This is a genomic window from Bacteroides propionicigenes (assembly GCF_018390535.1).
Lineage (GTDB): Bacteria > Bacteroidota > Bacteroidia > Bacteroidales > Bacteroidaceae > Bacteroides > Bacteroides propionicigenes.
On record NZ_JAHBBW010000005.1, the window covers coordinates 57,672 to 115,342 of the forward strand.

The following is a 57,671-nucleotide window of genomic DNA, read 5'->3' on the forward strand; positions in this document are numbered from 1 at the left end:
TGATATGTTATGATGTGGAGTTTCCGGAACTTTCACGCATCATGGCGGACCAAGGAATGCAAATATTATTTGTTCCATTCCTTACCGATACGCAGAATGCCTATTCGCGTGTTAAGGTGTGCGCTCATGCCCGTGCCATTGAGAATGAGTGTTTCGTGGTTATAGCGGGTAGTGTGGGTAATCTTCCCCGTGTACACAATATGGATATACAATATGCCCAATCGGGTGTGTTTACTCCTTGCGACTTTGCTTTCCCCACCGACGGAAAGCGTGCCGAAGCCACTCCGAACACGGAGATGATTCTTGTGTCTGATGTGGATTTGGATTTATTGAACGAACTGCATACCTATGGCAGCGTTCGCAACCTGAAAGACCGCAGAAATGATTTGTATGAAGTGAAAATGAAGAAGTAAGAAAAATTGCCACCGGTTATGCGGATTTATACGGTTTCTGTGTTATTATCCTTTTGTGTAAATCCGCATAATCGGTGGCAAACTTTTTCCTATCTGGTACTCGCCAAAGCCTCTTGCAAGTCAATGCCCAAAGCGGATGCTACTCCGGTACCATACGCCGGGTCTGCTTTGTAGCAATTGCGTACGTGGCGTTGCTTGATGAAAAGCTCGGCATCTCCCATGGCACGAGCCGTATTCTCAAACAAAAGCTGTTGTTCGCCTGCAGGCATCAGTCGGAACAAATCACCCGGTTGGCTGTAATAGTCATCATCGTATTCACGTTCGTTATAATTATAAATGTCTCCATGCACTTTCAAAGGCGGTTCTTTCTTCTCCGGTGAATCCTGCCATTCTCCATAGCTGTTAGGCTCATATCCCTTGGCGGAACCATAATTGCCATCTACACGCATAGCGCCGTCGCGGTGAAACGCATGGAACGGACAGCGAGGTTTGTTTACCGGAATTTGTTCCGCATTTACTCCCAGACGATAACGTTGCGCATCTCCATAAGAGAATAATCTTCCCTGCAACATCTTATCAGGTGAAAAACCTATGCCTTCTACAATGTTTTGAGGATTGAATGCAGCCTGTTCCACTTCCGCAAAGTAGTTTTCCGGATTACGGTTCAGTTCCAAGATACCTACATCTTGTAGCGGGAAGTCTTTGTGCGGCCACACTTTCGTCAGGTCAAAAGGATTTATGCGGTAATTATCCGCTTCCTCTTCAGTCATCAGCTGAATCTGAAGTTTCCACTTCGGGAAATCGCCTTTTTCAATGCTCTCATACAAATCTCTTTGATGTGATTCACGATCTTTGGCGATGATTGATTCTGCCTCTTGGTCGGTCAGACATTTAATACCCTGCATGGTTTTGAAGTGGAATTTCACCCAGATACGTTCATTATTTGCATTGATGAAGCTGTATGTATGACTGCCGTATCCGTTCATGTGACGATAAGAGTAGGGGATGCCCCGCGGGCTCATTGTAATAGTTACCTGATGCAAAGCTTCGGGCAATAATGTCCAAAAATCCCAGTTGTTATTGGCGCTGCGCATATTAGTACGCGGGTCACGTTTCACTGCATGATTCAAATCCGGAAATTTCAACGGATCACGTAAAAAGAATACCGGAGTATTGTTTCCTACTAAATCCCAATTACCTTCTTCCGTATAAAACTTCATGGCAAACCCGCGAATATCGCGTTCGGCGTCTGCTGCACCTCTTTCGCCTGCCACTGTTGAGAAACGGACGAAACATTCTGTTTTTTTTCCTACTTCGCTAAAAATTGCCGCACGGGTATACTTTGTGATGTCATGGGTCACAGTAAACGTTCCATAAGCACCGGAACCTTTGGCATGCATACGTCTTTCGGGAATTACCTCGCGGTCAAAGTGAGCTAGTTTTTCCAAAAACCACGGGTCCTGTAATACCATAGGACCTCTCCGGCCTGCTGTCTGACTGTTTTGGTTGTCTGCTATCGGACGACCGTTGGCTGCTGTTAATTTCTTTTTTTCCATAAATACCATTTTAGAGTTAATAATAAGGATTTCCTATGTTGCAAAGATAGTGGCAGCATACAGACACAACAACAGATTTTTTCTATGGATATATTGTTTAAATCTATAATGTATCGCTCTAATTTTCCAAATATAGTCATAATAATGGAATAACCTACGTTTAAAACGGATATTTATAAATAGCACATTTTAAAATTATCTACTCAAAAATCTCTTTTCTCTAACTTTTTTGTAAATTTGCACCCTTAAAACAAAGAGGATAGCTCCAGATGCGCTGAAAAGACTCCTCGGACTATCTCTAAGAGTAGTAAATCGTAAATAGTCAAATCGTAAATATCAAGATGGGTAAGAAGTTTGCCGAATATTCAAAGTTTGACCTTTCGGAAGTAAATAAGGAAGTGTTGAAGAAATGGGACGAAAACCAGGTTTTCGCCAAGAGTATGACAGAACGTGAAGGTTGTCCTTCTTTCGTGTTTTTCGAAGGACCTCCCTCGGCCAACGGTATGCCGGGTATTCACCATGTAATGGCTCGCTCCATTAAGGATATTTTCTGCCGCTACAAAACCATGAAGGGTTTCCTGGTAAAGCGCAAAGCCGGTTGGGACACACACGGGCTTCCGGTGGAGCTGGGTGTGGAAAAAGCGCTCGGCATTACCAAAGAAGATATCGGTAAGACTATCTCCGTTGCCGAATATAACGCCGCCTGCCGCAAGGACGTGATGAAGTTCACCAAAGAGTGGGAAGACCTTACTCACAAAATGGGTTATTGGGTGGATATGCAGAATCCTTATATTACCTATGATAACCGATACATCGAAACCCTGTGGTGGCTGTTGAAGCAACTTCATAAAAAAGGACTTCTTTATAAAGGATATACCATACAGCCATATTCTCCGGCTGCTGGAACCGGTTTGAGTTCTCACGAGTTGAACCAACCCGGTTGTTATCGCGATGTAAAAGATACAACCGTAGTAGGACAGTTCAAGATGAAGAACCCGAAGCCCGAAATGGCAGAGTGGGGTACTCCTTATTTCTTGGCATGGACTACAACTCCTTGGACATTGCCTTCCAATACCGCTCTTTGCGTAGGTCCGAAAATTGACTACGTAGCCGTGCAGACCTATAACGGATATACGGGTGAAAAAATGACTGTGGTACTTGCCAAAGCACTACTCTATACTCACTTCAACAAAAAAGCGGAAGAACTTGCATTAGAGGATTATAAGCCCGGTGACAAATTGATTCCATTCAAGGTTGTAGGCGAATATAAAGGTCCTGATTTGGTAGGGATGGAATATGAGCAACTCATTCCGTGGGTGAAACCGGTAGATGTGGATAATGACGGCAATTGGAGCGTCAGCGACAAAGGTTTTCGCGTAATCCTTGGCGATTATGTAACCACAGAAGACGGTACGGGCATCGTGCACATTGCTCCGACATTTGGTGCGGACGATGCTTTCGTAGCCCGTGCGGCAGGTATCCCTTCCTTGTTCATGATTAACAAGCGCGGTGAAACCCGTCCTATGGTAGACCTTACCGGTAAGTTCTATTTACTGGACGAACTGGATGAAAAGTTCGTAAAAGAATGCGTCAATGTAGATGCTTACAAAGAATATCAGGGTCGCTGGGTGAAGAACGCCTATGACCCTCAGTTTACCGTTGACGGCAAATACGATGAAAAAGCCGCACAAGCTGCCGAGACTCTCGACATTTACATCTGTATGATGATGAAGGCAGCCAATCAGGCATTCAAGATAGAGAAGCACGTGCACAACTATCCGCATTGTTGGCGTACGGACAAGCCGGTATTGTACTATCCGTTGGATAGCTGGTTTATCCGCAGTACCGCTTGCAAGGAGCGTATGATGGAGCTGAACAAGACTATTAACTGGAAACCGGAAAGCACCGGTACGGGACGTTTCGGCAAGTGGCTGGAGAACCTGAACGACTGGAATCTGAGCCGTTCACGTTACTGGGGTACTCCGTTGCCCATCTGGCGTACGGAAGACGGTGATGAGGAGAAGTGCATCGAGTCCGTAGAAGAGCTTTACGACGAGATAGAAAAATCCGTTGCAGCCGGACTGATGGCATCCAATCCTTACAAGGAGAAAGACTTCCGCCCGGGTGTGTACACGCAGGAGAACTATGATAAGATAGACCTTCACCGTCCTTACGTGGATGACATCATCCTCGTTTCCAAAGACGGCAAGCCCATGAAGCGCGAGTCAGACTTGATTGACGTATGGTTCGACTCCGGTTCCATGCCGTATGCACAGATACACTATCCGTTTGAAAATAAGGAATTGCTGGATAACCATCAGGTATATCCCGCCGATTTCATCGCAGAAGGTGTAGACCAGACACGCGGTTGGTTCTTCACCCTGCACGCTATCGCCACAATGGTGTTCGACAGTATCTCTTATAAGGCTGTAATCTCAAACGGTCTGGTACTCGACAAGAACGGCAATAAGATGTCCAAGCGTTTGGGCAATGCCGTAGACCCGTTCTCCACTATCGAGAAATACGGTTCCGACCCCTTGCGCTGGTATATGATTACCAATTCTTCTCCGTGGGACAACCTGAAGTTCGATGTAGACGGAGTGGAAGAAGTACGCCGCAAGTTCTTCGGTACCTTATATAATACATATTCATTCTTCGCCCTCTATGCAAATGTGGACGGATTTGAATACAAGGAAGCCGATGTCCCGATGGCGGAACGTCCTGAAATAGACCGTTGGATTATCTCTGTACTGAACACGCTGGTGAAAGACGTAGACAACTGTTACAACGAATACGAGCCGACCAAAGCCGGACGATTGATTTCGGACTTTGTGAACGACAACCTTTCAAACTGGTATGTCCGCCTGAACCGTAAACGTTTCTGGGGTGGCGGCATGACACAAGATAAGCTGTCCGCTTTCCAAACACTCTATACCTGCCTGGAAACCGTATCCAAATTAATGGCGCCTATCGCCCCGTTCTATGCCGATATGCTCTATTCGGACCTGATAGCGGCAACCGGACGTGACAATGTAGTGTCCGTTCATTTGGCAAAATTCCCCGAATGCAAGGAAGAAGCGATAGACAAGGAACTGGAAGCACGTATGCAAATGGCACAGGACGTTACCTCTATGGTATTGGCTTTGCGCCGCAAGGTGAACATCAAAGTACGCCAGCCGCTACAGTGCATCATGATTCCGGTAGTAGACGAAGAGCAACGTGCCCACATCGAAGCCGTAAAAGCACTTATCATGAACGAGGTGAACGTAAAGGAAATCCGGTTTGTGGACGGTGCGGCAGGGGTACTTGTGAAGAAAGTGAAGTGCGACTTCAAGAAACTGGGCCCGAAATTCGGCAAGCAAATGAAAGCCGTAGCCGCCGCCGTTGCCGAAATGCCGCAGGAAGCCATCGCCGAACTGGAAAAGAGCGGTTCTTATACACTGAACTTGGACGGTGCGGAAGCCGTAATCGAAACATCCGATGTAGAAATCTTCAGTGAAGATATTCCGGGCTGGCTGGTTGCCAATGAAGGTAAGCTGACTGTCGCTCTGGAAGTTACCATAACCGAAGAACTTCGTCGCGAGGGTATCGCCCGCGAATTGGTGAACCGCATCCAGAATATCCGCAAGTCAAGCGGCTTTGAGATAACGGATAAAATAAAGATTACATTATCAAAAAATCCGCAAACAGATGATGCGGTAAATGAATATAATGACTATATTCGCAACCAGGTTTTAGGAACCTCACTGACGCTGGCAGACGATGTAGAAAACAGTACGGAACTTGAGTTCGACGATTTCAAGCTGTATGTAAGCGTTGTAAAAGAATAAATTATTAATACTAACGATTAAACACGTAAAGTTATGGCAGAAAAGACAAGATACTCGGATGCAGAATTGGAAGAATTCCGCGCCATTATTATGGAAAAGTTAGAGTTGGCACAACGCGATTATGAGTTGCTGAAAGCCAGCCTGACGGGTGCAGACGGTAATGATACCGACGATACATCTCCAACATACAAAGTACTGGAAGAAGGAGCAAATACCTTGTCTAAGGAAGAAACGACACGCTTGGCGCAACGCCAGCTGAAGTTCATCCAAGGTTTACAGGCGGCTCTGGTACGTATTGAGAACAAAACGTACGGCATCTGCCGCGAAACAGGCAAACTGATTCCTGCCGAACGTCTGCGTGCGGTGCCTCATGCAACATTGAGCATTGAAGCTAAAAACAACGGCAAGAAATAAGGATGAAGAAATTTTTCACGAAAGGGCGGATAGCCTTACTCGTTATTTTCTCGGTATTGATTATCGACCAGGTAATTAAGGTGATTGTTAAGACCCAAATGTATTGGCATGAGAGTATACGCATCACCGATTGGTTCTATATCTATTTTACCGAAAACAATGGTATGGCTTTCGGTTTGGAGATATTCGGAAAATTGTTCCTTACTTCATTTCGAATCGTTGCGGTAGGGGTTATAGGCTGGTTCCTGTACAAGTTCATAAAGCATGGCATGAAGACGGGATTTATTGTCTGTGTATCACTCATCCTGACAGGAGCATTGGGCAATATCATCGACAGCGTATTCTACGGAGTACTGTTCAATGAAAGCACCTACTCGCAACTGGCAACCTTTATGCCCGAAGGCGGCGGGTATGCTCCGCTGTTCTACGGTAAAGTGGTAGATATGTTCTATTTCCCCATTATCGAAACAAACTGGCCTGAATGGATGCCTTTCATCGGTGGAAATCATTTCATCTTCTTCAGCCCGATTTTCAACTTTGCCGATGCTGCAATCAGTTGCGGTATCATAGCATTGTTGCTGTTCTACAGTAAATATTTGAATGATTCCTATCATGTTATAAAGAAATCATGAAAAGGAAAAAACAGATTCAATGGTATAGCGTAATCCTTTTGGCGTTCAGTCTGACGGCGTGTCAGGTTAAGAGACCTGACACAGTGATACCGGACGCCAAAATGGAAAACGTACTTTACGACTTCCACATTGCCAAGGCGATGGGAGAGGAAATCCCTTATAACGAAAGCTATAAGCGTGTACTCTACATTGAATCTGTTTACAAGAAATACGGCATCACCCAAGCCGATTTCGATACTTCAATGGTGTGGTATGCCCGCCATCCGGATGCCCTCACAAAAGTCTACGAGAAAGTAAACCAACGGTTAAAGGCCGAAAGAGACGGCATTAACCATCTGATTGCTTTACGCGACAACAAGCCCAAAGAATCTCTTCCTGGCGACAGTATCGATGTATGGATAGGGCGGCACATCTATCATCTTACCGGGATGCCGTTGAATAATAAGCTTGCCTTTACACTTCCTTCGGACACCAACTTCAAGGACAGAGATACGTTGCGATGGACAGTTCGCTTCCGCTTCTTGAACGGAACACCCGACAGCCTTCATGCGCCATTAATGGCAATGCAGGTTTTTTATGCCAAAGATACGCTGAACGGTATGCTGAAGATAAAGCAACCGGGCACAGAGACTATTTCCTTGTTTGCCGACACATTGGGAACGATAAAAGAAATACGCGGATTCATCTATTATCCGGCACAACAGTCTGCGCAAAGCATATTGGCAGACCGTATCAGCCTGATGCGCTATCATGCAACGGACACCCTTTTTAATGCTGAAAAAGACAGCATCGGGACTGAGGATAAGGAGATAAAGAAAGATACGCCACCAAGCAAACCCGTAGAATTGAAGCAACAGGATGAAGAGAATGACAATGCTCGCCGTCCTGAAATGCGTCCCCGCCCAAGATTACGCCCAACTACTGAAAAGTAATGAAACGCTTTGCTTCACACTTTTTGTTCTTGCCTGCGTACGGTTACCTGAAACAGTATGTAGTAGAAACGGAAGAGGGGATAGTTGTACGTTTATTTCCACTGACCGAAGAGATAGAAAATGTGGAATGGTTGCCGGGAGCAATCGTTCTGTTGACACAAGAGGAATTGAAAAAAATTGACGCAAATTTCAATTCTGCACACATTTTTCAGGAACTTAGTAAAACCTCTCCGGAGTTTTACTATAATTCCGGGGACGTTTTAGTAAATTTTCCCCGGAGTTTTACTAAAACTCCGCCACCCTCTATTGACGGGAGTTGCAGACTGTTGCCTGTCTATTTCTCCAATTTTGACATTACAACGATGCTGCCTGTCGCCGGAACTCGGCACAAACTACTGCGGTAGCAATAGCAACATTCAAAGATTCGGAAGTTTCACGTTCCGACGGATAATTGGGAATATACAGTTTCCGGTTGATGAGTTGCTCCACTTCTTTTCCTATACCGTTGCCTTCATTCCCCATAACTATCAATCCATAGGCGGAAAGCGGCTGAGTGTACATATTTTCCCCGTCCAGAAAAGTGCCGTATACCGGTATGTCTTTCAATGAGCCAATCAGTTCGGGCAGGGAAGTATAATGCAGTTTTACACGTGCGATGCCCCCCATAGTGGCCTGCACGGTTTTTGGGTTATAAACATCCACCGTATTGGGCGAACAGAAGATATGCTCAATGCCAAACCAGTCGGCAAGGCGAATGATAGTCCCCAAATTGCCGGGGTCTTGCACATCATCCAATGCCAGACAAAGAGAGCGGCCTATGACGGAAGCATCCATTGCTTCGTCCGGCTGTTCAAAAACGGCAAGTACCTGTTGGGGCGTTTTCAGCAGACTGGCGCGTGAGAGTTCCTCTTCGGATACTTCGGCTACATCTTCTACCGGCAGATGCTTGTGCGCGGAAAGCCATTCGGCAGTTGCAATCAGAAGACGGCAACGGAAGTGCCCCAACAAATCGCCGACCAGTTTCGGCCCCTCTGCCAGAAACACTTTATCGGCTTTACGATTCTTCTTCAACTCCAGTGAACGGATATATTTGATACGATTCTTGCTTAGTGCCATAAGTTGTTTGGTTTTATTTGGCAAAAGTACACGATTATTTCTATATTTGCAGTAATTTATGCGCAATTAATAACTTAGTATGAAGAAAGGCTTTCGCTACGCACTACTTGCTACCGCCGTACTTTTATTAGCTTCATGTTCTGCCACGAAATATGTGCCGGAAGGTTCGTATTTGTTGGACGAAGTGCGCATACAAACGGACAACAAGGACATCAAGCCTTCGAGCCTCTCGATGTATGTCCGCCAAAACCCGAATGCCAAATGGTTCAGTTTGATAAAGACACAGTTGTACGTCTATAACTGGTCGGGCAGGGATTCCACACGCTGGATAAACCGCACCCTGCGCCGCATGGGAGACGCCCCGGTGATATATAAGGCGGAAGAAACGGAACGTTCCGGTGAAGAAATGACAAAGGCCATACAGAATATGGGCTATATGAGTGCTACCGTAGAACCGATTACACACATAAAAAAGAAGAAGTTGAAGCTGACATATAAGGTTTCCGGTGGAAAACCCTATAAGATTCGCTCTCTCAAGTATGACATCCAAGACGAGAAAATCAAGGAATATATGCGGCAAGATTCGGCCGACACCTACCTCACCGAGGGAATGTATTTTGATGTGAACCGCCTGAATGCAGAGCGCCAACGCATTACGGACAATCTTCTTCGTAACGGATATTATAAGTTTAATAAGGAATACATCTCTTATACGGCAGATACGGTGAGAAACACCTATCAGGTAGACGTAACCATGCATCTGGCCCCTTATCGGCAGCACAACGATGACGCCCCGCAAAATCACCGGCAGTATTACATCAATAAGGTAAACTTCATTACGGACTATAATGTGCTTGAATCATCCGCTTTGAGCAGCATAGAAATTAACGATTCCATACATTACAAAGGATTTCCCATATATTACAAGGATAGACTCTATTTGCGTCCGAAAGTCCTGACCAATAATCTGCGTATCGTGCCGGGAAGCTTGTATAATGAACCGGATGTTCAGCGCACATACTCCAATTTCGGACGTCTGCAAGCATTGAAATACACCAATATCCGTTTTTTTGAAACACAGGTGGGCGATACCTCCAAACTGAATGCCTATGTGATGCTGACAAAAAGCAAACACCAGTCCGTATCGCTTGAGTTGGAAGGAACCAATTCGGCAGGAGACTTGGGGGCGGCTGCATCCGTATCGTTCCAGAACCGGAATATGTTCAAAGGCTCCGAAACCTTTATGATAAAACTGCGTGGCGCCTACGAAGCCGTATCCGGTCTGCAGGGTGGCTACAACCACGAGGATTACACCGAGTTGGGAGCGGAAGCGACCATTAACTTCCCGCGTTTCCTCTTTCCGTTCCTGTCCGGAGATTTCAGGCGGAAGATACGTGCCACCACAGAGTTTGGCGTACAGTACAATTATCAGATACGTCCGGAATTTTCACGCATCATCGCCTCTGCCGGATGGAGTTATAAATGGGGATTGCAACGTCAGCGGGCGCAACACCGCATTGATTTGCTGGACATCAACTATCTGTATATGCCTTCCATCTCCAAGGAATTCCGTGAAAATTACTTGGAGAAAGATGAAAATTATATTTTAAAGTACAACTATGATGACCGCCTGATTGTCCGCACAGGATACAGCTACACGTACAATAGCGCAGGGCAGGCCTTGATGAACAACACAATCATAGGCAACTCATATTCCATTCGTGTCAATTTTGAGTCGGCAGGCAATTTGCTGTATGCTTTTGCCAAAATGACTAACATGAAGAAGAATGAAGACGGGGAGTATTCATTGCTGAGTATCCCATTCGCACAATATGTCAAGGGAGATTTCGATTTTGCCAAGAACGTTGTTATCGATAATCGCAACTCCATTGCATTTCATGTGGGAGCCGGCATAGCCGTTCCTTACGGCAATGCAACGATTGTGCCTTTTGAAAAGCGTTACTTCTCCGGCGGCGCCAACAGTGTGCGAGGCTGGTCGGTACGTGATTTGGGGCCGGGCGTTTTCCCCGGTGACGGAAACTTCATGAATCAGTCGGGAGATATAAAGCTGGATGCGAACATAGAATACCGCACACGTCTTTTTTGGAAATTCAGGGGGGCTGTCTTTGTGGATGCCGGCAACATCTGGACATTGCGCGATTACAAAGACCAGCCGGGAGGTAAGTTTGAACTCAATAAATTCTATAAACAGATAGCCGTAGCCTACGGTTTGGGATTACGATTGGACTTGGACTTCTTCGTCCTGCGTTTTGACGGTGGTATGAAAGCTGTCAATCCGGTGTACAGCAACAGCAAGGAACATTTTCCTATTCTTCATCCCAAATTCAGCCGCGATTTCGCATTCCATTTTGCAGTGGGATATCCGTTCTAAATAAAAGAAAATACCCGTCTAAAATAAAGACCAAAGAGGTTTTATATTTTGATATAACCTCTTTGGTCTTTTTAATTCTTATTATTTAGCTCTCAACGTGCTGCATAATAGGTATTGACCATAGTTGCCTGACGAGCGGCGGATACACCTTGCGCATCCAGAGTAACAGTCATTTCTTCGCCGTTGGGCAAAGTCATCTGTGCAGTGCCGTCGTTGTTCATCTGCAGAAGTTCAGTGCTTACGCCGTCTGCCACAACATTCCAAGTATTCAAGTCCTTGTCATAGATTAACTCCATAGATGCAGTTTCATCACCTTCTTTTGTGATAGAGTAGCCGTTTTCAAGAGTTTCTACCAAGTAGTTTCCGTTTTCGCCTTTTACTTTCTTGACGTCACCGATACTTGCCAAGGGATTATTTCCGCTCCAGAACTCAATGGAGTTGATAACCAAAGCATCTGCCAAGTAGCATACGCCATACACCGGAATGATATTGAATGCAAGAAAAACAAGTTCATTGACAAACTTATTGCTGACACCCTGGTTCCAGCTTAACAACTTACCGTGCAAGGCAAAAGAACCAATACATGAACTGAAAAGAAAAGCACCGCATACCATTACAGTTGCAGCCAATTTCAAATTTAATTTTTTCATAATCTCTTTCTTTTATTTTACTGTGTTTATTGAGATAAAATCTCATTATTTGTTTATAAGGTTAGTGCAAATATAACCATTTTTATAAAAAAACACAAAAAAGCCGCAAAAAACAGCATTTTGTAAAATAAAAGAATAAACAAATGTTTACTCCCGTTTCAACGGTTTAATGATTATCCGTAATGACGGATCGTAGGTGAAGTAACTCCACATCCAGTCTACAAATATAAATAAACGGTTTTTTACCCCCACGATACTCATTAAATGAATAAACAGCCATACGGCCCATGCCGGGAAACCTCCAAAACGCAGTTTCTTTAATTCAACAACTGCATGATTGCGGCCAATGGTGGCCATAGCCCCTTTGTTGTGGTATATGAAAGGCTGTAAAGGCAAGCCTTGCTCCATACGTTGTAAGTTGATAATTAAATTCCTTGCCTGTTGGATGGCAGGCTGAACCACTTGCGGATGCCCTTTAGGAAAGGCATCGGAAGTCATCAAGGCTGTATCGCCAATGGCGAAGATATTGGGATACTCGTACAGACGGTTATAGTTGTCCACCTTCAGACGGTTTCCCGGTCCGTAGGCTTCGGTCGGCAAACCTTGCAGACTGTTGGCCTGTACACCGGCTACCCAAAACACGTTCTTGGTATCTATTAGAGCCCCTTCACTCAGCACAAGTTTATTTTCTTTGTAGTTGATAACTCGCGCATTCAGCTTAATTTCCACATTCCGGCTTCTCAGATATTCCGCCACTTCTTGGGACGATTTTTCCGAAAAAGCGGATAGGAGACGGGAAGAACCGTCTATCAGAATAATGCGCATCTCATTGATATTCAGATCCGGATAATCTTGCGGAAGGACAAATTTTCGCATTTCCGCCAAAGCGCCTGCCAGTTCTATGCCTGTGGCTCCTCCACCCACAATGGCAAAAGTCATCAGACGTTTGCGCTCCTCCGGATTTCCGGTATTTTGGGCTTGCTCAAAGCTGTCCAAAATTTGATTACGGTTGAACAGGGCTTCCGATGTATTCTTCAAAGCCATAGTCTGTTTGGCCATATCGCTGTTGCCAAAATAATTCGTATCGCATCCGGTGGCAATCACCAGATAATCATAGGCCAATGTACCGATAGACGTTTCCAGTAAGTCGTTCTCCGGAATGACACATTGTGCTTCACAAATACGTATGTGGAAATGGTTTCTTTTCTTAAAGATTTTGCGGTAAGGAAAGGAAATGGCGCTTGGCTCGATACCTGCCGTAGCCACCTGATAGAGTAGCGGCTGAAAAATATGGTGGTTGTTCTTGTCCAGTAAGACGACCTGATACTTGTCACTCTTTAATTTTCTTGCCAGTTTCAGTCCGCCGAAACCTCCGCCTACAATGACCAGTCGCTTGCGTCCCTCTTTATCGGGAATATCCATTGCTGTTTTCATATTTCAAGTTGTTCTTTGTTCATTATAAAGAAACACAGGGGATTAAGGATTGTTCTGTCAGCACTCGGGTAAAAGCATTTATAGGAAATAATAGACATTAAATCGGAGTTAATGGAAACAAAAAGCCTTGTAATATTGTTGTAACATGGAATATTTACAACTACCTTTGCCCTAAGGGTTTCTTAGCAAATAGAAAATGGACACAAAACTAAAAGGATGCCTGTTATCATTAATTTTGTTGGTGACTGTAACTGCTGTTCATGCACAAACACGTCTGGCAGAAGCAAATACTTCGGCTGGTACGGATTCTGTCATCGTCCCAGACTCTGTTCCTGCTAAACGGAGTTTCTTCAAAAAATTTTTAGACTACTTCAACGATGCCAATAAAGAAAAGAAAAATAAGAAATTCGATTTTAGCATTATCGGCGGACCGCACTATTCCAGTGACACCAAGTTGGGACTGGGATTGGTTGCAGCAGGACTTTACCGCTCCGACCGGAACGATACGATCCTTCCGCCTTCCAATGTATCATTGTATGGAGATGTTTCCACAGTAGGCTTCTATCTATTGGGAGTACGCGGAACGCATCTTTTCCCGCATGATAAATACCGGTTGAATTATAACCTTTATTTCTATTCTTTCCCCAGTTTATATTGGGGAACCGGATATGACAACGGAGCCAACAGTGCCAATGAAAGTGATTATGACCGTTTTCAGGCACAAATAAAAGCGGATTTTATGTTCCGGCTTGCACAAAATTTCTATATAGGACCTATGGCTGTATTCGATTATGTGTACGGGCATGATTTTGACAAGCCGGAGTTGTGGGGAGGCATGAGTACACGCACAACAAACCTCAGTTTGGGCCTGTCGCTACTTTATGATTCACGAGACTTCCTGACCAATGCATACAAGGGATACTACCTGAGAATAGACCAACGTTTCAGCCCTGCCTTTTTAGGGAATAAATATGCTTTCAGCAGTACGGAATTGGATACAAGGTATTATCATACCGTATGGAAAGGTGGTGTTTTGGCAGGACAGTTCCATACTCTGCTGAATTATGGGAATCCCCCTTGGGGGCTAATGGCAACTTTGGGCAGTTCGTATTCGATGCGCGGTTATTACGAAGGGCGTTATCGTGACAAATGTGCTATGGATGTTCAAATAGAACTTCGTCAGCATATTTGGAAACGAAATGGAGTAGCTGTGTGGGTGGGAGCGGGTACCATTTTCCCGAAGTTCTCCGAATTCGATGTGAAACATATTCTTCCCAATTATGGCTTCGGCTATCGCTGGGAGTTTAAGAAGAGAGTGAATGTACGTTTGGATTTAGGGTTTGGCAAGCACCAGACCGGATTTATATTTAACATCAATGAAGCTTTTTAGAAAAATCAACAAATGGTTTGAAAACCAAGAGAACTTGTTTTACTTGTTCCTGGCAGTTCTTATAGTACCCAATATTGTACTATGTTTTACAGAACCTATGCCTTTAGTAGCAAAGGTGTGTAATGTAGTATTGCCTTTCTCCATCTATTATATAGTAATGAGTGGGTCGAGGAATTGCGGAAAGACTTTTTGGATATTGTTTCCTTTTCTATTTTTCGGAGCATTCCAGATTGTGTTGTTGTACCTCTTCGGACAGTCCATTATTGCGGTAGATATGTTTCTTAATCTGGTAACGACCAACTCCAGCGAAGCCTTGGAATTACTGGATAATCTGATTCCCGCCATTGTCATTGTAGTGTTGCTGTATATTCCGGCATTATTTTTGGCTGCGGTGTCTGTCGCCAAAAAACGAAAACTGCCGGAAATATTCATTCACAGGGAACGCAGGCGTGCCTGTATTGTAATGATTCTCGGCATCCTGTCATTAGGAACTGCCTATCTGTTCGATTCCCGTTATGAATTGAAATCGGATTTATATCCGGCAAATGTATGCTATAATATTGCACTTGCCTTTCAGCGTACTGCACAGACACAAAACTATGCGAAAACCTCGAAAGACTTTACTTTTCAAGCAAAAGCCACTCATCCGGAAGAGAATAGGGAAGTCTATGTCATGGTAATCGGAGAAACATCCCGTGCCGCGAACTGGTCAATCTATGGCTATAGTCGTGATACGAACCCGAAACTGTCCAAAGTAGAAGGGCTGACTGCATTCTGCCATGCACTGACAGAATCCAATACTACGCACAAGAGCGTGCCGATGCTGATGTCTTCGATTTCGGCACATAATTTCAATTCTATCTACCGGCAAAAAGGAGTTATCACGGCATTCAAGGAGGCGGGGTATAAGACGGCTTTCTTCTCCAATCAACGTTACAATCATTCATTTATCGACTTTTTTGGGAAAGAAGCTGATACATACGACTTTATAAAAGAGAATACAGGAAGAAGCGCCGATTATAACCCTTCTGATGATGAACTTTTAGAACTGGTAGCTGCCGAATTGGCGAAAAATGCTTCCAAGCAATTTATCGTTCTTCACACCTATGGCTCGCATTTCAATTATCGTGAACGCTACCCTTCGGGTAATGCTTTCTTCCTGCCTGATTTTCCGGTGGATGCCGAAGTGAAATATAAGGATAATTTGGTGAATGCCTATGATAACTCCATCCGTTATACAGACGATTTTCTGTCGCGCCTCATTCGGATGCTGCAAGAACAGAACGTGAATGCGGCAATGCTCTACACTTCAGATCATGGAGAAGACATTTTCGATGATAATCGTCATCTTTTTCTGCACGCATCACCGGTTCCGTCGTACTATCAGATACATGTGCCTTTCTTAGTATGGATGTCTGATAGTTACCGGCGGAATTACCCGGCTCTGTTGACAAATGCCGAAGCCAATAAGCAAAAGAATATATCATCCAGCGCTTCGTTCTTTCAGACCATGCTGGAGTTGGGAGGAGTAGAGACACCGTATCGGAACGATTCATTATCCGTTACAAATGCTTTGTATACCGAAAAGCCCGGAGTGTACCTTAACGATCATAATGAAGCCCGTCCTCTGGATGATATAGGAATGAGAGAAGAGGATTTTGATATGCTGCAAAAGAAAGGCATATCATATAAATAAAATGAATATGCCTATTACTTAAAAACAACTAAAATTCGTATTGATACATCACTTTTGTTTGTATGATTACCAATCATTGCCTGCGTGGCTTTTTCCAATTAATGCTTCAATTCTCTGCTTATAGGTATTAGCCCCCTCCGCAATATTTTTTCCTGCATCAGCCGTCCCCATACCATACGCCACTACAGGAGTTTGCCAGACCATTCCGGCATGTATGGCGCTTCCCTGATAAGGTCTTAATAATTCATCTATCGTAAAATTGTTTCTTCCGCCACTGCGATAGGCGCTATATTCAGAGCCGGTAGTGACTGCCACCATAAAAGCCTTGCCGGCCACTGCCGGAGTCTTGGCCAGATAAGTAAATACTTCATCTTGCCACTTCTTCAACAAGGAAGGGGCTGACATCCAATATAATGGAAATTGGAACACCAAAGTAGACGCTTGGGATATAATCTTGCTCCATGAGTCCACATTAAAAGCATCCTCAGAACGCATCTCGTACAGATTGTATATTGCCACTTCTTCCAACTCTTTAATGGCATCCATCAATGCTTTGTTGGCTTGAGAACTCTTAATGTCGGGGTGTGCCAATAAAACCACGACTTGTTTTGCACCTTTATCCATAGTATGTTTTTATAATTTAGAAATATCTGCTGAATAGTTACAAAGATAAAAAAATATGAATATATAACAAAAAAGGAACAACTATTGTTGTTCCTTTTTTAAGTACACCCTCAGGGATTCGAACCCTGGACCCACTGATTAAGAGTCAGTTGCTCTACCAACTGAGCTAAGAGTGCATTACTTATTTCTTGTTTGCGGGTGCAAAGGTAGTCCTTTTATTTTATTCCGCAAACAATTCCCGGACTTTTTTCGATGAAATGGGTATCTTTTTATTCAAACTCATACAGTTCGGAAGGAGTGGTTCTCTTTAAAGCACAGAGCTGCACATCTTTACCTACAATAATACCTTTCTCCCTTAATTTCCATTCAACGGTTTTATAAGCCAGTTCCGGATGATTATTGTCTTTGCTTAAATGGCAGAGCCAGATATATTGCAAATGCTCAGTGATATTCTCGGCAAGAAATTCTGCGGTAGCAATGTTGCTCATATGTCCGGTACGGCTGGTTATGCGCTCCTTTAAATATTGGGGATAAGTACCCATACGCAACATTTCGTCATCGTAATTGGCCTCCAATATCAAATAATTGGCTTTACAGATATATTGCGCCGCAGTAGGAGTTATTTCTCCAAGGTCGGTGAGAAAAGAGAATACCTTGCCGTCTATCTCAATGCAATAACCTACATTGTCTGTACCGTCATGGGGGACTTCAAAAGATTCGATATGGAAATCTTCCAGCTGCATAGGCTGTTGTTTTTCCAAATAACGAACGGATGAATGCAACTTTTCTGTCATGCAGTAGCTCTTGTTTATTCCTTCGTGAATACGTGCGGTTGTATAGATTGGAATATTCAGCTTTTCACCCAGTCCGCCTACCGCTTTGATATGATCGGCATGATCATGGGTAACAAACACTGCACGTATCATTTCCATATTGATGCCAGCCTCTTTCAATCCTTTTTTTATGGTACGGACAGCGATACCGGCATCAATGAGTATTCCGTATTTTTCTGTGCCTATATAGTAACAATTGCCACTGCTACCACTTGCAAGGCTTATAAATCTTACTTTCATTTTAATCTTCTTAATTACAAAAAAGCCGTCACTTTTTGAAAAAGTGACGGCAAATATACGCAAAATATGCAAAATATAAAAGATTATACTTTCTTCTTTTTGTCGATGAATTCGGTGGTTTTTGCAAAAATCAACAGAGCTATGGCAGCCACCAACCCTATTCCCGCAAAATAATACCAGATGTAATGTGCGTTCACACTGGCAGCTTCCCAAGCTTCCCGGCTTGCAAACAAAGCCGGATCGGGACAATATTTAGTCAACAATACACCGGCTATGCCAAACCCGAAAATAGAAGACAGGAAAGAATGGAGATGACTGAATCCAAGATACATACCTTCTTCTCCTTCGGGAGCCTGCAAAGAGAAATATTCCAGATAGCGTGGAGAAATAAAACATTCTGCCAAAGCCTGTACCACAATACCGAGTATCATCATCAATGTGATATTGCTCATTCCCGCAATGACATCATTGCCCAACAGATTTCCGCATGCCATCAGTAATGCGGATACCGGAATCAGAAACATACCGATGTTCATGGATGTAATAGCGGTACGCTTTGCCATCCATCTGGTAATGAAACTTACACAGCAGACCACAACAAATGGATTCACATTGGCTATCCATCCCGGTTTGGCTGTTTCTCCTGCCATACGGATAACGTACTTAGGCATTGTGGCATACAGTTGTTGCTGTACCATCCAGAATCCGGTTACAATAAGAATCAAAATCAACAAGCGCCAGTTTGTAATGATACGCAGGAAACCTTGCCCTATTTCGCGCATACTTTTACCTTCACCTGCCGTATGCGCCGACTTGTATAGAAGAATAACTGACAGCAATGCAAGAATAGTCATTGCTGCGGAGAAGAAATTAATATAGATATAAGCCTGTTCACCGATAGCGTTGCGCAAAGGGTCAATAATGGTCTTTCCGGTAAAAGCACCGAAATTCACCATCATATAAAAGATAGAATAACCGCGGGCACGGGTTGCTTCAGTCGTTTCTTTCGCAACCGATGCAGATATGATAGACTTGATGAATGAACCGCCAAGCATAATGACAAACAATACAGGAACAATCATCCAACGTTCGTTACTGTCGGCCAACCCTGAAAAGCGTGTTACTTCACCGTATTCCACCAATCCGGCAGCCTCCAGCAAGGTAGGCAGCACTCCCAAGCCCAAGTAGCCTGCTGACAACAGAGAGAAGGCGATAATCATTGATTTGCGGAAGCCTATCTTATCGGCATAAGCTCCGGTGAAAATGGGAAGCAGATAAAGACCGCCTGAGAACAGACCGGAAATCATACTCGCTTCAAAGTCGTTGAAACCTAAGATATTGGAAAGATAAATGGTAAGAACTATAAATACGGCATAATATGCCATGCGTTCAAAAAGTTCTACTGTGTTGCTTACCCAAAAGGCTTTACTAAAACCTTTGGCATGAGTTTGGGGTGATTGAGTCATCCTTTACTAATTAATTATTATGTTTTAATTGTTTATATTTGCGGCAAAGATAGGCAATAACAATAAAACAGGCAACGTATGAAAGACAAAATAGAAGTCGTGGCATTCGATGCGGACGATACTCTTTGGGAAAACGAGCTTTATTTTCAAGAGTTTGAGCACAAGTTCTGTAATCTGCTAAAAACATATCAGCCCTCGGAAGCAGTCTCACAAGAACTGTTTGAAACGGAAATGAAAAACCTGCATATGTATGGATACGGCTTGAAAAGTATGATGCTCAGCATGATTGAAACCGTATGCCGAATCACCGATGGACAAGAAAACATACATTGTGTAGAAGAAATCATCAAACAGGGGCAGGAACTTTTGCAAAGACCTGTGACGCTTTTGGATGGAGTGGAAGACGTGTTGCTCCAATTGCAAGGAAGATACAAACTGATATTGGCAACCAAAGGAGATTTGTTCGACCAAAGAAGAAAGGTTATGGGGTCGGGACTGATGAAATATTTCTGCCATGTTGAAATAATGAGCGACAAGAAGAAGTCCGATTACCAAAAACTCCTTGACACGATGAAATGCCGCCCACAGAAATTCTTGATGCTGGGAAATTCCATAAAATCGGATATACTGCCGGTACTGGAGTTGGGAGGGTATGCCGCCCACATACCTCATCATATCACTTGGCAGCATGAGGCCCATGAAGGAGACATTACAAATCCCAACTTTATCCAATTAAAGAACATCAAAGACATAGCAGAATATCTCTTATAAGGTATCTGTCACTCAGAGCGTATAAGCCTGATTTTAGCAGTATGAATGAAAAGCCCTTCCATACTTGATACTTTACTGCAAGCATGGAAGGGCTGATTTAGAATATCTCTTCCTTGTCTTAGAACTGGAAGAACTTCTTAGCGTTGTAATAACTGATATCTTCAATCATCTGATTAACGCGTTCCATTTCAGAAACAGGAATTTCACCGTTTTCTACATCACGACCTACGAGATTACACAACGTACGACGGAAATATTCGTGGCGCGGATAGGACAGGAAGGAACGTGAATCTGTCAGCATACCGACAAAACGGCTCAGCAAACCAAGTACGGAAAGGGCATTCATCTGTTTCTCCATACCGTCTTTCTGGTCGAGGAACCACCAGCCGGAACCGAACTGAATCTTGCCGGCAATCGTACCGTCCTGGAAGTTACCCAGCATAGTAGCGATTACTTCATTGGCGCACGGATTCAGGTTGTACAGAATAGTCTTGGTCAGTTTGCCTTCCGAATTCAGTCGGTCGAGGAATTTAGCCATTGCTTTGGCTGTAGTAAACTCGCCGATAGAATCGAAGCCGGTGTCAGGACCGAGCAACTTGAACATCTTGCTATTATTGTTACGGATAGCTCCATAATGGAATTGCTGTGTCCAACCTTTTTCCCAATCCATTTCACCGAACGCAACCAGCATAGCCGACTTGAACTTCAGGATTTCTTCCTTAGTCAGCTCTGCACCGCCGTACACCTTATTAAAGATTGCTTTGATTTCCGCATCCGTATAGTCTTCCGCATAGAACTCTTCGATACCGTGGTCGGACAGCTTACATCCCTGAGCGGCAAAGAAGTCGTGACGTTTACGCAAAGCTGTAATCATATCATCGAAAGTAGAGATGGTTACACCGCTTACTTCCGCCAACTTCTCTACATATGCGCGAAAATCTGCAGGAACTTCCACCGCCATAGCCTTGTCGGGACGCCAAGTAGGCAACATCTTAACTTCAAAACCGCTTTCACGGGTCTTGATGTGATATTCCAGTGAGTCAACAGGATCGTCCGTAGTGCAGACCGCTTCTACATGATAACGGCGCATCATACCGCGAGCCGAATATTCCGGCTGTTTCAGCTTCTCGTTACATTCGTCGTAGATTTCACGTGCAGTTTTAGGATTCAAAATCTTATCAATACCGAATGCTGTCTTCAACTCCAAATGCGTCCAGTGATACAAAGGATTACGGAAAGTATAGGGTACGGTCTCCGCCCATTTTTCAAACTTTTCCCAATCGGTGGTGTCCTTACCGGTGCAGAAACGCTCGTCCACACCATTGGTACGCATAGCACGCCATTTGTAGTGGTCGCCACCCAACCAGATTTCCGTCAGTGATTTGAACCGGTAATCGTCTGCTACCATTTGTGGAATTAAGTGACAGTGATAATCGATAATCGGCATTTTAGCCGCATGTTCGTGGTACAACTTCTGTGCGGTTTCTGTCTGCAACAGGAAGTTTTCGTCCATAAAGTTTTTCATCTTCTTGTGTTTTAAGTATCTAAAAAAATTACTTTCCTATTATTACACCTATATAGTATTGATTGTAAAGCTAATAGGCTTGATAAGGCTTTTTACTTTTATTAACCGTTATCGAACACAAAAGTAGAAATTTTACTTGGAGAAACAAAATAATTCGTATCTTTGCGGCAAATATTTATAATATTTAAGTTTTGAACGTAGGACCTTTAAACGCCTTAGGGTAGGGAGAATATGGAAAACAAGAATTATACGATAAAAGACATTGCACGCATGGCGGGTGTATCTGCCGGAACTGTAGACCGCGTGCTCCATAACCGGGGCGACGTATCCCGCGCGAGTAGAGAAAAGGTCCAGAAGGTTCTTGATGAAATAGATTATCATCCTAACATGTTTGCCATAGGACTGGCTGCCAAAAAGCGTTATCATATAGTTTGCATTATACCTTATTATATAGAGCATGATTATTGGCACTCCGTAGCGCAAGGCATAGACCGTGCCGCACAGGAATTGCGTCCGTTCAACGTCGGGATAGATTACCTGTATTACAACCATGCGGATAAAACTTCTTATGAAAAAGCATGTGCACAGCTTCAAACCGAGCCTGTTGACGCGGTGTTGATTGCTCCGAACTTTCAGGACGACACTTTGAAACTGACATCCTATCTGGAAAACAAAAAGATTCCTTATGCCTTCATCGACTTCAACATGGAAGAAACCCATGCATTATGCTATATCGGTCAGAATTCAAAAATCAGCGGATATATTGCTGCCAAAATATTGATGCGTCGTTATCAAGAAGGGCAAGAAATCGTACTTTTCCTGAATAATCAAAAGAACAGTCCGGCTGAGGTGCAAATGCAACGCCGTCTGGAGGGTTTTATGCAATATCTTGCAACCGAGCACGATAATCTGACTATACACGATATCATTCTTCACAAGGAAAATAATAACTCCAATGAGGAATTATTAGACACTTTCTTTGCAGAACATCCCAAAGCGGTCTTAGGAGCCGTATTCAACTCCCGCGTATATCAGGTAGCAAGCTATCTGCAAAAGAAGAAACAAAAAATGAATGCGCTGGTAGGTTATGACTTACTTCAAAAGAATGTGGAATATTTGAAAAGCGGCGAAGTAAATTACCTTATCGGGCAGCGACCGGGACTGCAAGGTTATTGCGGTGTCAAGGCATTATGCAATCACATCGTGTTCAAGAAGCCGGTTACGGCTGTAAAGTATATGCCTATTGACATCCTTATGAAAGAGAACATAGACTTTTACTTTGAGTTTGAATAATCCCCAAACACCATAAATTATAAATCATAATCCATAACTTATTATTAAAATCATTTTTAAGATGAAAGCATTAAACAAACAGACGGCTCCCAAGTCCGTTGCTCCCGAGCGAATCATTCAATTCGGTGAAGGTAACTTCCTTCGTGCATTTGTAGACTGGATTGTTTACAACATGAATCAGAAGACCGACTTCAACAGCAGTGTTGTAGTGGTTCAGCCCATAGAAAGAGGTATGGCAGAATGGCTGAATGGTCAGGATTGTCTCTACCACGTCAATCTGCAAGGCCGCCTGAACGGTGAAGCTGTCAATAGTCTGACGCGTATCGACTGCATCAGCCGCGCATTGAATCCATACTCTCAGAATGCAGCCTTCATGGCGCTTGCCGACCAGCCCGAAATACGTTTCGTAATATCCAATACAACGGAAGCCGGCATCGCCTTCGACCCGAATTGCAAGTTCAGCGACGCTCCCGCATCTTCCTATCCGGGCAAGCTGACCCAATTATTATATCGTCGTTTCAAGACTTTCAAGGGCGACAAGAACAAAGGTCTTATCATCATGCCTTGCGAATTAATCTTCCTGAACGGACACCATTTGAAAGAATGTATCTACCAATACATCGAACTGTGGAAAGACGACTTCGGTGCAGATTATGAGAAGTTCAAGACTTGGTTTACAAAGTATTGTTATGTATGCGCCACTTTGGTAGACCGCATCGTTCCGGGCTTCCCGCGTAAGGAGATTGCGCAGATTCAGAAGAAAATCTGTTATGCCGACAACTTGGTTGTACAGGCCGAAATCTTCCATCTGTGGGTTATCGAAGCTGCCGAGAACCTCTCTCTCCGCCAGTTGGCAGAAGAATTCCCCGCAAACAAGGCAGGACTGAATGTGCTCTTTGTGAAGTCTGAGGCTCCGTACCACGAAAGAAAGGTTACCCTGCTGAACGGTCCTCACACCGTACTTTCTCCGGTGGCTTACCTTAGCGGCGTAAACATCGTGCGCGACGCTTGCAACCACCCTGTTATAGGCAAGTATGTCCGCAAAGTACAGTTTGACGAATTGATGCAGACACTGAACCTGCCTATCGAAGAACTGAAGAAGTTCGCAGCCGATGTATTGGAACGTTTTGACAACCCCTACGTAGAGCATCAGGTGACCAGCATCATGCTGAACTCCTTCCCGAAATATCAAACCCGCGACCTGCCGGGCTTAAAGACTTACTTGGAACGCAAAGGCGAACTTCCGAAGGGACTGGTGCTTGGCCTTGCCGCCATCATCACCTATTATAAGGGTGGTGTGCGTGCCGACGGTGCGGAAATCACTCCGAACGACGCTCCCGAAATCATGCAACTGCTGAAAGACCTTTGGGCAACAGGCGACACCCGCAAGGTGGCGGAAGGCGTATTGGCTGCCAAAGACCTTATCTGGGGCGAGCACGGAGATTTGAATACCATTCCGGGCTTGACGGATATGGTTACCGGCTTCTTGAACTCCATTCAGGAAAAGGGTATGCTGGAAACGGTAAAAGGCATTCTCTAAACAAGGACCGATATTATGAAAATAAACAGGGTAAGACTGCGGTTTTACCCTGTTTTTTTATGCCTGCCACACTGAATATAACAGCACCTATGTGATGCCTAACCGATATTTTTCATGTACCTTTACCGGACAATACATATTCATTAAAACCCGAACAAAAGAATGGAAAGCAACACCGACTTCAACAAACAAGTAGCCCAATACACATTGTGTTTCAACGACCAATGCCCAAAAGCCGAAAACTGCCTGCGACACAGTATGACACAATACAATACAGCGGAAAACATCCGACTGTCCGTTATCAATCCCCTCTGTTATCCGGAAGCGGGAAAAGAGTGCCCGCATTTTCGTACAAACAAGAAAATACGAGTGGCATGGGGCTTCAAGAATCTTTATGATGATATGCCCGCACGTATTGCCCGCGCTGTCCATCTCAATCTGGAAGCCATTTTCAGCCATTCTCCCTATTACCGGTACCGTAATCAGAAGTTGGGACTCACCCCGAAGCAGCAGGAGTGCATCCGCCAAGTATGCAGGAAGCATGGTTGGAAAGAGGAAGTTGTTTTCGACCGATACACCGAAGAATACGACTGGTAGGCATTCCCGCCGGAATCCCCCTACGGAACCGTCGATTTTCTCCCGTATGATAGTTCAATTTCCATCGGTTGGTACAAGGAATACCAACCGATGGTACGTCTTGTACCTTACTATGGTACACGTCGTACCACAGTAAGGTACAGACCGTACCACGCTGAGGTACGGGACGTACCAAAGGAGGAAACTTTCTGGTACATACATATATCTGATAAACAGCAAGGTACACAATGCGATTTGCGAACATATTTTTCCTATATTTGTTCCCTATATCAGCAGAACAACCCAAAATAGAAATATGAAATACGGAGTAAACAGAAAAGTATTGCTTGTCACCGCCGGAGTCGTATGGATTGCCGCCGGAGCCAATATCCTTAGGATAGGGATAGTAACGTGGCTGACGGATTCACAATATTGGTTGTTCAAGATAGGAGAGGCTACGGTTGTGTTTCTTCTGTTCTTTTTGCTGATATTCAAGAAGCTCTATTACAAACATACCAAACGTATCGAACAAAAAAAGAAAGAGAAGAACTGTCCTTTCTCTTTCTTTGATGTAAAAGGTTGGATTGTAATGGTCTTTATGATAACGTTCGGCATTACGATGCGCTCGTTCCATTGGTTGCCGGACGCATTTATTTCGGTCTTTTATACCGGGCTTTCACTTGCACTTATCTTTACCGGAGTATTGTTTATACGCTATTGGTGGGTAAACCGAGAAGGCAACTTATTTACTCTGCCGTCCGAAGAATAAAGGTAGTGGCGCCGATAGTCACAATAGCCCCGTCCTCAATGCGGACGCGGTCTTTATCTCCCAAAATCTCATTATTCAGAAAAGTACCTGTCAGGCTAGGGGCATCACGCAACGTGTAAATAAGTTTGCCTTGCTTATTACGCTTTACATTAATCACACAATGATTGCGGTCCATGCTCATATCCGAAGTTTCTATCGGAACATTGATAACAGTCCCTACACAACGACGGCCAATCTTATTATCTCCCTCTTGCAAGGGCAGTACTTGCTTAAAGCCAAAAACGTTCTCAATGACTGTAATACTACCGAAAGCCTCTTTATATTCAGTCTCATCCGGATTCTCTTCTTTCTGCGGAGCTTTCATTTTCGTTTTGCCCAAACGTATGCTGAATTGCTTCTTGCAGTTCTCGCATACAAACACCAAGGACTGACCTTCGGTGTATTTTGTTTCATCAAAAGTCAGATAGTTCTCACATTTGGGGCAGCGGATACGTTTCATTGGATAGATTGGATAGTTGATTATTAATAGTTCATCACGGAGAAAAGTTATCTTTTCAGCACCCAGGCATTCTGAAATGCTTCATCCTGACGAATCTTATTTAAAGCGCGATAGGCTTCTTTCTCTGTGGCGCATGACTGAATGCTGACACGCATCTTGCCGTCACCGATAATTGCTTTAGCACCTGTATGTCCTTTGACGACCAGCTGTTGTGCCATGGCATTGGCATCTTTTTCGGTGCCTACGCTGGCTATGATGATGTGGTAAGGCGTCCTTGCGGGCTGAGCGGCAGGAATAGCGGTTGCAGTCTCTGTATCAGGCTGAATAGGAGCGACCGGCTGCCGGCTAACCTTTATCTCTTTTACGGCAACAGGAACTGTGACTTTCTTGCTTGCGGACTGCGGCAAGTTAGTCCGGGCGGCTTCTACCTTCTTGTCTCCGGCTTTGGGATGGACAACAATCGGAGTTATAACCAGCGATTGTTTTTCTATCTGCTCGAATAACTCGCTAGGGAGCAACTGCGCATAGTTGGCTTTCACCACTTCCGTATTCTCTATGGGCGTGGAAAGGAAGAAGAACAGAGCCACAATGGCAATCATGGCAACTGCATTCGTCAGATAAGAGGGATTGATACGAATCTCGTACTTACGCTTCTTTTCTTCCCTGACAACCGGTACGAAAGGAATAACCTTGTCCTCATAAGGCTTGCTTATGGCAGCCAGTTCCTGCATCTCAAAACTATCGAGACCATATAAGTAAGGAGTAGTAATCTTATTATCGTAAGGAACAAAATCATATGTATCATGAATGGAATAGCGTAACTCGCCGACATTCGGCAAGTCTACCTTCCCGTCTTCGTGGAGCAGAGCCAGTAACTCTTCCACCGATTTGTCCACAATCTTGGTAGCATCGGAAAAGTCCGTACTGTACACAGCCATATAGGATTGCACCAGCAGCCCGTCATTCATCTTCAACTGCGGATTGAAACCGATGATACGGGTAGGGGGTAAAAATGTATTTTCCTCCACAGCTCTCATTGCCGGAGTATAGTGAGCAACAAATCCTCCCAAGCCCGGAACAATGACACAATCATTCTCCAATAACAATACTTCTATATGTTGTGCTAATTCAATCATGCTACAAAAGTAGCGGTTTTATCGGAGATACACCACTTTCGCCGCGTTTTTCTTATTAACAACTTATAAACACAGCAAACTTTGGAAACTCCTTTATCGGCTATGGCTGATATATTAGATTTTTTTCCTACTTTTGCAGCGTTTTCTACGTCTCCTTTAATTAAGACTATAAACTATATTATATATTTTGAAATGAACACGGATTACTGTCAGCACTTAACCAGATATAGACTATCCACTATCATGCGTATCCCTATCTGTTTATTGGCTTTTATTTTTATAGGAAGCAACATGGCAACCGCACAGGTTTCTCCTTTCGTTGAATACGGAGCCACCGTACATACAGGAGATTACACTCCTCTGTGGCAAGTGAGCAACCAGCAAGGGCTCGGCTCCATTTATGACAATACTTATGTACGGGGCGGAGTAGGCTACAAGCACCAGCTGGGCAAGTGGAAATTTGAGGAAAAGCTGGATATGGTAGCAGCTGTCGGAATGAACTTTAAAGGCGATAAGGATATATTCATCCAACAGGCATATATAGATGTACGCTACAAATGGTTGGGACTTTTTGCCGGAAGTCGTGAGAAAGGCGCTCCATTGCTGAACAATGCTTTAAGCAGTGGCGACATGACATGGTCGGGCAATGCAAGACCCATTCCCCAAATAATGGCAGGCATCCCCGAATACCTTTACATACTTCCGCGCCTTGCCATAAAAGGCGAAATCTCTTACGGCTGGTTCACTGACAATAAGTATCAGGAACGTAAAGTAGGGGCGGGATATTGGTATACGAAAGACATCAAATATCATCACAAAGAAGGATTTATCCGTGTGGGAGTACCTAACGGAAAGTGGCAGTTTGACATCGGCATGACGCTTGATACGCAATTTGGCGGACATATGATGAATGCAGACGGTAGCAGCACCGATTTAGGAAACACACTGAAAGATTATTTCAGAGTGTTTATCCCGGGTTCCGCCGGTGAGGACAAACCCGGCAATGACAGTCAGTTCTATCAAGGCAACTTCTTGGGCAGCGAACAAATAAGACTGACTCACCGTGCCGACAAATTCTCAATCAGCGCATATTTGTGCAACCACTTTGACGACTTCTCTGCTATGGGTAAGCAAAACGGCTGGGATGGTCTGTGGGGAATTGAAATGAGTTTCAATAATTTCAAGCCTATCAATGCAGTGGTCTTTGAATATTTGCAGACTACCAACATGAGTGGTCCGCTGCATGGCCTGCACGAACCCGAGGAAGGTCCTGTGCACAAAACAGGAGGAAGCGACAATTATTACAATAACGGCCTTTATCCGGGCTGGGCACATTGGGGTATGATGATAGCCAATCCTTTGATTGCCTCACCTATTTATAATGAGGACGGATATATGGCTTTCAAATATAACCGTGTAAAAGCGTTGCACATCGGCTGGAGCGGACAGATAAGTCCGGAGTGGAGCTACATCGCCAAGATGAGCCATAACAGGACGTGGGGAACTCCGGGTGCTCCTACACTGGATATTTTGGAGAACTTTTCAGCATATGCCTCGTTCTCTTATTCTCCTGAAAGATGGAAAGGCTGGAACTTTAACGCATCTCTCGCCTTGGATATGGGAGAGATATATGGAGATAATTTTGGTTTTCAATTAAAGATACATAAATCATTCTAAAGCAATGAACTACATACAAACAGAAATTGACGGTGTATGGGTTATTGAACCGAAAGTGTTCAATGACGCACGCGGCTACTTTATGGAAGCGTTTAAGGAAGAAGAATTCCGTACCCATATCGGTGATGTACACTTTGTACAGGACAACGAATCAAAATCTTCTTTCGGTGTATTGCGCGGGTTGCATTATCAGAAAGGTGAGTACAGCCAGGCTAAATTAGTACGTGTCATTAAAGGTAAGGTATTGGACGTTGCGGTTGATTTACGCAAATCTTCTCCTACATTCGGCAAATATGTCAGTGTAGAATTGAGCGAAGACAACAAACGGCAATTCTTCATACCCCGTGGCTTTGCCCACGGTTTCTTGGTATTGAGCGAAGAGGCTATCTTTACCTATAAAGTAGATAACGGCTATGCCCCGCAAGCGGAAGCGTCTGTTCGTTTCAATGACGAAACCGTAGGCATTGATTGGCCGGTTGCTGAATCGCAGCTCTTATTGTCGGAGAAAGACGGTCATGCCGTATCGTTCAAAGATGCGGAATATTTTGAATAAGATATGAAAATAGCCATTGTCGGTACAGGGTATGTCGGTTTAGTAACCGGTACTTGTTTTGCGGAAATCGGTGTCAATGTAATTTGCGTTGATACAAACAGCGAAAAAATAGAAGCGTTGAAACAGGGAATTATTCCAATCTATGAAAACGGACTGGAAGAAATGGTAAACCGAAACGCAAAAGCAGGACGTCTGCAATTCACCACTTCTTTGGAAAGTTGCTTGAATGAGGTAGATGTCATATTTAGCGCTGTGGGAACTCCACCCGATGAAGATGGCAGCGCCGATTTGAGTTATGTACTTGAAGTGGCACGTACCATTGGGCGCAATATGGAAAAATATGTACTGGTAGTAACCAAGAGTACCGTTCCGGTGGGAACCGCCAGGAAAGTACGTGCAACTATTCAGGAAGAACTGGATAAGCGGGGAGTGCAAATGGAGTTCGATGTTGCATCCAATCCCGAATTTTTGAAAGAGGGCAATGCTGTGGCAGACTTCATGAGTCCCGACCGAGTTGTAGTAGGAGTTGAATCCGAACGTGCAAAAAAACTAATGAGCAAACTATACAAACCGTTCTTGCTGAACAACTTCCGTGTTATCTTCATGGATATTCCTTCCGCCGAAATGACAAAATACGCGGCTAACTCCATGCTCGCCACCCGTATCAGCTTCATGAACGATATTGCCAATCTGTGCGAATTGGTAGGGGCTGACGTCAATATGGTGCGCAGCGGTATCGGTTCCGATACGCGTATCGGTCGCAAATTCCTTTATCCGGGCATTGGATATGGCGGTTCATGCTTTCCAAAAGATGTAAAGGCATTAATCAAGACTGCCGAACAGAGTGGCTATCAGATGCGCGTACTCCAAGCAGTAGAGGAAGTGAATGAGAAACAGAAAAGTATATTGTTCGAAAAGCTGCAACGGCACTTCAATGGCGACTTGAACGATAAGACGATTGCCTTATGGGGATTGGCGTTCAAACCGGAAACTGACGATATGCGCGAAGCACCTTCCTTAATTCTGATAAATAAGTTGTTGAATGCAGGCTGTAAAGTACGTGCGTACGATCCGGCTGCCATGACGGAATGCCGCCGCAGAATAGGTGACAGTGTTTACTATGCTACTGATATGTACGATGCTGCACTGGATGCAGATGCTTTGATGCTGGTAACGGAATGGAAAGAATTTCGCTTGCCGTCATGGGCTGTCATCAAAAAGACAATGAAAACCCCGGTGTTGCTGGATGGTCGTAATATCTACGAAAAGAAAGAAATAGAAGAACTTGGATTTACCTATCGCTGTATCGGTAAATAAAGGAGGAAGATAGACATGAAAAGACTCGTAATAGAGTTATGTTGCGTCATAGCGTTGGCTGCATGTGGTAATAGTAAGGAACAAAAAATGGCAGAAGAGGACTCTACGGCCAAAGCCATGCTTCAAGGAGTTTGGATAGATGACGAAACCGAACTGCCTCTGATGCGGATAGAAGGAGACACCATATACTATGCCGACCCTCAAAATATCCCCGTATCATTTAAGATTATACGCGATACTATATATGTGTATGGCAGTAATACCATAGCCTACAAAATCGACAGGCAGAGTGAATACAGTTTCTGGTTCCACTCATTGGCAGATGAGATTGTGAAACTGCATAAATCTGAAAACCTTGAGGACATACTTGCTTTTGATAATAAGGAAGTGGAAGTAATACCCACTACGGAAGTTGTGAAGAAGGATAGTGTAGTGACGTATAAAGGTACACGTTATCGGGGATATGTATACATCAACCCCTCAAAGATGAAAGTTATCCGTTCATCTTACTCAGAGGGGGGAATTAGTGTGGATAATGTTTACTATGACAATGTTATACATATCTGCGTATATGAGGGTAAGCGGATGTTGTATGGTAAAGACATTACCAAAAAGATGTTTGCCGATATCTTTCCCGAAGAGATTCTAACCCAAATGATTCTTGCCGATATGAATTTTATGGGAGTAAACGATAAGGGCTACCAATATCAGGCAACCTTACGCGTACCGGAAAGTTCTGTATATAGCCTGGCAAATATTACAATCGGATTCGATAACCGACTGAACATAAAAAAAGCGGAATAAATTCCGCTTTTTTTATTCTTGTTTCTTTGCTTGAGGAGTCCGTTTATCTTCTCTTCGTCTATTATCATTCCGATTGCCACTTTTACTGTTTCTGTTGTTTCCATTATTCCGGCGTCCGTTGCCTTTGTAATTATGCTTGCGTCCGTCGTTGAAACGCGGTTTGTATTCAGGAGCTTCTCCCAACTCCTCCGGCACAGGTATTTTATAGATTTCTTTTTCCAAGAAGCTCTCTATACTCTTGAAATTAGTCTGCTCCTTTTCATTGACAAAAGTAAGAGCGACGCCATCATTATTGGCACGTGCCGTACGTCCGATGCGATGCACATAATCTTCACTGTCATGTGGTACATCATAATTGATAACCAAACGAATATCATCGATATCAATACCGCGTGCCACAATATCGGTGGCTACCAGAATATTGATTCGTCCGGCTTTAAACTCATACATTACCTCCTCACGCTGCGCCTGTTCAAGATCCGAATGCATCTCTCCAACATTCAGATTCATCTGTTTTAGCGCTTTAGTAACCTCTTTTACTTTCAATTTGGAAGATGCAAAGATAATGACACGTTCGGGGGTCTGCTCTGAAAAAAGGTTACGGATAATACCCAGCTTTTGGTTCTCATAACATACATATGCAGCCTGTACTATCTTTTCGGCAGGTTTGGAAACTGCGAGCTTCACCTCTGCGGGATTATTTAGAATGCTCTTTGCCAGTTGTTGTATCTTGGCAGGCATCGTAGCCGAGAACATAATGGTCTGACGCTCTTTAGGCAGGAATTTCACAATCTGCATAATGTCATCATAGAATCCCATATCCAACATACGGTCTGCTTCATCCAAAATGAAGTAGGAGACACGGGAAAGATCTACATATCCCAAACTAAGATGTGCTATCAGACGCCCCGGAGTGGCAATTACCACATCCGCACCTAAAGTCAAACCTCTTTTTTGCTGCTCAAAAAGCACTCCATCATTACCACCGTACACGGCCACGCTGCTAACCGGCATAAAATATGAAAAGCCTTCCATTTGCTGGTCTATTTGTTGTGCCAGTTCCCGTGTAGGGGCCATTACTATACAGTTGATGGAATCCTCGGGATGCCCGCCTTCAGAAAGTCTGTTTAATATGGGCAACAGATACGCGGCAGTTTTTCCGGTTCCGGTTTGTGCAACAGCTATCAAGTCCCGGCCTTCGAGTATCACAGGTATTGATTCTTCTTGTATGGGGGTGCACTCGTCAAAACGCATTGCATCCAGTGCTTCAAGCACGTTGTCGTTTAATTTTAGTTCAGAAAACTTCATGTATTTCTTTTATTTGTCGACAAAGATAATGCAAACAGAAAGTAGAACAAAATAAAGCTCGCTTAAAAAATAAGCTCCTATGATAATTAATTATCGCAGAAGCTTATGAATTAATTTTATCGCGGAATATCTATATAGGAATCTTTGAACCCCAGGAAGTAAAGCACTCCATCCAAACCTATAGTATTAATGGATTGCTTGGCATTTGCCACAACCTTAGGCTTGGCATGGAAAGCAATACCCAATCCGGCTATACCCAACATCGGTAAGTCATTTGCTCCGTCACCCACCGCAATGGTCTGTGCAATATCTACTTTCTCAACTTGTGCTATCAGGCGCAACAGCTCCGCTTTACGCTTGCCGTCCACTACATCACCGAGATAACGCCCGGTCAGTTTACCATTTTCTATTTCCAGTTCATTGGCATATACATAGTCTATACCGTATTTCTGTTGAAGATAATGCCCGAAATATGTGAAACCGCCTGAAAGAATGGCAATCTTGTAGCCATATTTTTTTAAGACATACATCAAGCGGTCAACACCTTCCGTAATAGGCAGTTTTTCAGCAATCTCTTGCATTACAGATTCATCCAAGCCTTTCAATAACGCCACCCGTTCGCGGAAACTCTCCGTAAAGTCTATTTCTCCCCGCATGGCACGTTCCGTAATAGCCTTAACCTGTTCTCCAACTCCCGCACGCAGTGCCAATTCATCAATAACCTCAGTCTCTATTAATGTAGAGTCCATATCAAAACAAATAAGGCGGCGCATACGGCGATACATATTGTCCAGCTGAAATGAGAAGTCCATTTCCAGTTCGCTTGCCAACTTCATCAGCTGCTCCTGCATGGCAATACGGTCTTTGGGAGTACCGCGCACAGAAAACTCAATACAAGCGCGTGTCTTTGTATCACACTCATCCAATGGAATACGCCCCGTAAGGCGCTTGATGGCATCAATATTCATACCTTGTTCTGCCAGAATACGGGTAACTGCGGAAATCTGACGGGCAGACAACTTACGTCCGAGCAAAGTAAGAATATAGCGGTTCTTGCCCTGCATGCTCACCCAGTTTTCATATTCTTTCGCTGTAATAGGATAGAAACGAATGGTCACACCTAAAGACGATGCCTTGAAAAGCAATTCTTTCATTATAAATCCGGAATGCTGTTCCTCTGTTTTACATAGAATGCCCAGTGACAAAGTATTATGAATGTCAGCCTGCCCGATGTCGAGAATGGTTGCATCATACTTGGCAAGAATTTCTGTAACCGACGCCGTCAGTCCCGGACGGTCTTCACCTGTTACGCGGATAAGAATAAGTTCTGTACTTAATGGTTGCATAAGAGTTGTCTATTAATAGAATAACAAGCTACAAAAGTAAGGAAAATTCTCGCCTTTTATGCTAAATAACATAAAAAAGTGCATTAAAAAAGTGAGAAATTTGCTTGTTTATTTGGAAGTTACTTTAAGAATTACTTACCTTTGCACCCGATTTCAGAATTAAAGGCTTTGAGTATCAATGAATTCCTCTCATTGCAAGGTCTGAGAAGATGACGTTCCGGGAAGAAATCACTGCCAGAAAGGACAGTCCCGGATAGTATTAACCAAAATCGTGTTACATGAAATATGTAAAATGGATTTTTGTTGTATTACTAATTGGTTCCTTGACTTCTTTTGTAGAAAAAGACAAACCGACCGGCGGTTTGAATGTGGGTGACATAGCCCCGGATTTTAAAATCCAATCTATGTTTGCCGAGCAATCGTTAGCTGAACTTTCAGACATGAAAGGCAAATATGTATTGCTTAGCTTTTGGGCAAGTTATGACGCGCACTCCCGGATGCAAAACGCAAGTTTGAGCAATGTGCTTCGTTCCGCTTCCCGCAATGAAAATGTGGAAATGGTTTCCGTCTCATTCGATGAGTATCAATCTATTTTTAAGGAAACTGTTCGTAAGGACCAAATAGTTACGCCCACTTGTTTCGTGGAAACTAAAGGCGAGTCCTCCGGCTTATTTAAAAAATATCGTTTAGGCCGCGGATTTACTAACTATTTATTAGATGAAAATGGTGTGATTATTGCCAAAAACATCTCTGCTGCAGAGCTTTCAGCTTACTTGAATTAAGCGCTTCAGTGCACATGGCAACGAAGGATTAAAGAACCTGTAAGAAGAAAGTGGGGATTCTTCTGATAAACAGACGGTCTACCCGCCTGACAGAAAGAAGAACAAAACAAAAGAGGAAAATGAATACAACAAAAAAGCCGTCCCGCACTTGTGGAAACACAAGAGCGGGACGGCTTCTTATTTTTTATAATCTTTTATTTCAGCGGCACTTTTCCTGTTGTTTATTTCGGTGCTTTCTTATACAGATAGAATGCTATGACAGCATAAAGCAAGTTCGGTATCCATACCGCAATAAAAGGCGGCACATTACCATTCACCGCAAATGTAGAGGCTATCGTTTGAAACAGAATGTATGAGAAACTTAATCCCAGGCCTATACCCAAATGCAATCCCATACCGCCTTTTGTCTTTTTCGAAGAAAGTGATACACCAATCAGCGTCAGGATGAACGAAGCAAAAGACATGGCTATACGTTTATGATATTCTATCTCGAACTCCTTGATATTGGCAAAACCACGCTGCCGTTGCCTGTCTATGTACTCGCTCAGCTGAGGACTGGTAAGCATTTCCTGCTGGTTCTTCATGATGAGGAAATCGGCAGGCTCCATAAAAAGTACGGTGTCCATTTTCTCTCCTTTGACGATACTTTCGCGCATACCGTCCATTTCACGAATCATATAGTCTTTCACTTTCCATTTATGCACTGCCGCCGTATCGTACGTAATACTGCGTGCGGTAAGATGAGACACCAGCTGCTTGTCCTTGAACTTATCAAGTGAAAAGCGATATCCCGTCTTGCTGTAATCCTCAAAACGCTCTATATAAGCAATTACTCCCGAATCTACTTCCAACTGAATATTGCGAGCTGTGGTAGATTTACGTGGTTTATAGTATTTATCCTCAAAGTTAAGTCGCGTAACGCTGCCCTTAGGTATTACGTACGAACCGAGACAGAAAGTCGTTACCGCAATAATAGCCGCCGACACCATATAAGGACGCAACATACGCTTAAAACTCATTCCCGTAGAAAACATTGCGATAATTTCCGAATTCTCTGCCAGTTTGGAAGTGAAGAAGATTACCGCAATAAATACGAACAGCGGACTGAACAGATTGGCAAAGTAGGGGATGAAGTTCATGTAGTAATCGAAAATAATAGCATTCCATGGTGCTTCATGAGACATAAAGCGGTCCATTTTTTCATTAAAGTCGAATACTACAGCAATAGAGATTATCAGGGCTATGGCAAACACATATGTTCCAAGGAACTTCTTGATGATGTACCAGTCCAGCCGCTTGAGGAATTTGTTTTTTCCAACAGGCAGTTTTATGTTTTTCAGTATCTTCCAGCCAATCTTTCTCATAATCTTGTCGATACACGTTGTACCATCATCGGCTTCCATGTAGAGAAATCACCGGCGATAATATGCTTGCGAGCTTCACCGGCAAGCCAAAGGTAAAACGCCAAATTATGAATGGAAGCAATCTGCATGGCCAGCAACTCCTGTGCGTGGAACAGATGGCGCAGGTAGGCTTTACTATATAATGTATCTACATAAGACGCGCCATCGGTTTCAATAGGAGAGAAGTCGGTTTCCCATTTCTTGTTACGCATATTGATGATACCGTCTTTGGTGAACAGCATGCCGTTACGTCCATTGCGTGTAGGCATCACGCAATCGAACATATCAACTCCGCGCTCGATGCCTTCCAGTATATTTACAGGCGTACCTACACCCATCAGATAACGGGGTTTGTCTTTCGGAAGAATCTCATTCACCAACTCTATCATTTCGTACATCTTCTCCGTAGGTTCGCCCACAGCCAGACCGCCGATTGCATTGCCCTCGGCTCCTTTAGAAGCTATAAACTCTGCCGATCGTTTACGAAGGTCAGGATAGATACACCCCTGTACGATAGGGAAAAGTGCCTGATGATAACCGTACTTGGGTTCTGTTTCATTGAATCGCGTAATACAACGGTCCAGCCAACGGTGCGTCATTTCCATCGACTTCTTGGCATAGGCATATTCCGCATCGCCCGGAGTACATTCATCAAATGCCATCATGATGTCTGCTCCAATAGTACGTTCAATGTCCATTACCTTTTCCGGAGTGAAGATGTGCTTGCTTCCGTCAATATGCGAACGGAACTCTGCGCCTTCTTCGCGCAGTTTGCGAATACCTGCCAATGAAAAGACTTGGAAACCGCCGCTATCGGTCAGCATCGGACGATCAAAACCATTGAACTTATGCAACCCGCCGGCCTTCTCGATAACATCCAATCCCGGACGCAAATAAAGATGATAAGTATTTCCTAATATAATCTGCGCCTTTATATCTTCCTTCAATTCCGTTAAATGCACGCCTTTTACGGTTCCCAACGTACCTACCGGCATAAAGATAGGAGTCTCAATCTGCCCATGGTCAGTGGTAATCAAACCTGCACGCGCATTCGTCTTGCTGTCTGTATACTGTAACTCAAATGTCATTCTTCTTACTTTTCTATCTTTTCTTTTTTAACGGACAAGTCGATGGCATCAGCTACCTTTTCATCAGTCAGCGCAATGGCAAACACTTCTTTTACGTCTTTCACATAGTGGAAAGTGAGTCCCTTCAAATAAAGTTCTTGTATCTCTTCAATATTCTTGCGGTTCTCGTCACTCAAGATAATCTCCTTAATGCCGGCACGTTTCGCGGCCAAAATCTTTTCTTTGATACCACCGACAGGAAGTACCTTTCCGCGAAGCGTAATTTCCCCTGTCATGGCAAGATTAGCTTTTACCTTTCGTTGTGTAAGTGCAGATGCCAGCGCAGTAGCCATGGTTATACCTGCCGACGGACCGTCTTTGGGGATAGCTCCTTCGGGAACATGAATATGAATATTCCAGTTATCAAAGATTTCTTCATCAAGATTCAGTAACGAAGCATGGGCCTTAATATATTCCAGCGCCAACATAGCCGACTCTTTCATTACATCGCCCAAGTTTCCTGTCAGCGTCAAGCGACCGCCCTTACCACGACTGAGACTGGTTTCAACAAAAAGTATTTCACCGCCGACGGCTGTCCATGCCAAGCCTGTCACCACACCGGCATATTCATTACCCTGATATTTGTCGCGTGTATATTCGGGAGCTCCCAGAAAATCGTACAAATCTCCCGGCTTAATCTCAGTTTTTGCAAAGTAACCATCAGTAGCATATTGACGAGCCGATTTACGAAGAATCTTTCCAATCTTCTTTTCCAATTCACGTACACCGCTTTCACGAGTATAGGATTCTATGATGGTTTCTAACGTATTCTTGGGAAGCTTGATATCGTTCTTCTTCATACCGTTTGCTTCCAACTCTTTTGGAACCAAATGGCGACGGGCAATCTCTATCTTTTCTTCTGTGATATAACCGCTTACTTCAATCAACTCCATACGGTCAAGTAATGGTCCTGGAATCGTATTCAAGTTATTCGCAGTAGCTATGAACATTACTTTCGACAAATCATAGTCTACATCCAAGAAGTTATCATGGAATGTAGTGTTCTGCTCCGGATCGAGTACTTCGAGGAGGGCAGAAGAGGGGTCACCCTGACGGTCGGCACTCACCTTGTCTATCTCATCCAGTATAAATACAGGATTGGAAGAACCGGCTTTAATCAAACTCTTGATGATACGTCCCGGCATTGCCCCTATGTAGGTTTTGCGATGTCCGCGTATTTCGGCTTCATCGTGCACACCACCCAAAGACATACGGATATACTTCCGTTTCAACGCAGCGGCAATGGAACGCCCCAAAGAGGTTTTACCCACACCCGGAGGACCGTATAAACAGATAATAGGCGACTTCATATCTCCCTTCAACTTCAATACGGCGAGATGTTCCAGAATACGCTCTTTAACCTTCTCCAAGCCATAATGATCTTTATTCAATGTCTTTTCGGCATTAGTCAAGTTCAGATTATCCGTCGTATAAGTTCCCCATGGCAGACTCATCATGGTTTGCAGATAATTCAATTGCACACTATAATCAGGCGATTGCGGATGCATACGTTCCAATTTATCGACTTCTTTCAGGAATGTATTTTTCACTTCTCCATTCCATTTTATAGTCTCTGCCTTTTTACGCATTTCTTCCAGTTCCTGCTCTTGATTGCCTCCACCCAGTTCATCCTGAATTGTCTTAATCTGCTGTTGCAAGAAGTATTCGCGTTGCTGTTGGTCGATATCCTCGCGGGCACGCATCTGGATGGACTCTTTTATTTCAGCAAGCTGAACTTCACGATTCAGAATTTCGAGTAAACGATACGTACGGGCACGCAATGCATCAATACGCAGCAACTCAATCTTCTCATCTTTCTTCAACGGCAGGTTAGTACAGATAAAGTCCACCAAGAACATTGGATTACTAATGTTTTTGATAGCAAAAGCAGAATCCTGCGGAAACATTTCGGAAGATTTGATATAGCGCACGGTCAAATCTTTACATGCTTCTACCAATGCTTGAAACTCCTTGTCATCTTTAGCCGGAATCTCCTCATTAAGAGTGCTGACACGTCCTTTTAAATATGGACTCGTCTCTGTTATTTCCTTTAATTCAATACGTTTGGAGCCTTGCAGGATTACAGTAGTTGTCTGATCCGGCATTTCCAGCACACGAACAATTTTGGCAACCGTACCGATTGTATGCAAGTCTTCAAATAAAGGAGTTTCCGTATCAGCTACTTTCTGACATACTACAGCTATATATGCACCTTTCTTTTCTGCTTCGCGCACTAATTTCAAGGAAGATTTTCTTCCGACAGACACCGGCATAAACACACCCGGAAACAAAACCATGTTCCGAAGAGGTAATACCGGCAGGATTTCATCAACCTCAATATCCATCAATTGTTCTTCATTCCCCTCAAAATCAGCAATTACAGAAAAACCATTTTCATTCCTATCTTCGATATCACTAAAGTAATTTCTTTTCTTCATCTCATTCTTTTTAGTTTATGTCATATTGGCAGACCAATAAGGCGCCTGCAAAGTTAGCTATTTCTTCTATTAAATAGATGTTCCATCCTTTAAAAAGACAAAAACGATACCAAAATTGCCGCTATTTTGGCAGCTTTGATTATTTTTGGGTCCGATTAACAAAAAACAAATATGTCGAATCCTTATTTTCAGTTCAAACAATTTACTGTCCGGCACGATAAATGCGCCATGAAAGTGGGTACAGATGGAGTACTGTTAGGAGCATGGGTTCCTGTCCAGAATACTAAACGAATTCTTGATGTAGGAACCGGCAGTGGATTAATATCCTTGCAGTTAGCACAACGAAATCCGAAAGCCTTAATCACATCTATTGAAATAGATCCGGCCGCAGCCGCCCAAGCTCAAGAAAACATTCAGTCTTCTCCCTGGAATGACCGAATGGAAATTATATGCTGTGACTTCCGCAATTATAACCCGGAACATAAATTTGATCTTATCGTTTCAAATCCACCTTATTTTGTTGATGCTTTGAAGTGTCCGGATAACCAGCGTTGTACAGCACGACATACAAGTGATTTGAATTATGAATTACTCTTTGGGCATTCGACACACATATTATCAGAACAAGGAATTATAGGCATTATCATTCCATCTGAAGTCGAAAATACGGTTATTGATACGGCATGGAAATATAATTTTCATCCATATTGCCGCTTGCGCGTTTTCACCAAACCCGGAAAACCTTATCGGCGTGTGTTATTGACTTTCGGTTACCAAAACTTACCGTGCATTGAGGAGAGTCTTTACATAGAAGGAGAGAAGCACGGGCAGTTTACTCCGGCATACATCGCCCTAACCAAAGACTTTTATTTGAGAATGTAATGTTCCTGATAGCTCATAAAGAACAAGGAAAGTCTCTATATGAATAGGACTCACCCGTAAAAGCATGTGGGCTCACATTGTTTCTTTCCTGAGATTGTTATTCAAGACTTTCCCGATTTACTAAAACGTCCCCAACGATTTACTAAATCTTCCCCATCGTTTTAGTAAATCTCTATTTGCTCCATAAAACCCGCCCGAAGATTGATTCATAATTCCGGATAGTCGGAGAATTGGTAGAAAAAAAACGATACGACGTACCAAATAAAATATATAAAGAGGTTTGTATCAAAAGCAAGGGAACCGATAAAGAAAAGGCAGAACGCGAAATGAAAGTTTTTTTTGACTCAATACATCCGGAAGATGAAGCAGAACTTCAAGCTGCTGTTAAAAAAGATTTTGCTAGAATACATAAAGAAATTGAGGAGATAAAGTATTTTGTTGGACGCTTCCATATACAAAAATAAGCCGTTGGAATCCAACGGCTTATTTTTGTTCGTCGGGGTAGCGGGATTCGAACCCACGACCCCCTGCTCCCAAAGCAGGTGCGCTTATGCTATTATTTATATCGCTAAACAGACTATCTATAAAGCAATTAGCTTGCGCTTACTTCCTCGCTAAATTAAAGCGGTTGACATCTTGGTTGAATTTGATAACCAAACAAGAAGTATTGAACAATAATTTAATAATCTCTTTATGGCTTGAACCACATTGCAAATTTAATAATTTCATTCTAAGTGAACAACATTATAGCTGTTTTCATGCTTCGGGTATGAATTTGCCAATTCTCCATATAAAGAAGAAAATTTCAATATTCGTACCTGCATAAAAAAACAGCATAAGAGTTTTCTCAAATGCAGCTCATTCATAATTTTACTTTCCTTTATTCGTATATAAATTCATCGCCAGACACTCTTAAATAGTTTGATTCAATAGGGTGTTTTATTAGGTTTATTCCTTGTAAATGAGTATATTTGCAATAGATGAATCAGTAATTAATTTTACAAATTTGACATTATGAGAACTTTAAAACCTAAATCCAAGAATGTAGCCATTTATTATGTACCAACGGAGATAAGAGAAGTCACTACAACAGATGTAACCTATCAAGCAATGGATATGGAATTGATTAAGAGATATTTCCCTGATATTTATAAGAATATTGTAGGTGATATGAAATTAAAAAGAAGAGGCAGCAAAGAGTAATCAATGCTGCCTTTGGCTTTTAGAATGGTATAAGAGTTTCCTTAAAATCAGTTCTTATCCAGCTATCTTCTTGTAAGTTGAAGTATCAACTTCATCATCATCTGTGCTTGTTATTTTTAAGGTCGAAGAATTGAGTTCTTCTACTTTGTAAATGTCTGCACCATCAAATTGGGTATAGGTGACGCTTAATTGGTTGCCTTCCAACTTCCAATTGAAGTAGGCGTTAGAACCATAGTCCTCATAATGATAGCCTGTCCCATCATCTTTAAAGACGAAGTAGAGACCACTATCGGCTTCATCCCAATATTCCTTATGACCATCGTCATTCAGTTCCCAACCTTTAGTCCAAGTTAGTTCCCATTTGCCAATAATGTCATTGGGGTTACTGACTGCTTCTTCATCATCATCACTACACGCTGCAAAGTTTACAGCACACAAGACCATTAATAAGGTCATTCCTAAAAATCTTAGAGTTTTCATTATTGAATAAGTTATTAAATTAGAAATTGGGAGACTTGTCTCCCTTATTTAAATCACTACTAAATCCATCATTAAAATTAAGTACTCCATCATTAAGATAGGCAATCTGATATCCAGAATAGAAATCATTTCCATTCCATTGGATTCTCAAATAGATTAAATCTCCATTCTGTTCCAAGTACCATAAGCCATTTGTTGAATATTCATTATCTACAATCCACTCTGAATAGGTGGTACTGCCATTCATGGTAGATTTGGTTCTACTGGCACTTTTAGTATATCTAACGACACTCTTATTGGTGGAGAACTTGTAACTCATAAAGGTTTTGGATAACTCATTATTAACTTCTCTGTACCAACTACCATAAAGTAATGAAGAGTATTGCTCAATTGAACGATTGGAGTCTGGTTCTGAATTATTGTCATTGCTACAAGATGATAAGTTGACACACGCAACGACCATTGATAAGACTATTAAATATTTAATTCTCATTGATTTTAAATGTAAATTGTTTTATTGTTAGTGAATTATCTCCGTTTCATTTCATAGTTTTCTTCTGACACAGAATCTATGGCTTTCAGATGTAATTCTGTCTCTGTAAGTTTGGTAATGATTATAGAAGTCTTACCATCCAGCCATTCAGAATTTCTAAGGATAAGTTTGTTACCCTCTACAGAACTTGCAAAGTAGTAAGTCTTATAGCCATCGTTATATCCACCATTGCCATCTTCATCCTCAAAGAAGATATATTCGCCTACAACATTTTCTTCCCAATTCTCTTTAATATTCTGGTCGTTATATTCCCATCCATAGCATTTTAGCATATCCCATGTACCTTCAAGTCGTGCCAATGTAGCCTTATCTTCATCCTCATTAGAGGTGACTGTAACAATAGCTGTAGTAGAGAAATTACCATCCTCTGTAGTTACTGTAATATTGGTTTCACCTGCAGAGTTGGCTGTTACCAAACCTTCTTGGCTTATGCTTGCAACGGTTTCATTGGAACTACTCCATATAACTTTGTTATTGGTAGCATTGTCTGGTTGTACAGTGGCTGTTAATTGGAATGTTTCACCTTGCTTTAGATTAACTGTGTTCTCATTAATGGATATGCCTGTAACCTTTATCTCGTCTGTAACAATCTTACCATTATCAATATTGATTTTAAATGTAAAGTCTCTCTTAGTTCCATCATAGAACGTAACTTCACATTTATATTCCCAAATGTTGGTAGTGTTGCCAAGAAGTGTATAGTTTCTCTTTGCATCAGAGGGCACATCAAAGGGTGGAGCTATATAGGTGCTCCACACTGATTTTCCTTCCTTGAAGCTACGTCTGTTGATGTATCGACCACTAAGTTCTATTCCTTCTTCGTAAGAAACTAAAGTGACACCAGCAAGATTCCCGTTCTCATCAAAGGATGGTCTTGATTTAGCTATATAGATAGTATCTCCTTCGTGTGAATAACAGCAGTCAGCTATAAACACAGATTCCTTGTACCAATTATGGGCTATTCCATTCTTGCTGTTATCATATTGCAGTTGAGTCCGTTTAGCTTTATGGTTGCTTGTGAATATTGTCTGAAACCTCCCTCCAATGTTGAATGTAACGATATTACCTGTACTTATTTCCTTATAATAAAGAGGTGCTACATATTTGACATATAAGGTTTCATATTCTCCATATCCTTTATATAGCTGCTGAATGGTATCAGTCTTCTCTATATCAATCCATTCAGATTTAAGTTGTTTAGAAACTGCATCATATTCACTGAACCATAAATGATTGTCTTTCAATCCAGATAACAGAACAGAACTTTCTCCTTGTAAGCCGTATCTGCATTTAATATTGGAATAGTCCTTTATGTATTCAGAAAATAGCTTATCAGTTTTATCGAAAAGTGTTCCTTCGTCAAGACTTGTGGAAGGCATTCTGTCCAATTCATCTTCTCCACAGGAAGTAAATCCCATGCTTAATGCAACCAATAATGAGGTTGCTAATAATCTAAATGCTTTCATATAAGAGTAACTTTTAATCACCGTTGAATATCTTTTTAGCTTCTTCATATCCTTTGTCATAGGAGTTTTCTTGAGGTGCATATTTTCCTGTCTTTGTTCTTTTCTGATAGGAATCATCATTTAGAGATTCATTCTTGCGTGGAGCAAAAATATTATCCCTATGCCAAGAATTTCCATCCTTGTCTTTATATCTGCTCTCTGTTTTAATATAAGTACCCTCTCCATGCTTCCCTCGCTCTGATTCATCTGTAATGAAGTATGTATTCCTTTCTTTATTATCTTTATTTTTATTATCTCCTCCACAGGAACTAATTCCCATGTTTAATGCAACTACTAATGAGGTTGCTAATAATCTATATATTTTCATTTTAGATTTCTATTACAAATTCATGATTGTCATTTACCCACTTCCCATATTTTCTAATTAAGTTTAGCACTTCTTCTCTATGGGGTAGTTCTTCTTTAAAGTAGCATGAGTATTTTACTGCACTATCGTCATATAGCATTCCAAAAGTTTTATCGACAAGTTTAGTCATAAAACTTCTATTGTTCTTCTTGTAAACTTCTCGTTCCATTATTTTACGCCTGTAATAATATTCATTATAAGATGCTATTACGGGTTTTGCATAAAAAGAGTCAAGAGAGGGTAATGTATTCTTCTTATATTCTCCCCAATCCATTAAAAACTTGCGACGGTAGAAGTATAAATCATCATCTGTGTATCTTTGGTTACCATACAAAATAGTTGCTTTCATATTTCACGCATTATGCCCACCTGTTCCCTCTGGAAGAGCTGTTATTATAAATAAAAAAGGTGTGGGAACTATATATGTTTTACCCTACTGACTGGCTTCTCGCATTGCCCTTGGAGTGGATAAAACAATAGCCCCACACCAGTTTGAAATATAGAAACCTTATAAAAGGTAGGTATATAACAAATAATGTGGGTGCTATTGCTACCATCTTCACTCCATTTCAAATTTTGCGAGAATTTGTCAGTAGAAGATAATTTCAATAACACCTTTCGTTAAATATGTCCTTCCAACTCTCTAACGCATTAGTTCATTGGAATTGGTGCAAAGATAGCGAAAGGTTCTAAATCATTAGGTATGAAGTGAGGATAAATAGTAGAATTTCTGTCCTCAAACATATTCTGAACAGGATATTTAATAAGAATTGCACCTAAGCTCTTTAAATCCATGTGGGTATCAAAATGAAAAATCCTCTTATAAAGTCAGAATTTCCCAATTTGTTACCCACCTTGATTTATAAACTTTATCCCTGTATATTGTTGGATATGCAAGAAGTGCTACCTGCAATATGATTAATAAGAGTTGAGATAGTTCTAAACTCTGTAAACTTATAGAATTGAACTACATTTATAAGGCTGAAATGCCAAATTTAAAGAATCAGACTTTAGATGTATCTAAGCTCAATATTTCATGGATTTGGGACAATACCATTCAGACCACTATATAGGGTGAATCTTAATAATCCTGTCCCAATCATTAGAAACTCAAACAGTCATAAGTCTGCAAGATTTCCTCCTGCCTTAACCCCAAGTATCTTTTAGTAATGGCAACAGAACTATGGTTGAACAGTTCCATGAGTTTTACTAATGCCAACTCTGCGTTATCGCTATTCATGTTATAGACTTGCCTACCAAAAGTCTTTCTAAGAGAATGGCAACTAAAATTCTTAATCTTTAGCCTGTACTTCTTCTTCACCTCTTTAAGAATGATGTTAATTCTCTGGACTGTGAAGATAGTGCCTTTCTGACTTATAAGAATTGGCGCATTGATTCCAACAGGATTTATATGCTCGTAGCACTCTTTAATATGCTGCTGTAATTGGGGATTCAGTCTGATAGTCCTTACCTTACCAGTCTTTTTCTCAATTACTGTAAACTCGTCAGCACCTAATATCTGCTTCCACCTTAGAGATAGAATATCAGATATTCTTAATCCTGTGAAGCATCCCAAAGCTATAAGAAGTGAGATTTTATAATTCTCATCTTTGGCTAACTTCCTAATGAGGTTCATTGCATCAGACCAAACAAGATAGTCTGCGGTTGTGCTTGAATATTTAAGTGACATAATGTTCTGTTTTATAAGTAAATGAATAGAAGTGAATATTAATTTAGAGTTGGATTTACTAACTCATTGATTACTAAGGAAACATTTATTTTTATCCAAAGTGAAAGTATTTAGGGTGGGAACGCCTTACAAAGACATTCCACACCTTGTTATATATAGTATTCTCTAAAATGGTCTGTTCCCATATTGGTAATCCAAAATAGAGTTGCACACCCTGTCGTAAAAGGAAAATCCACAACCTGTATAAAAGTAGCTTAGATATATTGCTTGGTATTCCCTTTGTAATGTGGTATTATCTTTCAGCATATTATCCAACTTCTCTAAAGAGTGTTTCAATGCTTGTACCACCTTTATATATCTAAGGTTGTTATCCACCTCTCCCAAACGGGTTTCCAATTCTTTGATATGCTCTATAAGTTTATCTATTTGTTTATTCATAATTCTAAGTTTTAATAAGTTGGTAGAAATAAAGAAAGGACAACTAACTGAATAGCTGCCCTTTCCTCTCTCAATCAATAAGCCCATTTAATCAATGAACCACTTATATCTCTCGTCACCATGTAAAGCCGCATTGATTCCAACTGTCATTTCAGTAGCATTTAAGGAACGGTCTAAGAATGAATCAATATAGCTTGACTTGTTAGCTCCTGTAAGCAAGTTGTAGAATTTCCACATATTAAGTTCACTTCCAAAGCCGCCAAAATTATTGTCGTGAATGTATGCTTTGGCTACAGAATTAATCTGTGTATCTGTAAGCAACATTCTTGGCAGTGCCTTTTGATAGCCTGTTGGCAAGCATTGGTAAAGTCGCATCTTGCCTATAATCTGTGCGAATTGGTGTTCACTCATGGAAGTGTTGCCCAACTGCTGCATCAGATAAAGATGTTTGGCTGGATTGTAGTTGTTGAACAGTTCCAATGCTGCACGATAGAGTTCTGTTGTGTTGCTCACTCTTAAATCGTCCTTGTAGCCATTGGTGAAGATGCACATATTGCAACAAACTTGGTTCTTGAAGCCAATAGCAAGACGGAACAACTCTGGAACTTTCTTGCTATATAAGTTCATCTGATTATAAGCCCTCACACCTACGATAGAAAGATTGAGCTTGTTTCCACCAACCGTTTCATAAATGGTAGGAACATCAATGCTGAAAGCTGCCCTTTCATAATAAATGGTCTTGTCAGATTCCAAAAGTTGATTGGCAGGTTTGTGGATGGCTGCTGGGATTCTGCCCTTGATAATATGGCTCACACGAATATCTGCTTGTTCCACTTTCTCACCACTAAAAAATGATTGGGCTGCATCCTGTATGGTTTCCACAAATGCGGCATGGTTAATGGTAAGTTCGTTGTCTTTAGAGAACACAGGGGTAATGCAGTCATGTTTCAGATGATGCAAGGTTACTTCCTGTGTGTTGGCTTCAATGAAATGGTTGGCAGGTTTTACAGGTTCATCCATGATGATTGTTGCTTCCTCTGCATATTCACCCAAATTCATTCTCTCACGATTGTTTGCCATAGCTGGCATAATAACTAAATTTCTCATAATGATAAAATTGTTAAATTGGTTATTGATTGGATTTAACTCTGGAATTGGTAAAGTTCCTATCGCTTTGGATTGCTCCATAACGATTTTGACTTCACTACAATTCGCTGAATTACTTTTAAGTGATATTACAATTAGACTATATTACCATTATGTCTGTATTGTGTATCGCTTTAAGAAGTCCATGAATGATGTGAGGTGAATAGTAGAATTTATAATGCTTGAGGGGGTGGGTGGCTATCTGCCAATTCTCATTTTCCTTTTACTTGGTGAGAGGGGGCTAAAATAGGGGTGCAGTCAGACGGCACGAAGTGCCGGATGGCTGCGCCCTCCGCACTTCGTTTACTCTTGTTCTAACAGTTCATTTTTGAATCTATCCAACTTGATTTTAGCACCGTTCCGATTACTGGGTGTACTGTCGAAATATTCTTCAATAAAAGGAGCGGACAACTTGCACATTGTGCCTTTTTTACCGTCCCCATATCGGGAGCAAGTTATCCCGTGACGCTCTAACAGGTATGAAATTCTATCAAGCACGTTATTTAGGGGGAGATATGAATCGTTACCCGTGTCGGCTTCAAATTCACTTCTTATGTCCAGGAGAAATTCCCGACTTTTTAATTTCTGTTCGGTCTCTTTTTGTTCGGCTTGCAACAGTAGTTTCTTGATTGCAGTCTTGCTGTACTTCTGTTGTTCGATAACTTCCTGCCCCAATTTGAAGAATGCGTTTATAAGCCATTCTTCCTCCACACACTTGGCTTTGAGAAATTGCACGGCAGTTTCATTCTCCTTGATATTGCTTAAAACAGATACGATGGATTGCCATTTTTCTTTAGTCTTGGCTACTTTGATTCTGTAAATATCATCTTCACCGACTGCTTCATCTTCGGGCTGGAAGTCCACATTGAAATATCCCGTGTCCTCGTATGCCCATCTAAGTGCATTGGGTGAGAGGTAGTATCTCTTAACCTGCTCGTCAAGTAACAGTTGCTCTATGGCGAACCTGTCAAATCCGTTCCGTTCGGGATTTAAGACTTCATTCAGTCGTAACCGTTTTAGCTCCTTATCATAATATGTGGAGTCATCAGCTTTCAGTCTTTCTTTTTGAATGGCGCGGTAGCATTTAATCCTCGCTTTAATGTCCGCCTGTATTTCTGCATCGGATTTAACTTCAAGCTCGTTCGGAATTGAAGCTATAACCGTAAGCGAGTTGTACCTCTTCCCGTTGGGAAACACGTGCCTGAATCTGCCTTGGCATTGGATAGCTTCGGTGAACGGATTGATTAGGGTGTGCTTTACATGGTCGTAGTTCGACAGTATCAGCACATCGCAAAGTTCTTTCAGATTGATGTCTATTGACGGGAAGAATCTTGATGTAAACAGGTTCACCTTTTTTAGAGGAAGCTCCAACTTGTCCGTGCTGTGTTCCAAGAAACGGCTCTTTAGCTCATCGGCACTTTTCTTTGAACAGAACACCTTGTAATCGTCCTTTGTTATTATTCCGTCATGCAGCAATGATTCCACGATGTTATTGATTCCCTCTGTTGTCTTGTAGAAGATGCACACATGGGGAGAGCCGTTATCCAACAGTCTTTTCACCTCCTGTTTCACTCGCCTGTAAAAGCTACGGGTCGTTATTAAAGTCATATCTTCCCGATAGTCATAGTCGGGCTTAATTTCTACCCACTTGAATTGGTGGCGTAGGAACAGGGTTAAGGTGTACTTGCTCGGTTTTAAGGGAGTGGCAGACACGAGAGCCTTTCTCTCAAATTTGAAGAACTCCCTCATTGGGGCGGATATGCTTCTGCGATAGCCTGTATCTTCCGTAATGTGCTCGGATTCATCGAACAGGCAGAAGTACTCCTTGTAAATGTTCATCCCAAGTTGTTTTGCTGCTGTTAAGACTTTGCTCTGAAATCCTTCAGGAGTAGTGATAATCTTCTTGTACTTGATATTGGGATTCTTGAGGTAGGTGGTCAGTTGCCTGACAGTTACTTCCTTGAACACCCCCTGGGCTTTGTTAAACACCTGCACCTTGTTCTCTACCGCAGATTTAAACGGCTCAATCACGATAGAGTTTCTCGGGCTTAACTTCGGGGTCAACTCCATGTAGGTAGCACCCGTTCCTGTCATTACCTTATTAATAATGGCATTGCTCGGTAGCATGGGGTAGCCTTGTCTTTTTAAGGCTTCGGACAGATACTCTCCCTTATGGATATTCAGTACCTCCACTTCCAATGTCTTGTGTTTAGTGTCATTCATGGCGCATCGGATTTAGTGGGTAAGAAACTTGGAAGAACCTGTTATTATATGGGCATGATGATTTTGTTACCCCACCCGAAGAATGGAGTTCAGACCCATATAAAGTTGTAAAACTCGTGAGCCGATTAAAACTTGTCGGAGTGACAAGCACCGATTGGCGGCTCAATCCAATTGTTCGGATTCTTAAATTCATTGGCATAATTTGATGAATTTAGAAATTTAACAATTGGACTAAGGGGGGATAAATAAAAACTCCTGCAACCAAGTTCCCTTACGATTGGATATAATTCACCCTTACAAAGTGTGAATGAATCTTCATCCAATAATAAGTTTCGGAGGTCATTGCTCCGAGAACTTAGTTGCAGAAGTCGCTACTTATATAGTAGAATTTATTGCTGACTGACTTCTTATATGGTTGCCTTTCTTGATTATCTCACTTGATAACTGCACTGTCACGTGAACCATTAGTAAAAACAGGACTTATTTAAGTCTTAGCCCGTATCTTCTACCACGTTGTAGAATTGATGCAAAGATATAACTTTTCATTCATATTGCAATGGTTTCAAAGTAAATTCTTCATCGCTTCATCTACTTGCTCGTTGTCGAAGCTATCCAAATATATTTGAGTAGTCGCTAAATCCGAATGTCCCAATGCTTCACTTATTAATGCAATGTTCACTCCCGACTTTTTAAGGACACTTGCGAACGAATGCCTTGCAACATAGGTCGTAATGTTGGCTTCAATCCCCAATCGCTCACCGAGTATTTTTAGAACTTCATTCACCTTGCCACGAATTTTATGAATCCGATTCTGTTTCTGCAAAGCTGTTTTATGTACTCTGTCATCCAAAATCGGGAATAAGTATCCGTTGCTCTCTTTTGAGTATTTCTCAATTATTAGCATAGCTTCCTTCGGTATTCCAATCTTTATCGGCTTTCCTGTTTTTTGACGGATATAATGTAATCTGCCGTTTACTATGTTCGCCCGTGTCAAATTAGCTATGTCGGTAAAATTGATTCCACCGCACAGATAGCTGAATATAAAGATGTCCTTACTTAACTCCACATATTTTTTCTGTCCTATCGGCTGGGAAGTTTCCGTGAATTTCAACATTTCTGTTTTAGCTATGGCTCGTTTTTGAGTGGTGACATCGAACTTGGATATTTTATATTCATCAAACGGATAGTCGGACTTTCGGGCACACTTGGCATTGATAGCCTTATTATATGTACTGCGCAAAGTGCGAAACATCAAGCTAATTGTTGTTTCCTTGTTATCATTGGCTCGAAGCCACTTCTCGTATTTTTCAAGCCATGCCACATTAATTATGTCAAACGGTATTTCCAACTTCCCTTTTGTAAACCTCATCAACGAATTATAAGAATTGAGATAAACCAACCTGTTTCCACATTTATTATCTGCTTTGCATTGGGCAATGATTTCTTGATAGAAGCACCCAACTGTTTTTAGATTTGTCGTTTGCTCTTGCATCGCGACAAGCGTTTCAGCCGAATAGTCCTTTTGGTCGGCTTTCATTTCAAGCACTCGTTCTTGAAGTTCCAGCTTCTTATCAAGAATAATCTTTTGGATATATTCTAAGTTAGGACATTTAGATTTTGGTACGTTCTTCTTAAAATCCCAATATTTTGGATTAACCGATATTCCCAAACTTTGGTATTTCCTTTTACCGTCCTTACAGATGCGAAGCATCAACGGATGTTCGCCATTGGATAATGTTTTCCATTTGTAGCATACTACATTTACAGTTGCATTCATTGTTTTAATGGTTGACATCTTGGTTGACATTACCTAAGTCAACTGCCAATTCAACCACTCAAATCAAGCAATAAAAAAAAGAGCTACTTTTTATCGTAACTCCTTGATTTTCTGTTGTCGGGGTAGCGGGATTCGAACCCACGACCCCCTGCTCCCAAAGCAGGTGCGCTAACCGGACTGCGCTACACCCCGAATGCCTTATTTCTTAAAAGCGAGTGCAAAGGTAAAATCTTTTTTGATAAAGACCAAACATTTTTATAGTTTTATCTAAAATAAAATCATAAAAGTCTGAGGAACAATAGTCAACAATAATAAATTATCGCCTTCTCCTTTGGATACATCCTCTTTTATATCTATTTTTGCAGAAATAGTCCTAATAAAAGGTAGATTAACTCACTTTAAAAAGATATAGAATGAAAAAAGTTTTATTAGCAGCTGCCGTATTAATGATTGCAATGGTCGCTTGCAATGAAAAAAAGAGTAAAGACTCTATTATTGGTTCATGGGTAATGCCTATTGAAGGTCAACCTGGGAAAATGCAAGGTATAAAACTGGAAGAAAACGGAGAGGCCTTTTCCATTAATATGGCTACACTGGTATATAAATATTGGAAGCAACAAGGAGACGATCTCTACCTTACAGTAAAAAGTATTGGTAATGGTATGGAAATAGAAGGTATAGATACTCTAAAAATTGAGAAACTCACGGCCGATTCATTAATTTTAAATTCCAACTATGGCTACATCTTACGCTATATAAGAGAAAAATAAAAAATAACAGGGGATGTGGACTAATCTGCATTCCCTGTTTCTATACAGAAAGGAGAAGATTATTTCATTCTGGCAGCAACAGCCAGCAATACCCCGAGTACAACACCCAAGATAGCGGCAAACAGCACTCTTACCTCTCCCGGTAACAAAAAAGTAATGGTATGAGCCGGATACCAAAAGAAAGGAATCGTTTTTTTAAAGACGAAATTCCATTGCGCATCCCAATTAAGGTGTGTAATGATGCGTGTCATAGGAATAGGAGTAACAAGACTACGAAGCGAACCGCCACAGTTCAAAATATGCATATCCGTTATCTTATGAAACGTCATAAATACAGGAGCAAAAATAGTGTTCATAGTGATAGATATAGCGAAAGCAATCCATAACTTTCCTAAGCCAAAATCTTCATTAATTATAACCGAAGCATTTACCATTCCCATATATTCCAAGAATTGCGGTACACCTTTAGAAAAAACAATCATAGCCATATTAATCCCCATACCTAAGAGCCCCCATACAGCTGCACGAGGGAGAAGTCCAAATCCTCTTCTGTTGTACACACCGACGCTGATACGAAGTCCCAACATTTCACCCAAAGTGGCAAGAACTCCAAATTTCAGAAAACTCATTATCATGCCATGTGCAGCATTGAAAGATTTATACCAGTCGTAGATAGTATCACTCACTAAAAAAGGTAAGAAGATTACGACTAAAATAAACACGAAAATAAAATCTTGCTTTTTCATCCAAATATTGTGTTTTTCATTAACAATAGCTGCATACTTACTAAAATGAATCCAATATCAAAGCATACCGAAAGTTTCAGTAACTTAATTCAAAGCATTGCACATAGAGTAGGACTCATGTTATTTTTTATAGAAGAAAGCCGTTTAACCGAACCTCGATTAAACGGCTTTATATCTTGCTTATAAGTATTCTCTTACTTAATAATCTCCAATGCCTTAAAACATTTTGTTAACTTTTCAACAGCATAGTCTACCTGCTCTTTCGTATGAGTAGCCATCAATGCTACACGTACCAATGTATCTTGAGGAGCACATGCAGGAGGAATAACCGGATTAATAAAGATACCTTCATCAAAAGCCATCTTTGTTACAACAAATGTTTTTTCCGTATCACGTACATACAGAGGTATAATAGGAGACTCGGTTTCACCAATTTCAAAGCCTGCATCGCGGAAACTCTTCAATGCATAGTTGGTAATATCCCACAAACGTTGAATACGTTCCGGTTCGGATTTAATAATATGGAGAGCTTCACGAGCAGCTGCCGTCGCTGCCGGCGTACTACTTGCCTGGAATATATAAGAACGGGCATTGTGACGCAACCAATTGATAACCTCCTTGTCGCCTGCAATGAAACCACCGATAGAAGCCAAAGACTTACTGAATGTTCCCATTATCAAGTCGATATCTTCGGTAACTCCGAAATGGTCACAAACACCACGACCTTGCTTACCGAACACTCCCAAACCATGAGCTTCGTCTACATAAATGCTGGCATTATATTTCTTTTTCAAACGGACGATTTCCGGCAAATTAGCTAAATCACCTTCCATTGAGAACACCCCATCTACAACAATTAGCTTCACAGCATCCGGTTCACACTTTTGGAGTTCCTTCTCAAGGTCTTCCATATCATTGTGTTTATACTTTAATTGTGTAGCGAATGAAAGACGGCGCCCGTCTACGATAGAAGCATGGTCGCGGTCATCACAAATGATATAGTCGCCGCGTCCTACCACTGCGGGAATAATACCTTCATTCACCGTAAAACCGGTAGAAAAACAGAGTGCTTCATCTTTTCCTACGAACTCGGCCAATTCTTTTTCCAGTTCAACATGTATATCAAGAGTGCCATTCAAAAAACGAGAACCGGCACAACCTGTACCATATTTTTCAGTGGCGGCTATTGAAGCGTCAATGATTCGTTTGTCATATGTCAGTCCCATATACGCGTTCGAACCGAACATCAGAACTTTCTTGCCATCCATCATCACCTCTGTATCCTGATGGCTGTTAATTGTGCGGAAATAAGGGTATACCCCTTTTGCCATAAATTGTTGCGGCAAATCATATTTCGCGAATTTGTCTTGCAGTAAACCCATGAAATGTCTTTTATATAATGAATATTTAATTCTATTAAAAACAAGTTCTTAAAAACAGGGGGCAAAGATAGCAAAATATGTTGTTATATGTTCCATTTACTCCAAAAAATCTACTCTAACTCGTTTTAAGAGATTCACATGGTTAAAATTTAAAGGATTTATATTACTTTTGCATGAAAGAAATCCCATGTAATATCCGTTTAAATGGACGATAATAAAAAGAAAATATCATTTATAATAAATCCTATATCCGGTACGCAGGGTAAGGAGTTGATTTTGAAATGGCTTGATGAAAGGTTAGACAAGAGCCGATATATACCGGAGGTAATCTATACGGAGCGGGCAGGGCATGCAGTTGAGATAGCTGCCCGAAAAGCAAAAGAAGAAGCTTTTGCCGTTGTTGCTATTGGCGGAGACGGAACAATCAACGAGATAGCACGTTCGTTAGTCCATACAAAAACAGCATTAGGTATTATCCCGTGTGGTTCCGGAAATGGGCTTGCGCGTCATTTGCAAATTCCGATGGAAGCCAAAAAAGCAATCGACGTTATCAATGAAGGACTGATAGATATCATTGATTATGGCAAAATCAATGACATTCCTTTTTTCTGTACAAGCGGAGTGGGATTCGACGCATTTGTCAGCCTGCAATTTTCCAAAGCCGGCAGGAGAGGCCCGCTCATATACTTGGAAAAGACGTTGCTTGAAAGCTTGAAGTACAAACCGGAAACATATGAACTGGAAATGGATGGTAGCACGTTGCGATATAAAGCGTTCCTGATAGCATGTGGAAATGCTTCGCAATATGGCAACAATGCTTACATAACTCCGCAAGCTACACTAAACGACGGGCTATTGGATGTTACTATTCTTGAACCGTTTACCGTGCTGGATGTACCGGCTTTGTCATTCCAGTTATTCAACAAAACCATTGACCAAAACAGCCGTATAAAAACCTTCCGTTGTAAAACACTTCGCATTCATCGTTCCAAACCGGGAGTAATACATTTCGACGGAGACCCGATGATGATGGGAGAGAATATAGATGTGAATATAATAAAAAGGGGATTGCAAGTCATCGTTCCTAAGAATGCAGAAAAAGATACTTCAAACGTATTACAACGTGCCCAAGACTATATCAACGGTCTGAAACAGATAAACGAAGCCATAATGGAAGACATTACCCATACAAACAGAATGATATTAGATAAAGGTAAGGAACAAATAAAAAGGCTCAGAAAGAATTAAGAATTCACAAAGTCCATAGATGTAAGGATGAATAATAAACTCATGAAATGAATCACATAACCTGTCTGATATATCTTTGGACTTTGCTGGGAGTATGCTCTGCTTGCAGCACACCGAAAGAAGAAAAACGCATATTGGTAATCCATTCATATGAAGAAACCTATGCCGGTTATCCTCTATTCAACGATTTGATAAAAGAAGAGTTTCGAAAGCAAGGGATACATGCTGAGTTATTCATACAGTATTTGGACTGTGAAGCTTATCTGGATACAGAAGAATTGGCCAGAATGAGCCTGTTGCTGGATTCTGTTTCTAACTGGAAACCCGAAATAATTCTTGTTAATGAGGACCAAGCTGCATACTCATTATTAAAATGTGGGCATTCCTTAGTCAAACAGCTCCCGATTGTCTTTGCCGGAGTCAATTATCCCAATTGGGAACTGATAAAAGAATACTCTAATGTTACCGGCTTTCATGATAAAATAGACTTCATGGCAAATATCAATATGGGCAGAAGACTGTTTGGGCAAGAAATAAGTTTTTTCTCATTAATGGATATGACTTATTTAGACAAGAAGATCAGAAATGATATTCAAGAACAAATAAAAGGAAAGAATATACTATATACAGATCACACCTTAAAGAATTTTGAATTCAAAGAACTGTTAGAGAAAGGATATACCGTCTACACAGAAGTACCTATACGCTCGGTCAATGAGCAAGGAAGCTGCTCATTATTATGGTTCCTAAGCCAATATGCCAAAAGCCGCTGTTACATA

52 protein-coding genes and 2 tRNA genes (2 of these 54 cut by a window edge) are annotated in these 57,671 nt (G+C 42.0%); 25 read left to right on the forward strand and 29 right to left on the reverse strand.

Features of this window, described 5'->3' with window-relative positions:
* Positions 1–413, forward strand: partial view of a carbon-nitrogen hydrolase family protein gene (locus KG118_RS08620; RefSeq protein WP_117710230.1) — the 3' portion only. Its footprint begins 1,123 nt before the window's first position; 413 of the gene's 1,536 nt are visible here — the last part of the coding sequence; its start codon lies beyond the left edge, outside the window; the stop codon is at positions 411–413.
* An 89-nt stretch (positions 414–502) separates the two neighbouring features.
* Here KG118_RS08620 and KG118_RS08625 read toward each other — a convergent pair whose 3' ends face one another.
* Complete coding sequence (locus KG118_RS08625; RefSeq protein ID WP_117710571.1) at positions 503–1,969, reverse strand: catalase; 1,467 nt, start codon at positions 1,967–1,969, stop codon at positions 503–505.
* A 341-nt stretch (positions 1,970–2,310) separates the two neighbouring features.
* On the opposite strand from KG118_RS08625, the gene ileS reads away from it, so the two are divergent.
* The 5 genes from ileS to KG118_RS17655 are packed head-to-tail and all read left to right on the forward strand — an operon-like array spanning position 2,311 to position 8,181.
* On the forward strand, positions 2,311–5,799 hold the full coding sequence (gene ileS / locus KG118_RS08630) for an isoleucine--tRNA ligase (RefSeq protein ID WP_117710229.1): 3,489 nt from the start codon (positions 2,311–2,313) through the stop codon (positions 5,797–5,799).
* A 33-nt stretch (positions 5,800–5,832) separates the two neighbouring features.
* Positions 5,833–6,213 carry a TraR/DksA family transcriptional regulator gene (locus KG118_RS08635; protein WP_004290962.1) on the forward strand — a complete coding sequence of 127 codons (381 nt, stop codon included), beginning with the start codon at positions 5,833–5,835 and terminating at the stop codon, positions 6,211–6,213.
* 2 nt (positions 6,214–6,215) lie between these two features.
* Entirely contained in the window at positions 6,216–6,845 is a 630-nt protein-coding gene (locus KG118_RS08640) for a lipoprotein signal peptidase (protein WP_009120968.1), read from the forward strand.
* Positions 6,842–7,777 carry a DUF4296 domain-containing protein gene (locus KG118_RS08645; RefSeq protein WP_117710228.1) on the forward strand — a complete coding sequence of 312 codons (936 nt, stop codon included), beginning with the start codon at positions 6,842–6,844 and terminating at the stop codon, positions 7,775–7,777. The genes KG118_RS08640 and KG118_RS08645 overlap by 4 nt, the downstream gene beginning before the upstream one ends.
* Positions 7,777–8,181, forward strand: a complete 405-nt coding sequence (locus KG118_RS17655; protein WP_117710227.1) for a hypothetical protein — start codon at positions 7,777–7,779, stop codon at positions 8,179–8,181. Before KG118_RS08645 ends, KG118_RS17655 begins: the two co-directional genes overlap by 1 nt.
* On the opposite strand, the gene KG118_RS08650 is transcribed toward KG118_RS17655, so the two are convergent.
* Entirely contained in the window at positions 8,132–8,893 is a 762-nt protein-coding gene (locus KG118_RS08650; RefSeq protein WP_117710226.1) for an RNA methyltransferase, read from the reverse strand. The two genes, KG118_RS17655 and KG118_RS08650, sit on opposite strands and share 50 nt — an antisense overlap.
* A 79-nt stretch (positions 8,894–8,972) precedes the next feature.
* On the opposite strand from KG118_RS08650, the gene tamL reads away from it, so the two are divergent.
* Positions 8,973–11,285: a translocation and assembly module lipoprotein TamL gene (gene tamL, locus KG118_RS08655; protein WP_117710225.1), complete on the forward strand. Its 2,313-nt coding sequence runs from the start codon at positions 8,973–8,975 to the stop codon at positions 11,283–11,285.
* A gap of 92 nt (positions 11,286–11,377) precedes the next feature.
* Here the strand turns inward: tamL and KG118_RS08660 are convergent, their stop codons facing one another.
* Both KG118_RS08660 and KG118_RS08665 read right to left on the reverse strand, forming a co-directional pair.
* Complete coding sequence (locus KG118_RS08660; RefSeq protein WP_117710224.1) at positions 11,378–11,935, reverse strand: DUF3332 domain-containing protein; 558 nt, start codon at positions 11,933–11,935, stop codon at positions 11,378–11,380.
* A gap of 147 nt (positions 11,936–12,082) precedes the next feature.
* Positions 12,083–13,369 (reverse strand): NAD(P)/FAD-dependent oxidoreductase, encoded by a 1,287-nt coding sequence (locus KG118_RS08665; protein WP_117710223.1) that lies wholly within the window; start codon positions 13,367–13,369, stop codon positions 12,083–12,085.
* A 196-nt stretch (positions 13,370–13,565) separates the two neighbouring features.
* On the opposite strand from KG118_RS08665, the gene KG118_RS08670 reads away from it, so the two are divergent.
* Together KG118_RS08670 and KG118_RS08675 are read left to right on the forward strand one after the other, a co-directional pair.
* Entirely contained in the window at positions 13,566–14,759 is a 1,194-nt protein-coding gene (locus KG118_RS08670) for a BamA/TamA family outer membrane protein (protein ID WP_117710222.1), read from the forward strand.
* Positions 14,746–16,455, forward strand: a complete 1,710-nt coding sequence (locus KG118_RS08675; protein WP_117710221.1) for a lipid A phosphoethanolamine transferase — start codon at positions 14,746–14,748, stop codon at positions 16,453–16,455. The genes KG118_RS08670 and KG118_RS08675 overlap by 14 nt, the downstream gene beginning before the upstream one ends.
* A 66-nt stretch (positions 16,456–16,521) precedes the next feature.
* On the opposite strand, the gene KG118_RS08680 is transcribed toward KG118_RS08675, so the two are convergent.
* From KG118_RS08680 to KG118_RS08695, 4 genes are all read right to left on the reverse strand, one after another.
* Complete coding sequence (locus KG118_RS08680; RefSeq protein WP_117710220.1) at positions 16,522–17,079, reverse strand: NAD(P)H-dependent oxidoreductase; 558 nt, start codon at positions 17,077–17,079, stop codon at positions 16,522–16,524.
* Positions 17,080–17,182: 103 nt separating this feature from the next.
* Positions 17,183–17,255 (reverse strand) — tRNA-Lys (locus KG118_RS08685).
* Between the two features lie 93 nt (positions 17,256–17,348).
* Positions 17,349–18,152, reverse strand: coding sequence for an MBL fold metallo-hydrolase (locus KG118_RS08690; protein ID WP_117710570.1), 804 nt, complete (start codon positions 18,150–18,152; stop codon positions 17,349–17,351).
* A gap of 83 nt (positions 18,153–18,235) precedes the next feature.
* Entirely contained in the window at positions 18,236–19,618 is a 1,383-nt protein-coding gene (locus KG118_RS08695; RefSeq protein ID WP_118323739.1) for a peptide MFS transporter, read from the reverse strand.
* A 78-nt stretch (positions 19,619–19,696) separates the two neighbouring features.
* Here KG118_RS08695 and KG118_RS08700 point away from each other — a divergent pair, with 78 nt between their 5' ends.
* Positions 19,697–20,389, forward strand: coding sequence for an HAD family hydrolase (locus KG118_RS08700; protein WP_213388413.1), 693 nt, complete (start codon positions 19,697–19,699; stop codon positions 20,387–20,389).
* A 118-nt stretch (positions 20,390–20,507) separates the two neighbouring features.
* Here KG118_RS08700 and uxaC read toward each other — a convergent pair whose 3' ends face one another.
* The gene (uxaC, locus tag KG118_RS08705) at positions 20,508–21,914 is read right to left on the reverse strand and encodes a glucuronate isomerase (RefSeq protein ID WP_117710217.1); all 1,407 of its coding nucleotides are present in this window, start codon (positions 21,912–21,914) and stop codon (positions 20,508–20,510) included.
* A 231-nt stretch (positions 21,915–22,145) separates the two neighbouring features.
* On the opposite strand from uxaC, the gene KG118_RS08710 reads away from it, so the two are divergent.
* The 4 genes from KG118_RS08710 to KG118_RS08725 all read left to right on the forward strand — a co-directional run bounded on the left by KG118_RS08710 (position 22,146) and on the right by KG118_RS08725 (position 26,092).
* Complete coding sequence (locus tag KG118_RS08710; RefSeq protein WP_117710216.1) at positions 22,146–23,207, forward strand: LacI family DNA-binding transcriptional regulator; 1,062 nt, start codon at positions 22,146–22,148, stop codon at positions 23,205–23,207.
* A 61-nt stretch (positions 23,208–23,268) separates the two neighbouring features.
* A complete protein-coding gene (locus KG118_RS08715; protein WP_118323740.1) occupies positions 23,269–24,747 on the forward strand; it encodes a tagaturonate reductase in 1,479 nt (492 codons plus the stop codon).
* A gap of 162 nt (positions 24,748–24,909) precedes the next feature.
* Positions 24,910–25,344, forward strand: a complete 435-nt coding sequence (locus KG118_RS08720) for a DUF6078 family protein (RefSeq protein ID WP_117710214.1) — start codon at positions 24,910–24,912, stop codon at positions 25,342–25,344.
* Between the two features lie 295 nt (positions 25,345–25,639).
* Entirely contained in the window at positions 25,640–26,092 is a 453-nt protein-coding gene (locus KG118_RS08725; RefSeq protein WP_213388415.1) for a hypothetical protein, read from the forward strand.
* Here KG118_RS08725 and KG118_RS08730 read toward each other — a convergent pair.
* Together KG118_RS08730 and KG118_RS08735 are read right to left on the reverse strand one after the other, a co-directional pair.
* Positions 26,070–26,591 carry an FHA domain-containing protein gene (locus tag KG118_RS08730; protein WP_117710212.1) on the reverse strand — a complete coding sequence of 174 codons (522 nt, stop codon included), beginning with the start codon at positions 26,589–26,591 and terminating at the stop codon, positions 26,070–26,072. The genes KG118_RS08725 and KG118_RS08730 overlap by 23 nt on opposite strands.
* 47 nt (positions 26,592–26,638) lie before the next feature.
* Positions 26,639–27,727: an HU domain-containing protein gene (locus KG118_RS08735; RefSeq protein ID WP_213388416.1), complete on the reverse strand. Its 1,089-nt coding sequence runs from the start codon at positions 27,725–27,727 to the stop codon at positions 26,639–26,641.
* Positions 27,728–27,970: 243 nt separating this feature from the next.
* Here KG118_RS08735 and KG118_RS08740 point away from each other — a divergent pair, with 243 nt between their 5' ends.
* The 4 genes from KG118_RS08740 to KG118_RS08755 are packed head-to-tail and all read left to right on the forward strand — an operon-like array spanning position 27,971 to position 32,078.
* Positions 27,971–29,404 (forward strand): capsule assembly Wzi family protein, encoded by a 1,434-nt coding sequence (locus tag KG118_RS08740; protein WP_213388419.1) that lies wholly within the window; start codon positions 27,971–27,973, stop codon positions 29,402–29,404.
* Positions 29,405–29,408: 4 nt separating this feature from the next.
* Positions 29,409–29,957 carry a dTDP-4-dehydrorhamnose 3,5-epimerase gene (rfbC, locus tag KG118_RS08745; protein ID WP_117710209.1) on the forward strand — a complete coding sequence of 183 codons (549 nt, stop codon included), beginning with the start codon at positions 29,409–29,411 and terminating at the stop codon, positions 29,955–29,957.
* A gap of 3 nt (positions 29,958–29,960) precedes the next feature.
* Complete coding sequence (locus KG118_RS08750; protein WP_117710208.1) at positions 29,961–31,274, forward strand: UDP-glucose dehydrogenase family protein; 1,314 nt, start codon at positions 29,961–29,963, stop codon at positions 31,272–31,274.
* Positions 31,275–31,289: 15 nt separating this feature from the next.
* Positions 31,290–32,078, forward strand: coding sequence for a DUF4738 domain-containing protein (locus KG118_RS08755; RefSeq protein ID WP_213388420.1), 789 nt, complete (start codon positions 31,290–31,292; stop codon positions 32,076–32,078).
* Positions 32,079–32,090: 12 nt separating this feature from the next.
* Here KG118_RS08755 and KG118_RS08760 read toward each other — a convergent pair whose 3' ends face one another.
* Together KG118_RS08760 and serB are read right to left on the reverse strand one after the other, a co-directional pair.
* Positions 32,091–33,386, reverse strand: a complete 1,296-nt coding sequence (locus KG118_RS08760; protein ID WP_213388421.1) for a DEAD/DEAH box helicase — start codon at positions 33,384–33,386, stop codon at positions 32,091–32,093.
* A gap of 116 nt (positions 33,387–33,502) precedes the next feature.
* Positions 33,503–34,732 (reverse strand): phosphoserine phosphatase SerB, encoded by a 1,230-nt coding sequence (gene serB, locus KG118_RS08765; RefSeq protein ID WP_117710205.1) that lies wholly within the window; start codon positions 34,730–34,732, stop codon positions 33,503–33,505.
* A 278-nt stretch (positions 34,733–35,010) separates the two neighbouring features.
* On the opposite strand from serB, the gene KG118_RS08770 reads away from it, so the two are divergent.
* Positions 35,011–35,514, forward strand: coding sequence for a thioredoxin-like domain-containing protein (locus KG118_RS08770; protein WP_117710204.1), 504 nt, complete (start codon positions 35,011–35,013; stop codon positions 35,512–35,514).
* Positions 35,515–35,735: 221 nt separating this feature from the next.
* On the opposite strand, the gene KG118_RS08775 is transcribed toward KG118_RS08770, so the two are convergent.
* Genes KG118_RS08775 through lon form a run of 3 tightly spaced genes read right to left on the reverse strand, consistent with a single transcriptional unit; the run spans position 35,736 to position 40,482 of the window.
* The gene (locus tag KG118_RS08775) at positions 35,736–36,878 is read right to left on the reverse strand and encodes an LptF/LptG family permease (RefSeq protein ID WP_117710203.1); all 1,143 of its coding nucleotides are present in this window, start codon (positions 36,876–36,878) and stop codon (positions 35,736–35,738) included.
* Entirely contained in the window at positions 36,875–38,005 is a 1,131-nt protein-coding gene (gene tgt, locus KG118_RS08780) for a tRNA guanosine(34) transglycosylase Tgt (RefSeq protein WP_117710202.1), read from the reverse strand. Before tgt ends, KG118_RS08775 begins: the two co-directional genes overlap by 4 nt.
* Before the next feature lie 5 nt (positions 38,006–38,010).
* The gene (gene lon, locus KG118_RS08785) at positions 38,011–40,482 is read right to left on the reverse strand and encodes an endopeptidase La (protein ID WP_117710201.1); all 2,472 of its coding nucleotides are present in this window, start codon (positions 40,480–40,482) and stop codon (positions 38,011–38,013) included.
* A gap of 171 nt (positions 40,483–40,653) precedes the next feature.
* Between lon and KG118_RS08790 the strand changes: the two genes are divergently transcribed.
* From KG118_RS08790 to KG118_RS08800, 3 genes are all read left to right on the forward strand, one after another.
* Positions 40,654–41,364, forward strand: coding sequence for a tRNA1(Val) (adenine(37)-N6)-methyltransferase (locus KG118_RS08790; RefSeq protein WP_117710200.1), 711 nt, complete (start codon positions 40,654–40,656; stop codon positions 41,362–41,364).
* Between the two features lie 230 nt (positions 41,365–41,594).
* Complete coding sequence (locus KG118_RS08795) at positions 41,595–41,828, forward strand: hypothetical protein (protein WP_117710199.1); 234 nt, start codon at positions 41,595–41,597, stop codon at positions 41,826–41,828.
* 550 nt (positions 41,829–42,378) lie between these two features.
* A complete protein-coding gene (locus tag KG118_RS08800; protein WP_117710198.1) occupies positions 42,379–42,567 on the forward strand; it encodes a hypothetical protein in 189 nt (62 codons plus the stop codon).
* A 54-nt stretch (positions 42,568–42,621) separates the two neighbouring features.
* Here KG118_RS08800 and KG118_RS08805 read toward each other — a convergent pair whose 3' ends face one another.
* The 11 genes from KG118_RS08805 to KG118_RS08855 form a co-directional block, all read right to left on the reverse strand.
* Positions 42,622–43,047: a lipocalin-like domain-containing protein gene (locus KG118_RS08805; RefSeq protein WP_117710197.1), complete on the reverse strand. Its 426-nt coding sequence runs from the start codon at positions 43,045–43,047 to the stop codon at positions 42,622–42,624.
* A 19-nt stretch (positions 43,048–43,066) separates the two neighbouring features.
* Positions 43,067–43,540, reverse strand: a complete 474-nt coding sequence (locus KG118_RS08810; protein WP_117710196.1) for a hypothetical protein — start codon at positions 43,538–43,540, stop codon at positions 43,067–43,069.
* A gap of 35 nt (positions 43,541–43,575) precedes the next feature.
* Entirely contained in the window at positions 43,576–45,066 is a 1,491-nt protein-coding gene (locus tag KG118_RS08815) for an Ig-like domain-containing protein (protein WP_233514834.1), read from the reverse strand.
* 13 nt (positions 45,067–45,079) lie between these two features.
* Positions 45,080–45,433 carry a hypothetical protein gene (locus KG118_RS08820; protein ID WP_213388422.1) on the reverse strand — a complete coding sequence of 118 codons (354 nt, stop codon included), beginning with the start codon at positions 45,431–45,433 and terminating at the stop codon, positions 45,080–45,082.
* 1 nt (position 45,434) lies between these two features.
* Positions 45,435–45,821, reverse strand: a complete 387-nt coding sequence (locus KG118_RS08825) for a hypothetical protein (RefSeq protein WP_117710193.1) — start codon at positions 45,819–45,821, stop codon at positions 45,435–45,437.
* 753 nt (positions 45,822–46,574) lie between these two features.
* Positions 46,575–47,162 (reverse strand): tyrosine-type recombinase/integrase, encoded by a 588-nt coding sequence (locus tag KG118_RS08830; protein ID WP_117710192.1) that lies wholly within the window; start codon positions 47,160–47,162, stop codon positions 46,575–46,577.
* A 165-nt stretch (positions 47,163–47,327) separates the two neighbouring features.
* Positions 47,328–47,600 (reverse strand): hypothetical protein, encoded by a 273-nt coding sequence (locus KG118_RS08835; RefSeq protein ID WP_117710569.1) that lies wholly within the window; start codon positions 47,598–47,600, stop codon positions 47,328–47,330.
* 87 nt (positions 47,601–47,687) lie between these two features.
* Entirely contained in the window at positions 47,688–48,707 is a 1,020-nt protein-coding gene (locus tag KG118_RS08840; RefSeq protein ID WP_117710191.1) for a DUF3871 family protein, read from the reverse strand.
* A gap of 342 nt (positions 48,708–49,049) precedes the next feature.
* Positions 49,050–50,969, reverse strand: a complete 1,920-nt coding sequence (locus KG118_RS08845) for a DEAD/DEAH box helicase family protein (protein WP_117710190.1) — start codon at positions 50,967–50,969, stop codon at positions 49,050–49,052.
* Between the two features lie 562 nt (positions 50,970–51,531).
* Positions 51,532–52,746, reverse strand: a complete 1,215-nt coding sequence (locus KG118_RS08850; protein WP_117710568.1) for a site-specific integrase — start codon at positions 52,744–52,746, stop codon at positions 51,532–51,534.
* Positions 52,747–52,863: 117 nt separating this feature from the next.
* A tRNA-Pro gene (locus KG118_RS08855) sits at positions 52,864–52,938 on the reverse strand.
* 221 nt (positions 52,939–53,159) lie between these two features.
* On the opposite strand from KG118_RS08855, the gene KG118_RS08860 reads away from it, so the two are divergent.
* Positions 53,160–53,516, forward strand: coding sequence for a lipocalin-like domain-containing protein (locus KG118_RS08860; RefSeq protein ID WP_117710189.1), 357 nt, complete (start codon positions 53,160–53,162; stop codon positions 53,514–53,516).
* 59 nt (positions 53,517–53,575) lie between these two features.
* On the opposite strand, the gene KG118_RS08865 is transcribed toward KG118_RS08860, so the two are convergent.
* Positions 53,576–54,262, reverse strand: coding sequence for a hypothetical protein (locus KG118_RS08865; protein ID WP_117710188.1), 687 nt, complete (start codon positions 54,260–54,262; stop codon positions 53,576–53,578).
* A gap of 194 nt (positions 54,263–54,456) precedes the next feature.
* A complete protein-coding gene (spt, locus tag KG118_RS08870) occupies positions 54,457–55,644 on the reverse strand; it encodes a serine palmitoyltransferase (protein WP_117710187.1) in 1,188 nt (395 codons plus the stop codon).
* A 204-nt stretch (positions 55,645–55,848) separates the two neighbouring features.
* On the opposite strand from spt, the gene KG118_RS08875 reads away from it, so the two are divergent.
* Both KG118_RS08875 and KG118_RS08880 read left to right on the forward strand, forming a co-directional pair.
* On the forward strand, positions 55,849–56,892 hold the full coding sequence (locus tag KG118_RS08875) for a diacylglycerol/lipid kinase family protein (protein WP_117710186.1): 1,044 nt from the start codon (positions 55,849–55,851) through the stop codon (positions 56,890–56,892).
* A gap of 47 nt (positions 56,893–56,939) precedes the next feature.
* Positions 56,940–57,671 carry the 5' end (the start) of a sensor histidine kinase gene (locus tag KG118_RS08880; protein WP_117710185.1) on the forward strand. 1,515 nt of this gene lie beyond the right edge of the window, so only the first 732 of its 2,247 coding nucleotides appear in the window; it begins with the start codon at positions 56,940–56,942; the stop codon falls past the right edge of the window.

Coding starts and splice junctions, on each gene's coding strand:
- uxaC (WP_117710217.1), bottom strand. CDS start 21,914: ATGAAAAACTTTATGGACGAAAACTTCCTGTTGCAGACAGAAACCGCA.
- ileS (WP_117710229.1), top strand. CDS start 2,311: ATGGGTAAGAAGTTTGCCGAATATTCAAAGTTTGACCTTTCGGAAGTA.
- KG118_RS08710 (WP_117710216.1), top strand. CDS start 22,146: ATGGAAAACAAGAATTATACGATAAAAGACATTGCACGCATGGCGGGT.
- tamL (WP_117710225.1), top strand. CDS start 8,973: ATGAAGAAAGGCTTTCGCTACGCACTACTTGCTACCGCCGTACTTTTA.
- KG118_RS08865 (WP_117710188.1), bottom strand. CDS start 54,262: ATGAAAAAGCAAGATTTTATTTTCGTGTTTATTTTAGTCGTAATCTTC.
- KG118_RS08650 (WP_117710226.1), bottom strand. CDS start 8,893: ATGGCACTAAGCAAGAATCGTATCAAATATATCCGTTCACTGGAGTTG.
- KG118_RS08670 (WP_117710222.1), top strand. CDS start 13,566: ATGGACACAAAACTAAAAGGATGCCTGTTATCATTAATTTTGTTGGTG.
- KG118_RS17655 (WP_117710227.1), top strand. CDS start 7,777: ATGAAACGCTTTGCTTCACACTTTTTGTTCTTGCCTGCGTACGGTTAC.
- tgt (WP_117710202.1), bottom strand. CDS start 38,005: ATGACATTTGAGTTACAGTATACAGACAGCAAGACGAATGCGCGTGCA.
- rfbC (WP_117710209.1), top strand. CDS start 29,409: ATGAACTACATACAAACAGAAATTGACGGTGTATGGGTTATTGAACCG.
- KG118_RS08775 (WP_117710203.1), bottom strand. CDS start 36,878: ATGAGAAAGATTGGCTGGAAGATACTGAAAAACATAAAACTGCCTGTT.
- KG118_RS08820 (WP_213388422.1), bottom strand. CDS start 45,433: ATGAAAATATATAGATTATTAGCAACCTCATTAGTAGTTGCATTAAAC.
- KG118_RS08760 (WP_213388421.1), bottom strand. CDS start 33,386: ATGAAGTTTTCTGAACTAAAATTAAACGACAACGTGCTTGAAGCACTG.
- KG118_RS08830 (WP_117710192.1), bottom strand. CDS start 47,162: ATGTCACTTAAATATTCAAGCACAACCGCAGACTATCTTGTTTGGTCT.
- KG118_RS08805 (WP_117710197.1), bottom strand. CDS start 43,047: ATGAAAACTCTAAGATTTTTAGGAATGACCTTATTAATGGTCTTGTGT.
- KG118_RS08695 (WP_118323739.1), bottom strand. CDS start 19,618: ATGACTCAATCACCCCAAACTCATGCCAAAGGTTTTAGTAAAGCCTTT.
- KG118_RS08835 (WP_117710569.1), bottom strand. CDS start 47,600: ATGAATAAACAAATAGATAAACTTATAGAGCATATCAAAGAATTGGAA.
- KG118_RS08860 (WP_117710189.1), top strand. CDS start 53,160: ATGAAAAAAGTTTTATTAGCAGCTGCCGTATTAATGATTGCAATGGTC.
- KG118_RS08750 (WP_117710208.1), top strand. CDS start 29,961: ATGAAAATAGCCATTGTCGGTACAGGGTATGTCGGTTTAGTAACCGGT.
- KG118_RS08645 (WP_117710228.1), top strand. CDS start 6,842: ATGAAAAGGAAAAAACAGATTCAATGGTATAGCGTAATCCTTTTGGCG.
- KG118_RS08840 (WP_117710191.1), bottom strand. CDS start 48,707: ATGAGAAATTTAGTTATTATGCCAGCTATGGCAAACAATCGTGAGAGA.
- KG118_RS08735 (WP_213388416.1), bottom strand. CDS start 27,727: ATGATTGAATTAGCACAACATATAGAAGTATTGTTATTGGAGAATGAT.
- KG118_RS08675 (WP_117710221.1), top strand. CDS start 14,746: ATGAAGCTTTTTAGAAAAATCAACAAATGGTTTGAAAACCAAGAGAAC.
- KG118_RS08725 (WP_213388415.1), top strand. CDS start 25,640: ATGAAATACGGAGTAAACAGAAAAGTATTGCTTGTCACCGCCGGAGTC.
- KG118_RS08635 (WP_004290962.1), top strand. CDS start 5,833: ATGGCAGAAAAGACAAGATACTCGGATGCAGAATTGGAAGAATTCCGC.
- KG118_RS08810 (WP_117710196.1), bottom strand. CDS start 43,540: ATGAGAATTAAATATTTAATAGTCTTATCAATGGTCGTTGCGTGTGTC.
- lon (WP_117710201.1), bottom strand. CDS start 40,482: ATGAAGAAAAGAAATTACTTTAGTGATATCGAAGATAGGAATGAAAAT.
- KG118_RS08660 (WP_117710224.1), bottom strand. CDS start 11,935: ATGAAAAAATTAAATTTGAAATTGGCTGCAACTGTAATGGTATGCGGT.
- KG118_RS08815 (WP_233514834.1), bottom strand. CDS start 45,066: ATGAAAGCATTTAGATTATTAGCAACCTCATTATTGGTTGCATTAAGC.
- KG118_RS08720 (WP_117710214.1), top strand. CDS start 24,910: ATGGAAAGCAACACCGACTTCAACAAACAAGTAGCCCAATACACATTG.
- KG118_RS08625 (WP_117710571.1), bottom strand. CDS start 1,969: ATGGAAAAAAAGAAATTAACAGCAGCCAACGGTCGTCCGATAGCAGAC.
- KG118_RS08640 (WP_009120968.1), top strand. CDS start 6,216: ATGAAGAAATTTTTCACGAAAGGGCGGATAGCCTTACTCGTTATTTTC.
- KG118_RS08790 (WP_117710200.1), top strand. CDS start 40,654: ATGTCGAATCCTTATTTTCAGTTCAAACAATTTACTGTCCGGCACGAT.
- KG118_RS08700 (WP_213388413.1), top strand. CDS start 19,697: ATGAAAGACAAAATAGAAGTCGTGGCATTCGATGCGGACGATACTCTT.
- KG118_RS08715 (WP_118323740.1), top strand. CDS start 23,269: ATGAAAGCATTAAACAAACAGACGGCTCCCAAGTCCGTTGCTCCCGAG.
- KG118_RS08665 (WP_117710223.1), bottom strand. CDS start 13,369: ATGAAAACAGCAATGGATATTCCCGATAAAGAGGGACGCAAGCGACTG.
- KG118_RS08755 (WP_213388420.1), top strand. CDS start 31,290: ATGAAAAGACTCGTAATAGAGTTATGTTGCGTCATAGCGTTGGCTGCA.
- spt (WP_117710187.1), bottom strand. CDS start 55,644: ATGGGTTTACTGCAAGACAAATTCGCGAAATATGATTTGCCGCAACAA.
- KG118_RS08680 (WP_117710220.1), bottom strand. CDS start 17,079: ATGGATAAAGGTGCAAAACAAGTCGTGGTTTTATTGGCACACCCCGAC.
- KG118_RS08875 (WP_117710186.1), top strand. CDS start 55,849: ATGGACGATAATAAAAAGAAAATATCATTTATAATAAATCCTATATCC.
- KG118_RS08845 (WP_117710190.1), bottom strand. CDS start 50,969: ATGAATGACACTAAACACAAGACATTGGAAGTGGAGGTACTGAATATC.
- KG118_RS08690 (WP_117710570.1), bottom strand. CDS start 18,152: ATGAAAGTAAGATTTATAAGCCTTGCAAGTGGTAGCAGTGGCAATTGT.
- KG118_RS08730 (WP_117710212.1), bottom strand. CDS start 26,591: ATGAAACGTATCCGCTGCCCCAAATGTGAGAACTATCTGACTTTTGAT.
- KG118_RS08770 (WP_117710204.1), top strand. CDS start 35,011: ATGAAATATGTAAAATGGATTTTTGTTGTATTACTAATTGGTTCCTTG.
- KG118_RS08800 (WP_117710198.1), top strand. CDS start 42,379: ATGAGAACTTTAAAACCTAAATCCAAGAATGTAGCCATTTATTATGTA.
- serB (WP_117710205.1), bottom strand. CDS start 34,732: ATGCAACCATTAAGTACAGAACTTATTCTTATCCGCGTAACAGGTGAA.
- KG118_RS08740 (WP_213388419.1), top strand. CDS start 27,971: ATGCGTATCCCTATCTGTTTATTGGCTTTTATTTTTATAGGAAGCAAC.
- KG118_RS08825 (WP_117710193.1), bottom strand. CDS start 45,821: ATGAAAGCAACTATTTTGTATGGTAACCAAAGATACACAGATGATGAT.
- KG118_RS08850 (WP_117710568.1), bottom strand. CDS start 52,746: ATGAATGCAACTGTAAATGTAGTATGCTACAAATGGAAAACATTATCC.